General features: G+C 71.3%; 45 protein-coding genes (2 of these 45 only partly in view). 22 read left to right on the forward strand and 23 right to left on the reverse strand.

Annotated elements, in window-relative coordinates:
• The 6 genes from WMF45_RS51280 to WMF45_RS51305 form a co-directional block, all read left to right on the forward strand.
• Positions 1 to 151, forward strand: the 3' end of a protein-coding gene (locus WMF45_RS51280) for an ABC transporter ATP-binding protein (protein WP_437714836.1). Its footprint begins 941 nt before the window's first position; 151 of the gene's 1,092 nt are visible here — the last part of the coding sequence; its start codon lies off the left edge, out of view; the stop codon is at positions 149 to 151.
• A 137-nt stretch (positions 152 to 288) separates the two neighbouring features.
• Complete coding sequence (locus tag WMF45_RS51285; RefSeq protein WP_437714838.1) at positions 289 to 2,160, forward strand: DUF2330 domain-containing protein; 1,872 nt, start codon at positions 289 to 291, stop codon at positions 2,158 to 2,160.
• 78 nt (positions 2,161 to 2,238) lie between these two features.
• The gene (locus WMF45_RS51290) at positions 2,239 to 2,823 is read left to right on the forward strand and encodes a Uma2 family endonuclease (protein WP_437714840.1); all 585 of its coding nucleotides are present in this window, start codon (positions 2,239 to 2,241) and stop codon (positions 2,821 to 2,823) included.
• Between the two features lie 25 nt (positions 2,824 to 2,848).
• The gene (locus WMF45_RS51295) at positions 2,849 to 4,093 is read left to right on the forward strand and encodes a molybdopterin molybdotransferase MoeA (RefSeq protein WP_437714842.1); all 1,245 of its coding nucleotides are present in this window, start codon (positions 2,849 to 2,851) and stop codon (positions 4,091 to 4,093) included.
• 80 nt (positions 4,094 to 4,173) lie between these two features.
• Positions 4,174 to 4,551 (forward strand): DUF1304 domain-containing protein, encoded by a 378-nt coding sequence (locus tag WMF45_RS51300; RefSeq protein ID WP_437714844.1) that lies wholly within the window; start codon positions 4,174 to 4,176, stop codon positions 4,549 to 4,551.
• Positions 4,552 to 4,932: 381 nt separating this feature from the next.
• The gene (locus WMF45_RS51305; RefSeq protein ID WP_437714846.1) at positions 4,933 to 5,964 is read left to right on the forward strand and encodes a sialate O-acetylesterase; all 1,032 of its coding nucleotides are present in this window, start codon (positions 4,933 to 4,935) and stop codon (positions 5,962 to 5,964) included.
• Between the two features lie 73 nt (positions 5,965 to 6,037).
• Here WMF45_RS51305 and WMF45_RS51310 read toward each other — a convergent pair whose 3' ends face one another.
• The gene (locus WMF45_RS51310; protein WP_437714847.1) at positions 6,038 to 8,527 is read right to left on the reverse strand and encodes a TonB-dependent receptor domain-containing protein; all 2,490 of its coding nucleotides are present in this window, start codon (positions 8,525 to 8,527) and stop codon (positions 6,038 to 6,040) included.
• A gap of 423 nt (positions 8,528 to 8,950) precedes the next feature.
• On the opposite strand from WMF45_RS51310, the gene WMF45_RS51315 reads away from it, so the two are divergent.
• The 5 genes from WMF45_RS51315 (at position 8,951) to WMF45_RS51335 (ending at position 15,126) form a co-directional block, all read left to right on the forward strand.
• Entirely contained in the window at positions 8,951 to 10,513 is a 1,563-nt protein-coding gene (locus tag WMF45_RS51315; RefSeq protein ID WP_437714849.1) for a BNR repeat-containing protein, read from the forward strand.
• Between the two features lie 405 nt (positions 10,514 to 10,918).
• Complete coding sequence (gene gspC / locus WMF45_RS51320; RefSeq protein WP_437714851.1) at positions 10,919 to 11,887, forward strand: type II secretion system protein GspC; 969 nt, start codon at positions 10,919 to 10,921, stop codon at positions 11,885 to 11,887.
• Between the two features lie 180 nt (positions 11,888 to 12,067).
• Positions 12,068 to 13,906 carry a vWA domain-containing protein gene (locus tag WMF45_RS51325; protein ID WP_437714853.1) on the forward strand — a complete coding sequence of 613 codons (1,839 nt, stop codon included), beginning with the start codon at positions 12,068 to 12,070 and terminating at the stop codon, positions 13,904 to 13,906.
• A gap of 60 nt (positions 13,907 to 13,966) precedes the next feature.
• Entirely contained in the window at positions 13,967 to 14,809 is an 843-nt protein-coding gene (locus WMF45_RS51330) for a hypothetical protein (RefSeq protein WP_437714855.1), read from the forward strand.
• A 134-nt stretch (positions 14,810 to 14,943) separates the two neighbouring features.
• Positions 14,944 to 15,126 (forward strand): hypothetical protein, encoded by a 183-nt coding sequence (locus WMF45_RS51335; protein ID WP_437714856.1) that lies wholly within the window; start codon positions 14,944 to 14,946, stop codon positions 15,124 to 15,126.
• 287 nt (positions 15,127 to 15,413) lie between these two features.
• On the opposite strand, the gene WMF45_RS51340 is transcribed toward WMF45_RS51335, so the two are convergent.
• On the reverse strand, positions 15,414 to 15,674 hold the full coding sequence (locus tag WMF45_RS51340) for a hypothetical protein (RefSeq protein WP_437714858.1): 261 nt from the start codon (positions 15,672 to 15,674) through the stop codon (positions 15,414 to 15,416).
• On the opposite strand from WMF45_RS51340, the gene WMF45_RS51345 reads away from it, so the two are divergent.
• Positions 15,664 to 16,824, forward strand: a complete 1,161-nt coding sequence (locus WMF45_RS51345; protein WP_437714860.1) for a glycoside hydrolase family 11 protein — start codon at positions 15,664 to 15,666, stop codon at positions 16,822 to 16,824. The two genes, WMF45_RS51340 and WMF45_RS51345, sit on opposite strands and share 11 nt — an antisense overlap.
• Positions 16,825 to 17,047: 223 nt before the next feature.
• Here the strand turns inward: WMF45_RS51345 and WMF45_RS51350 are convergent, their stop codons facing one another.
• Entirely contained in the window at positions 17,048 to 18,295 is a 1,248-nt protein-coding gene (locus WMF45_RS51350; protein ID WP_437714861.1) for a CapA family protein, read from the reverse strand.
• A gap of 232 nt (positions 18,296 to 18,527) precedes the next feature.
• Here WMF45_RS51350 and WMF45_RS51355 point away from each other — a divergent pair, with 232 nt between their 5' ends.
• The 4 genes from WMF45_RS51355 to mobA all read left to right on the forward strand — a co-directional run bounded on the left by WMF45_RS51355 (position 18,528) and on the right by mobA (position 22,980).
• On the forward strand, positions 18,528 to 20,414 hold the full coding sequence (locus WMF45_RS51355) for an FAD-binding oxidoreductase (RefSeq protein WP_437714863.1): 1,887 nt from the start codon (positions 18,528 to 18,530) through the stop codon (positions 20,412 to 20,414).
• A gap of 575 nt (positions 20,415 to 20,989) precedes the next feature.
• Positions 20,990 to 21,478 (forward strand): MarR family winged helix-turn-helix transcriptional regulator, encoded by a 489-nt coding sequence (locus WMF45_RS51360; RefSeq protein ID WP_437714865.1) that lies wholly within the window; start codon positions 20,990 to 20,992, stop codon positions 21,476 to 21,478.
• Positions 21,479 to 21,509: 31 nt separating this feature from the next.
• Complete coding sequence (locus tag WMF45_RS51365) at positions 21,510 to 22,229, forward strand: acetolactate decarboxylase (RefSeq protein WP_437714867.1); 720 nt, start codon at positions 21,510 to 21,512, stop codon at positions 22,227 to 22,229.
• A gap of 91 nt (positions 22,230 to 22,320) precedes the next feature.
• Entirely contained in the window at positions 22,321 to 22,980 is a 660-nt protein-coding gene (mobA, locus tag WMF45_RS51370; RefSeq protein WP_437719675.1) for a molybdenum cofactor guanylyltransferase, read from the forward strand.
• A 54-nt stretch (positions 22,981 to 23,034) separates the two neighbouring features.
• On the opposite strand, the gene WMF45_RS51375 is transcribed toward mobA, so the two are convergent.
• From WMF45_RS51375 to WMF45_RS51385, 3 genes are all read right to left on the reverse strand, one after another.
• Positions 23,035 to 24,138 (reverse strand): serine/threonine-protein kinase, encoded by a 1,104-nt coding sequence (locus WMF45_RS51375; RefSeq protein WP_437714869.1) that lies wholly within the window; start codon positions 24,136 to 24,138, stop codon positions 23,035 to 23,037.
• A 94-nt stretch (positions 24,139 to 24,232) separates the two neighbouring features.
• The gene (locus WMF45_RS51380; RefSeq protein ID WP_437714871.1) at positions 24,233 to 26,317 is read right to left on the reverse strand and encodes a serine/threonine-protein kinase; all 2,085 of its coding nucleotides are present in this window, start codon (positions 26,315 to 26,317) and stop codon (positions 24,233 to 24,235) included.
• Positions 26,318 to 26,507: 190 nt separating this feature from the next.
• Complete coding sequence (locus WMF45_RS51385; protein ID WP_437714873.1) at positions 26,508 to 27,311, reverse strand: hypothetical protein; 804 nt, start codon at positions 27,309 to 27,311, stop codon at positions 26,508 to 26,510.
• Between the two features lie 276 nt (positions 27,312 to 27,587).
• On the opposite strand from WMF45_RS51385, the gene WMF45_RS51390 reads away from it, so the two are divergent.
• The 4 genes from WMF45_RS51390 to WMF45_RS51405 all read left to right on the forward strand — a co-directional run bounded on the left by WMF45_RS51390 (position 27,588) and on the right by WMF45_RS51405 (position 34,271).
• Positions 27,588 to 29,546 (forward strand): type VI secretion system Vgr family protein, encoded by a 1,959-nt coding sequence (locus WMF45_RS51390; RefSeq protein WP_437714875.1) that lies wholly within the window; start codon positions 27,588 to 27,590, stop codon positions 29,544 to 29,546.
• Positions 29,547 to 29,589: 43 nt separating this feature from the next.
• A complete protein-coding gene (locus tag WMF45_RS51395; RefSeq protein ID WP_437714876.1) occupies positions 29,590 to 30,831 on the forward strand; it encodes a TIGR02270 family protein in 1,242 nt (413 codons plus the stop codon).
• A gap of 146 nt (positions 30,832 to 30,977) precedes the next feature.
• Positions 30,978 to 32,561: an AAA family ATPase gene (locus tag WMF45_RS51400; protein WP_437714878.1), complete on the forward strand. Its 1,584-nt coding sequence runs from the start codon at positions 30,978 to 30,980 to the stop codon at positions 32,559 to 32,561.
• A gap of 129 nt (positions 32,562 to 32,690) precedes the next feature.
• Positions 32,691 to 34,271, forward strand: coding sequence for an AAA family ATPase (locus WMF45_RS51405; protein ID WP_437714880.1), 1,581 nt, complete (start codon positions 32,691 to 32,693; stop codon positions 34,269 to 34,271).
• A 42-nt stretch (positions 34,272 to 34,313) separates the two neighbouring features.
• Here WMF45_RS51405 and WMF45_RS51410 read toward each other — a convergent pair whose 3' ends face one another.
• The 17 genes from WMF45_RS51410 to WMF45_RS51490 all read right to left on the reverse strand — a co-directional run bounded on the left by WMF45_RS51410 (position 34,314) and on the right by WMF45_RS51490 (position 52,942).
• The gene (locus WMF45_RS51410; protein WP_437714882.1) at positions 34,314 to 34,913 is read right to left on the reverse strand and encodes an imm11 family protein; all 600 of its coding nucleotides are present in this window, start codon (positions 34,911 to 34,913) and stop codon (positions 34,314 to 34,316) included.
• 18 nt (positions 34,914 to 34,931) lie between these two features.
• On the reverse strand, positions 34,932 to 35,678 hold the full coding sequence (locus WMF45_RS51415) for a hypothetical protein (RefSeq protein ID WP_437714884.1): 747 nt from the start codon (positions 35,676 to 35,678) through the stop codon (positions 34,932 to 34,934).
• A gap of 43 nt (positions 35,679 to 35,721) precedes the next feature.
• Positions 35,722 to 36,102, reverse strand: a complete 381-nt coding sequence (locus tag WMF45_RS51420) for a DUF4150 domain-containing protein (RefSeq protein ID WP_012241942.1) — start codon at positions 36,100 to 36,102, stop codon at positions 35,722 to 35,724.
• Between the two features lie 32 nt (positions 36,103 to 36,134).
• Positions 36,135 to 37,187: a hypothetical protein gene (locus WMF45_RS51425; protein WP_437714886.1), complete on the reverse strand. Its 1,053-nt coding sequence runs from the start codon at positions 37,185 to 37,187 to the stop codon at positions 36,135 to 36,137.
• Positions 37,187 to 38,218 (reverse strand): DUF2169 family type VI secretion system accessory protein, encoded by a 1,032-nt coding sequence (locus WMF45_RS51430; RefSeq protein WP_437714888.1) that lies wholly within the window; start codon positions 38,216 to 38,218, stop codon positions 37,187 to 37,189. The genes WMF45_RS51425 and WMF45_RS51430 overlap by 1 nt, the downstream gene beginning before the upstream one ends.
• 30 nt (positions 38,219 to 38,248) lie before the next feature.
• Positions 38,249 to 39,007 carry a hypothetical protein gene (locus tag WMF45_RS51435; RefSeq protein WP_437714890.1) on the reverse strand — a complete coding sequence of 253 codons (759 nt, stop codon included), beginning with the start codon at positions 39,005 to 39,007 and terminating at the stop codon, positions 38,249 to 38,251.
• Complete coding sequence (tssG, locus tag WMF45_RS51440; protein ID WP_437714892.1) at positions 38,997 to 40,097, reverse strand: type VI secretion system baseplate subunit TssG; 1,101 nt, start codon at positions 40,095 to 40,097, stop codon at positions 38,997 to 38,999. The genes WMF45_RS51435 and tssG overlap by 11 nt, the downstream gene beginning before the upstream one ends.
• Positions 40,061 to 41,869 carry a type VI secretion system baseplate subunit TssF gene (gene tssF, locus WMF45_RS51445; RefSeq protein WP_437714894.1) on the reverse strand — a complete coding sequence of 603 codons (1,809 nt, stop codon included), beginning with the start codon at positions 41,867 to 41,869 and terminating at the stop codon, positions 40,061 to 40,063. Before tssF ends, tssG begins: the two co-directional genes overlap by 37 nt.
• On the reverse strand, positions 41,866 to 42,327 hold the full coding sequence (tssE, locus tag WMF45_RS51450) for a type VI secretion system baseplate subunit TssE (RefSeq protein WP_437714896.1): 462 nt from the start codon (positions 42,325 to 42,327) through the stop codon (positions 41,866 to 41,868). Before tssE ends, tssF begins: the two co-directional genes overlap by 4 nt.
• A 53-nt stretch (positions 42,328 to 42,380) precedes the next feature.
• Positions 42,381 to 42,869 (reverse strand): Hcp family type VI secretion system effector, encoded by a 489-nt coding sequence (locus WMF45_RS51455; RefSeq protein ID WP_437714897.1) that lies wholly within the window; start codon positions 42,867 to 42,869, stop codon positions 42,381 to 42,383.
• Between the two features lie 109 nt (positions 42,870 to 42,978).
• Positions 42,979 to 44,466, reverse strand: coding sequence for a type VI secretion system contractile sheath large subunit (gene tssC / locus WMF45_RS51460; RefSeq protein WP_437714898.1), 1,488 nt, complete (start codon positions 44,464 to 44,466; stop codon positions 42,979 to 42,981).
• A gap of 32 nt (positions 44,467 to 44,498) precedes the next feature.
• Positions 44,499 to 45,005 carry a type VI secretion system contractile sheath small subunit gene (gene tssB / locus WMF45_RS51465; protein WP_437714899.1) on the reverse strand — a complete coding sequence of 169 codons (507 nt, stop codon included), beginning with the start codon at positions 45,003 to 45,005 and terminating at the stop codon, positions 44,499 to 44,501.
• Positions 45,006 to 45,139: 134 nt separating this feature from the next.
• Entirely contained in the window at positions 45,140 to 46,192 is a 1,053-nt protein-coding gene (gene tssA / locus WMF45_RS51470; protein ID WP_437714900.1) for a type VI secretion system protein TssA, read from the reverse strand.
• 28 nt (positions 46,193 to 46,220) lie between these two features.
• Positions 46,221 to 50,228 carry a type VI secretion system protein gene (locus tag WMF45_RS51475; RefSeq protein ID WP_437714901.1) on the reverse strand — a complete coding sequence of 1,336 codons (4,008 nt, stop codon included), beginning with the start codon at positions 50,226 to 50,228 and terminating at the stop codon, positions 46,221 to 46,223.
• The gene (locus WMF45_RS51480) at positions 50,225 to 51,025 is read right to left on the reverse strand and encodes a DotU family type IV/VI secretion system protein (protein WP_437714902.1); all 801 of its coding nucleotides are present in this window, start codon (positions 51,023 to 51,025) and stop codon (positions 50,225 to 50,227) included. The genes WMF45_RS51475 and WMF45_RS51480 overlap by 4 nt, the downstream gene beginning before the upstream one ends.
• Complete coding sequence (gene tssK / locus WMF45_RS51485; protein ID WP_437714903.1) at positions 51,022 to 52,365, reverse strand: type VI secretion system baseplate subunit TssK; 1,344 nt, start codon at positions 52,363 to 52,365, stop codon at positions 51,022 to 51,024. The genes WMF45_RS51480 and tssK overlap by 4 nt, the downstream gene beginning before the upstream one ends.
• A 79-nt stretch (positions 52,366 to 52,444) precedes the next feature.
• The gene (locus WMF45_RS51490) at positions 52,445 to 52,942 is read right to left on the reverse strand and encodes a type VI secretion protein (RefSeq protein ID WP_437714904.1); all 498 of its coding nucleotides are present in this window, start codon (positions 52,940 to 52,942) and stop codon (positions 52,445 to 52,447) included.
• A gap of 656 nt (positions 52,943 to 53,598) precedes the next feature.
• Between WMF45_RS51490 and WMF45_RS51495 the strand changes: the two genes are divergently transcribed.
• The gene (locus tag WMF45_RS51495) at positions 53,599 to 54,540 is read left to right on the forward strand and encodes a hypothetical protein (RefSeq protein ID WP_437714905.1); all 942 of its coding nucleotides are present in this window, start codon (positions 53,599 to 53,601) and stop codon (positions 54,538 to 54,540) included.
• Positions 54,534 to 57,336, forward strand: the 5' portion of a protein-coding gene (locus WMF45_RS51500) for a MopE-related protein (RefSeq protein WP_437719676.1). 2,126 nt of this gene lie beyond the right edge of the window; 2,803 of the gene's 4,929 nt are visible here — the first part of the coding sequence; its start codon is at positions 54,534 to 54,536; its stop codon lies beyond the right edge, outside the window. Before WMF45_RS51495 ends, WMF45_RS51500 begins: the two co-directional genes overlap by 7 nt.

Here is a 57,336-nt window from a genome sequence, read left to right on the forward strand (position 1 = left end):
CACCGACCAGCTGCGACTCCGGACCGACGCGGGCCTCGTGCTCACGGCGGTGGTCGCCAACGAGAGCTCCGGCCAGGCGGCGCTTCACGTCGGAGACCGGGTGTTCTGCCACCTCCACCCCGACGACATCGTCATCGTCCACGAGGGCTGATCCTCGCTGGTCGGCCGTCGCGCCCGTGTGGCGCCGGGGCGTCGTGAACCGCCGTTCTCAGCCGGACGCGGCCGCGTGGAAGTTGGCCTCGAACCAGGCGTACTCTGCAGGGCATGCTGCTTGCCAATCGGCCTCGCATGCCCCGACGGTCGCTTGCGGTCGCTCTTTCTTCATCGCTCCTTCTCTCGCTCTCCGGCGACGCCCTCGCCGCGGGGGCGTGGCTGCCCGGCGCCGGACAGGCGTCGGTCGAGCAGCGCGTCGCCGTCGCGGCCGGGCCGGAGCGCACGACGCTCTGGACGAGCCTGCGGTTCCAGGGCGCGAGCGGGCCCGTGGCCCTCGTCGTTCCGGTGCCGCCGCTCGCCGCGCTCGACACGAGCTCCGACGCGTGGTTCGAGGCGCTCGAGGCGGCGACGGCGCCCCGGGTGCTCCCGCCCCAGGGCGTCGACCCGTACTGCCCGGGGGAGGCGGGCGCGCCGAACCCCTTCGAGACGATCGGGCGGCTCGCCCACGAGGCCACGCTCGAGCCGGTCGAGGTGACGGTGCTCGAGGACGCCGACGCGGTCGCGCGCTGGGCGGCGTCGGCCGGGCTCGCGCTGTCCTCCGAGGCGGCCGCGCAGCTCGGCGGTCTGCAAGGGATGCGGTTCGCGGCGGCCCGCTTCGACGCGCCCGGCGGCGCGGCGGTCACGAGGACGCTGCGCATCGCCATGGGCGGCGGCGAGCCGATCCTGCCGCTGTCGCTGGCCGCGGCGGGCGCAGGCGACGTGCAGGTGACGGCGTGGCTGCTCGGCGACGGCCGGGGCGCGCTCTCGGGCGCGGCGCCGGTGACGCTCCCGCCGGCCTCGCTGAGCTGGGACGCGAGCGCGCAGCGCAGCGATTACGCGGAGCTCCGGGCCGGGGCCCTCGGCCAGGCGGGGCTCCACGGGGCGCTCGTCGAGGGCGCGGGCCACGAGGCGCTGAGCCGCCGCATCTCCCTGGGCAGCGACAGCGTGGACAGCGTGATCGAGGCGTATTTCTCGCGCGCGAGCGCATACGGCGACATCGGTGATGCGCCGGGGACGTGCGCCGCGGTCGCGGCGGCCGCGCTGGAGTCGAGCCTCAAGGTCGCCGCGAGCTGCCCGCGCGCCGCGCACGGCGTGGTCGACGGCGCGCTGGACTGCGCGGAGGCGCCCCGGAGGGACGAGACAGATCCCGACCTCCTGCGCTGCGGTCCGGCCGCCGACGATCTCGCGGTCGGGCTCTCCGGGCTCGCGCCGTCGTCCGTGTGGCTGACCCGCGTCTCGCTCCGGCTCGCGGCCGGGCAGCCCGGCGCGGACTGGCCGCTGACCTTCGGGGAGGGCTCCGCGATCTCGCCCGTCGTGAGGTCCGGGCGCGTCCGTGTGGACGAGTGCTCCGGCGAGGCCGGCGCAGGCGGGGCGGGCGGCTCGTCGGGCGTGGGCGGGCCCGACGGCCTGGGCGGCGGGCCGGGCAGCGGTGGATTTGGCCCGACAAGCGGCTCGTCCGGCGCCGGGAAGCCGCCGCCGGACGATGACGACTACGACGACGAGCCGGCCGCCGACGTGGGCTGCGGCTGCGCCGGCACCGCCGATACGGTGGTCGTGGATGACACCGATCCGCAGGACGTCGACGACGACGAGTACTACGCGGAGGACGACGGCTGCAGCGGGGACACGAGCGAGCCGGCGCCCGAGGACGAGTACTACGCGGAGGACGACGGCTGCAGCGGAGACACGAGCGAGTCCGACGACGAGTACTACGCGGAGGACGACGGCTGCAGCGGGGACACGAGCGAGTCCGACGACGAGTACTACGCGGAGGACGACGGCTGCAGCGGGGACACCGACGACTCCGCCGAGTCGGAGGACTGCTCGATCGCGGGCGAGCGGCGGTCGAGCGCCCGGAAGAAGCGGGGGCCGAAGCTGTCGGTGATGGCGCTCGGGATGTTTGCGCTGATCGCGCCCCTCCGGCGCGCGAGCCGGCCCCGGAAGGGCGGCTCGCGCGGCGGGCGGTAGGCCGCGCGGCGGCGTTCCGGGAGGGGGGCGCACCCGGGGGGGCGGTTCCCGTGGCATACTCCCGGGCGAGGTCATGACGTGAACGCGCCCGCCCGCCGGCTCTCCTTCACCTACGCCGAGTACCTCGAGCAGGAGCGGGCGAGCCCGACCAAGCACGAGTTCCTCGGGGGCGAGATCTTCGATATGGCCGGCGGCACGCCGGAGCACGCGCGGCTCGCGGCGCGGGTGACCGTGGCGCTCGGCGCGCAGCTCGGCCGGCGCCCCTGCGAGGTGTTCTCGTCCGACCTCCGCGTGCGCGTGCGCGCGACGGGCCTCGCAACCTACCCCGACGTGAGCGTCGTCTGCGGCCCGATCGCGCGCGATCCCGAGGACAGGGACGCGGTGGTCAACCCGCTGGTGCTTGTCGAGGTGCTGTCGGACTCCTCGGAGGCGTACGATCGGGGAGAGAAGTTCGCGCACTACCGCCGGATCCCCTCGTTGAGGGAGTACGTCCTGATCTCCCAGGCTCACCGGAGGATCGAGGTCTTCCGGCGCAACGAGGACGGCACGTGGACGCTCCACGAGGCCGGGCCCGGCGAGCGCGCGCGGCTCGCGTCGATCGACGCCCTGCTCGATGTGGACGAGGTGTACCGGGGCGCGCTCGAGGCCTCCGCGGCGGTCTGAGCGGCCGTCGTTCCACGGAGGGCCGATGCGCGACGTCCGGATGCGGGGTTTTCGCGAGCACACGGCGGTCGATCGCGCGCTCGAGGTCCTGGAGCGGCGGATCCAGCGGCTCGGCGACGAGCTGGCCCCGATCGGCGAGGCGGCCGGGCGGGTGGCGGCGGAGCCCGTGCGCGCGCGGATCAGCGTGCCCCACTTCGTCCGCGCGGCGATGGACGGGTATGCGCTGCTCGGCGAGGCGACCGCCGGCGCGGCTGCTTCCGCGCCGGTGGAGCTCGCGCTGGTGGGCGCGTCGTTCCCCGGGCGCCCGCACGCGGGCGCGATCCGCCGGGGCGAGGCCGTGCGGATCACGACCGGCGCGCCGGTGCCGGAGGGGGCGGACGCGGTGCTGATGGCGGAGCGCGCGGAAGAGTGCGCGGGCCGCGACGGGGCGGCGGTCGTGCGGGCGCGCGAGCCGGTGCCGTCCGGCAAGCACGTCGCGGCGATCGGCGAGGACGTGCTGGAGGGCGCGGAGGTCGTGCCGGCGGGGCGCCGGCTGCGCCCGCAGGACGTCGGCGTGCTCGCCTCGACCGGGGTCGCCGAGGTGCGCGTGGTGCGCAGGCCGTCGGTGCGGATCCTGATCACGGGCGACGAGCTCCTGCCGCCGGGGAGCGCGCCGAGCGGGGCGTGCATCGTCGACACGAACAGCCTGGTGCTCTCGGCGCTCGCGCGCCGCGACGGCGCGGAGGACATCGCCGTCGCGTACGTCCCCGACCGGCGCGAGGCGGTGCGGGGCGCCCTCGATGCAGCGGGCGGGGACGTGGTGCTGCTCTCCGGCGGGTCGTCGGTCGGCTCGGAGGACCATGCGCCGCTCGTGCTCGCGGAGCTGGGTGAGGTGGTGGTCCACGGCGTCGCGATGCGCCCCGCGAAGCCCGCCGGGTTCGGCTTCTTGCCCGGGGGGCGGGCGGTGTTCCTGCTGCCGGGCAACCCGGTCTCGTGCCTCTGCGCCTACGAGTTCTTCGCCGGCCCGTCGATCCGCGCCCTCGGCGGCCTGCCGCGCGCGTGGCCGCACCGGCGGCGGCGGTGCGTTGTGGCGAGCGAGATCGTCTCCCAGCCCGGGCGCGTCGACTATGTGAGGGTGCGTGTCGAGGGAGATCGGGTGTTTCCGATCGCGACGAGCGGCGCGTCCATCCTGTCGTCGACGACGCGCGCGGACGGCGTGGTCATCGTGCAGGCCGAGGAGGCGGTGATCGGCGAGGGCGCCGAGGTCGATGTGCTGCTCTACGACGCGTGAGGCGGGGGAGGGGCGCCGCGCTTTCCGCACGTTTCGGGGACATCCGGTGGCGCCACGGCACGCGTGGTAAGGTGCGCTGCATGCTGATCGCTTCTCGGATCGTCGTCACGTTGATCGGAGTCCTTCACATCTACATCCTCATTCTGGAGATGTTCTTGTGGCGCTCGGAGCGAGCGTACAAAGCGTTCGGTACAACCCCCGAGGTCGCCGCGATCACCGCGCCGCTGGCGGCCAACCAGGGGCTCTACAACGGATTCCTCGCCGCGGGCCTGCTGTGGGGCGTCATCCATCCGAACAGGGCCTTTGCATGGCAAATCCAGGCCTTCTTCCTCCTCTGCGTGGCCGTCGCCGGTGTCTACGGCGCCGTGACGGCAAAGCGCTCCATCCTGTTCGTGCAGACCGTCCCGTCGGCCATCGGCCTCGCCTTGGTCCTGCTCGCAAATCAGGCGGGTGGCTGAAGCGAAGCGGCTCGGCCGGCGGCGTCCGCGCGGCGGCGCGCCGCGGCACCCAACCTGGGACGCGGCGCGTCGGTTTCAAATTTCCGCGGTCCCGGACCGTGAAACCGCTTCGCTTCGAGAGGACCGGTCGGCGCTTGAGGCGCACGTAAAGACGAACTCCGCTGATGATGGAAGAATCCATCGATGATGGCCTTCTCCTCGCGTCGTCCCAAGCCGAATCCTGGATGCCAGGCTCCCGAGTTGCGATAGATTGGGCGCGATAGATTGGGCCTCGGCGCTGAGCTCTTTGCGGGCGAGGTTCGTCCTGCCGACATCGCACCGGCGGCCCACCGATTTCGCCCTTCCGTTCTGATCGCGCCTCGGCGCGACGAGGTAACGACCATGACCCAGATGAACCGCACAATCCGAGGCTCTGCCGGATTCCTGCTCCTCCCATTTCTCGCCATCCTCGCCGCGTCCGGATGTGGAGAGTCCTCCCCGCCCGGCTCGAGCGGTGATGTCGACAACACCGGGGGGGCCGGTCCGGGGACCGGAGGCGCCGCGGCGGGCAGCACGAGCGCGGGAACCGGAGGAGGCGCCGCGGCGAGCAGCTCGAGCGCGGGGACCGGAGGCGCCGCGGCGAGCAGCTCGAGCGCGGGGACCGGAGGCGCCGCGGCGGGCGTGACCGGATCGGGCAGCGGCGGGGCGGGCGCCGGCGGCGCGCCGAGCTCGAGCCCGACGTTCCACATCTTCATGCTCATGGGCCAGTCGAACATGGCTGGCGTCGCGGCCAAGCAGGCCAGCGACCAGAACTCCGACCAGCGGCTCAAGGTCCTCGGCGGGTGCAACCAGCCGGCCGGACAGTGGAACTTGGCCAATCCGCCGCTCAGCGATTGCCCTGGTGAATCGCGGATCAACCTGTCGACGTCGGTCGACCCAGGCATCTGGTTCGGCAAGACCCTGCTCGGAAAGCTGCGGGAGGGGGATACGATCGGGTTGATCGGTACTGCTGAGAGCGGTGAGTCGATCAACACGTTCATCTCGGGTGGCTCACATCACCAGACGATCTTGAACAAGATCGCCAAGGCGAAGACGGCCGAGAATGCGCGCTTCGCGGGCATCATCTTCCACCAGGGTGAGACCGACACCGGCCAGGGCTCATGGCCCGGCAAGGTCGTTCAGCTCTACAACGAGGTGAAAGCGGCCTGGGGCGTCGACTACGACGTTCCCTTCATCCTCGGGGAGCTGCCTGCGGGCGGATGTTGCAGCTCGCATAACAACCTCGTGCACCAGGCGGCCGACATGCTGCCTGATGGATACTGGGTCTCCCAGGATGGGACCAAGGTCATGGATCAGTACCACTTCGATCATGCGTCCGTCGTCCTCATGGGCACGCGTTATGGTGAGAAGATGATCGAAGCCTTGAAGTGGTAACCTGAGGCATCCTCTTCTCCCGCCGGAGCGGGCGCGGGCCGCCGCCAGCCTGGGGCGCCGCGCCTCCGGGGCGTCAGAACCCGCCCTCCAGGCCGAAGTTCGGGACGGTGACAGGCCCGAACGTCGTCGGCTTGCACGACGAGAACGCATCACACATCCCCGGCAGGGTCTCCTTCGATAACGTGGTGTTGAGCACGTCGAGGACGACCGCCAGCCAGCCCGACTTCCCGATCGACCAGCGCTTCTCCAGGCGGACATCGAGGCGGAAGAACGGCGGCAGCCGCTCCCACCGCGGCGCTCCGCCGGCGAGGGATCCGGAGCCTCCGGGGACGCCGCTGATCGGCGGGAGCGTCGCGCCGCCGACCCTCTGGGGGAGCCCCGAGTAGAACACGAAGCGCCCGCCAGCCCTGTACCCGCGACCGAGGTCGTAGGTCAGCGCGACGTTCGCCACGTGGGTCCGGTCGAACGAGCTCACTTGCCGGCTTCGCCCGATGCTCCGCGTGGAGCGCGACAGCGTGTACGACGCGAACCCGCCGACGCGCCGCGTGAGCCGCCGGTGGGCCGACAGCTCCACGCCGGTCGCGGCGCCGAGCGCGCGGAGCGTGAAGGCGTCCTCGACCGACTCGAGGCCCAGCGAGCCGAGCGCGTCGGTCATGTCGAAGAACGCGTTGTGGAACACCGAGACCGTGGCCGTGATGTCCTCCGGCAGCGCGAGCTCGAGGCCTGCGCTCGACTGGAAGCTCCGCTGGAGGCCGTCCTTGAGGGCCGGGCGGAAGCCGGGGATCGGGAGGACGAAGCTCGGCAGCTGGGAGGCGATGCCGTGCGCCTGCACGAACGTCACGCCGCGCCCGAGCGAGAGCCGCGCCGAGAGCCGCGGATCGACGGCGAGCGCGACCGTGCCGTCCGAGTGGTAGAGATCGAGCCGGAGCCCGGGGGTGATGCGCAGGCGCGGGGTGATCGCGATGTCGGACTCGATGTAGCCGCCCACCGTGAGGTCGACGCGGCTCAAGAGGAGATCGTCGACGGGGACGTCGTCCTCATCGCCCGGAGGGCCGCCGGCGCCGGTCCCGAGATCGAGCTCGTTGTCGTCGAGCACGGCGTCGATGCCGGCGCGGATCATCGTCTCGTCGCGCAGCCGGTGAGCGAGCGAGAGGCGCGCGCCGAGGCTCCGCGTCAGCGCTTTCTGGCCGTCCCCGATCCCCGTCTCGTCGTGGCCGAGCGTCAGCGCGCCGCGCAGCGCGCTGCCCTGGCCATAGGCATGGTCGTACCGGAGATCGAGCCGGTGAAATGTCGTGTCGAAGAGGGTCGTCTCCTCGCCGTCTTCGTCGCTCGCGAGGAAGTCGTGGGCGCCGAACGCGAAGAGGCTCACCCGGCCTTCCGGGACGACCTCGTAGGACAGCCGGGCCTGGTAATCCCAGTAATCGAGCGCGACCTCGGGGGCGGCGAGCGAGAGGAGCAACGCCGTGTACGAGTAGCGGCCGCCCACGAGCGCGACCCCTCGGTTTCCGGCGAAGGGGCCCTCGACGAGCCCGCCCACGTCGACGAGCCGCAGCATGCCCTCACCGTGCCAGTACGGGAGCGGCGGCGTCGTCTCGCCCGAGACGACGCCGCCGGCGTACCGACCGTGACGCGCGGGGTAGCCGCCAGGGTAGAGGTCGACGCGATCGACGATGCCGGGATGGACCACGGAGGGCCCGAGCCCGAGGTGATAGAGGTAGGGGACGCGGATGCCATCGAGGAAATAGCCGACGTTGCCCGGCGGTGAGCCGCGAACGTAGAAGAACGGCAGCCCCGAGACGATGGGGGTCACCCCGGGGAGCACCTCGAGGGCGCGGAAGGGGTCGCCGAACGCGCCGGGCACGATCCTGACCTCGCCGCGGCTCAAGCTGGAGACGCCGGGCGCCGGCTGCTCGCCGCGCACGGTGACCTCGATCGGGCGCGGCGCGCTCGGCGCCGGCCCGGCAGCCGTGGCCGGGCGCGGAGGCGCGGGCGCGGAGGCGCCGGGCGGCGCGGCTGCGGAGGCGTCGGACGGCGCGGGCGATGCGGCTTCGGTGAAGCGGACCTCGACACGGATCCTGGCGGCGACCGGCGCGCCGTTCCTGGTGGCCGGCGCAAAGCGGAACGACGTTGCGGCGGCCACGGCGGCCGATGCGAACGGCTCCACGCCATCCTCGGCGACCGCGGAGCGGACGGCCCCGTCCGCGTTGACCGTGAGGACGAGGCGGACCGTCGCGTCACCATGCGCTCCAGCAGGGTAGTCGGCGCCGAGCGGCGTGAGCGGCGTGGGCGGGACGAGCGCTGCCGGCGGCGCATCGGGGGGCGGCGCTGCCGGCGGCGCATCGCCGGACGGCTTCGCAGGCGGCGCATCGGGGGGCGGCGCATCGCCGGACGGCTTCGCAGGCGGCGCATCGCCGGACGGCTTCGCAGGCGGCGCATCGCCGGACGGCTCGGCAGGCGGCTTTGCATGGGGCAGCGGCGTGTCGGGCGCGGCGGCGGCGAGGCACGGCGCGAGCGCGCTCGCGAGCAGCGCTGCGGCTGCCGTGGATCGCCGGAGGAAGCGCATCGCCGCGCCGCGGAGGGGCCGCTCAGCGAGGAGCAGCGCGGGGCGATGCGCCGCAGATCGTGACCGCCAAATAATTGAAATCATGTGATTTTTACGTAAATGGCGCTCGCGCCTGCGTCTGGATGGGCTTCCCGGGGAACCGGTCGCATCGGAGCGCTCTCGTCTGACGGGCGTGTCCCGGAGGACGACCGCCAGCGTCTGCCATGATCTACGCCGGACGACCGCTCACTTCCCCCTCACCGGCTCGAACAGCACGTTGCGCTGCCAGGTCTTCCTGTGGAGCGCCCACTTCGGACCGCTCTGGTCGGTGGGCGATGACAGCGCAATGCGATTGCCGGAGCGCTGTTTGCCGCGAATCCCTCGACGACCGCCGCTTGCCTCGCTTGGTACCGCCGTCGTACGGCAGTATCCTCGGGCAAACGCATGACCCTCCGACTTATCTTCTCCCTCCTGCCCGTCGTTGCGCCGCTCGCCTGGCTGACGAGCTGCAGCGACGGCGAGCGCCCCTCGACGCCCGAGTCGTCCACGTCCTCAGGCTCAGGCGGCGCGAACCCGGGCGGCGGCGGCGCGGCGGCGACGACCTCCGAGGCCACCGGCGCGGGGGGCGGCACGACGACCGGCGGCGCGACGATCGGCAGCACGACCGTCAGCAGCACGACGGTCGGCGGCGGCGGAGGGGCGGAGCCCGTCGCGCCGGGGATCGTCAAGCTCGGCGAGGGAAAGCTCGCGGAGTCGGGGCTCACCGTGGTGTCCTACGGCGGCTACCTGAACGGCGAGTCGTTCCAGCAGGACGCGATCGTGTCGTTCGGCGGCTTCCAGTACACCGCCTTCTGGAACACCAACCGCAACGTCGTCCTCGCGCGACGGCGGCTGCCGGCGAGCGCCGGCGGAGCGGCAGGCGCCTGGGAGAAGTTCGACTTCAAGGAGTATCGGCTGAGCGCCGACGACGCCCACAACACGATCTCTCTCGGGATCACGCCGGGCGACGGCACGCTCCACCTCGCGTTCGATCACCACGGCAGCAACCTGCACTACCGCCGCTCGGTCCCGGGTCTCCTGACGGACCCGGAAGGCGCGGCCTGGGCCGCCTCGAGCTTCGGCGCCGTCTCGGGCGCGCTCGTCGGATCGACCCGCGTGTCCCTCGTGACGTACCCGCGGTTCGTCACCGAGCCCGGCGGGGACAGGATGCTCCTGAGCGCCCGGATCGGCGAGAGCGGCAGCGGCGACGAGCACCTGTGGGAGTACGACGCCACGACGCACGCCTGGACAGCGCTCGGCGAGTACATCGAGGGCACCGACGCCAGCATGAACGCCTACCTGCACGGCCTGTCGTACACGCGCGGCGGCTCGCGCCTGCACGCGGCGTGGTGCTGGCGGGACACGCCCGACGCGACGACCAACCACGATCTCCTGTACGTCTACAGCGACGATCACGGGCGCACATGGAAGAACAACGCAGGCGCCACGGTCGCGACGACCGGCGCCTCCTTCGTCACACGGAGCACGGAGGGCCTGTCCGTGTGGCCCATCGGCCAGAACCGAGGGCTCATCAACCAGGAACACATGACGGTCGACGTGAGCGGCCGTGTCCATGTGCTGCTCTCGCACCTCCCCGACGCCGAGACCGACAATTCGAACTTCACAAGCGCCCGGACGCGCAGCGAGTTCTTCCATTATCTCCGCGACACCGACGGGACCTGGGCGCGCCACGGCATCGGCCTGAAGGTGGTCCAGAACTTCCGCGGCAAGCTCGCGATCTCCTCCACCGAGAACGTCTATGCGATCCTCCCCGATCTCCGCATCGCCGGCGCCTCCCCGAGCGACGGTTACGCGACCTGGACGCTCCTCGACGCCGCCGACTCGGGCCGGTTCTTCTCCGATCCTCTGATCGACGCCGCCCGACTCGAGGCCTCGGACGAGCTCACCGTGTACTACCCAGCGCGGAGCTCCGTGGACATCTGGGGCCTGGAGTACACGCTCCGCTGAGCCGCGCGAAGGGCGCTCCTCGGTCCCCGAGCGCGCCCTTCACGGCCCCGTTCCCCGGGGCGAGCGCGCGGGCTCGTTCGTGGCGCCGTCCCCGTTGCCCGGCAGCTTTCCCCTGATCGACGGATCTTCCGGTTGTTCCACAGGGCGGCGCGCTTGATGCTCGCGGGGCGCGCTCCGCGTCCGTATCGGACGAGCCGCGACCGGCGCTGAGCGGTCCAGTCAGAGCGGCAGTCCCTGCTCCCATGGGGACGCGCGTCGAGCTCGCTCCCGCGCAGGCACGCTCGGTGCTCGCCCTGAGACGCGGTCTCGCCGGTGGCGAGGGCGTGCACTGCCGCGAACGCCGCGGCGGCAAGGGACACTCGCGCAGCGAGCCCCGGCGCGCTCCGGCCAGGAGGAGCGTTACTCATGAACCCGGACGCGTTCGTCAAGCGCCGATTCGCATTCATCCTGGGAGGAATGGTCGCGGTCTCCGCGTATTTTCAGGCCTCCGGGGTATCTCAGCTCGTCGCTCACCAGATCACGCGGGACGGCGAGGCCTCCGCCCCCCTCGTCATGGATCCGGTCGAAGCGCCGCCCTCCGACGATCCGCCGCCGAGCGCGGCGCCGATCCTGGAGCGCAATCCGTTCGACTCGACGACAGGGCCGCTCGTACCCCCGCCGAGCGCCGCGCCCGCCGGCCCGGCGGACCTCTCGGCGCTCGACCCCTACCTCGCTCCACCCTGCGATACGGGCCGCGTCGTGCTGATCGCCATGTCCGAGGACCCCGAATGGTCGTTCGCCGCCTTCGAGAGCGACGGCGGACACACGGCGCTCGGGCGGCGAGGCGGAGAGATCGCCGGCCGCAAGGTCGAGGGCATCGCCTGGGATCGGGTGTGGATGACCTCGACCTCGGGGGGCGCGCGCTGCCAGATGCAGCTCGGCAAGAAGGGCGGAGAGGGCGGCAAGAAGGAGCCCGAGCCGCAGGCGGCAGCGCCGGCTCCGTCCCGCGCGACGTACCGCCCGAGCAGCAGGAGCGATGTCCCGCCCGAGATCGCCTCGCGGATGCAGCGGGTGAGCGACACGGAGATCGACATCGATCGCTCGGCGGCCGAGAAGATCTTCGCGCAGCCCGAGCTCGTGACGCAGACCTCGGCGGCGATACCGGAGATGCGGGACAACAAGGTGGTCGGGCTGAAGATGATGGTCAAGCCCGGCTCGGTGCTCGAGTCGTTCGGGGTGCAGAGCGGCGATATCGTGAAGTCGATCAACGGCATCGACCTGACCGACCCACAGAAGGCCATGCTGGCCTACTCGCGCATGCGCTCCGACAAGAGCCTTTCCGTCGTCGTCGAGCGCGACGGCCGCCCGACGCGGCTCAGGGTCAACATCCGCTGAGGCGAGGAGGCAGGCCCGGCCGGTCGCCGCGCTCCGCGCAGGAGCGGCGCCGGGCGCCTCCGGGCCTTGTCGCACCCGGCGGCGCCGTCGCTCCGGAGCGCTCCGGAGCGGAGCGACAGAACAGATGCGGCGCTCACCCGTCAGACCGAGCACCCGCTCTGTCCGCGGGAGGGGAAGACCATGAACGAACTCGGGATCGTGTGGGTGAAGCGAGCGCTCCTCGGCGGCACGCTCGTGCTGGGGCTCTCGGGGGTGGGGATCGGGTGCAGCACGAAGGATGCCCCCACGATGTCGGAGGCGTCCCCGGCGTCGATGCCGGTGGGGAACGCCGAGGCGAAGCGCGAGGCCCTGGGGTCGGCCGCCGAACGCCTTTCGGCGCGTGGGGCCGCCGCCCCCAGGCACGACGTGGCGGGCGGGAAGGGCGCCGGCGGCCTGGTGGCCCCCGCCCCGGCGGCCACCGCGGCGCCGGGTGAGGGCGCGGCCCGCGCCGCGGCGCCCGAGGCCGCGGGCCTCGACCCGAACGGCCGCTTCGCCACCACGTACCGCCCCGGCGGCGGCCACCTCGCCGCGTTCGAGTCCGCGGTCGCGCGCGGCATCGTCTCGCCCGACGGGCGCGAGCTCGTCAGCGACGTCGGCGCCCGCTACGCCCCGTCGATCGACGCCCCGCACGTCCCGAAGGGCTCGGCGCTCGCCCTGCGCACGGACCTCGAGCGCACGCGGGTCCCGCCCGGCGGCGGCCCGGTGCACGTGCGCGTCGCGCTCCGCTCGACGGCGCAGGCGCCCGCGGCGCGGCCGCACCTGTCGGTGCACCTCGTGCTCGACGTGAGCGGCTCCATGCAGGGCGAGCCCATGGCGCGGGCGCGCGACGCGGCCCGGGCGCTCGTCGACAAGCTCGACGCGAACGACGACTTCTCCCTCGTCACCTTCTCGAGCGGCGCCGACGTCAGGATCGACGACGGCCCCGTCGGGCCGCGGCGAGCCGAGATCAAGGCCACGATCGACGGCATCCGCGAGGGCGGCGGCACCAACATCGGCCAGGGCCTCGCGCTCGGCTACGCGCAGGCCGCCCGGCCGGGCATCCCGGAGGGCGCTGTGAAGGTCGTGCTGCTGCTCTCCGACGGGCGCGCGAACTCCGGGATCACGAGCTCGGAGCGGCTCTCGCGCCTCGCGCTCGACGCCTTCCAGGGCGGCGTCCAGACGAGCACGTTCGGGCTCGGCGCCGACTACGACGGCGCGCTGATGAGCTCCATCGCGAGCGACGGCGCGGGCGGGTACTACTACCTGCGCGATCCGGATCAGATCGCCCCGGCCCTCGCGACAGAGCTCGACAGGCGGCTCGATCCCGTCGCGACCGCGGTCGAGCTGCGGGTGCGGCTGAAGCCGGACGTGAAGCTGCTCCAGGTCTACGGGTCGCGCCGGCTGAACGACGTGGAGGCGGCGCGCGTGCGGACGATCGAGGTCGCGGCGGACGCGCAGTCCGCGCGGCGCGACGGCATCGAGCGGGACCGGCAGGACGACGCCGAGGGCGGGATGCGGTTCTTCATCCCGGCGTTCTCGCGCGACGACAGCCACGCGATGCTCTTCAAGCTGAGCCTCCCGGCGGGCGTCGACACGCGGGCCATCGCGGCGATCGAGCTCAAGTACAAGGACCGCGTCGCCAAGAAGAACGTCGTGGACGAGGCGCCGCTCCGGGTCGCGTACGCGACCGGCGACGCGGACAGCGCGGCGAGCGTCGACCCGTCGGTCGCCCGCACGATCCAGGGCTTCGCCGCCGGCGAGACGCTGGCCGAGGCCGCCCGCCAGATCGCGCTCGGCGATCGCGCCCGCGCCGCCGCGCTGCTCTCCGAGCGGGAGGGGATCCTGCATGCCGCGGCCGAGGCGCTCGGGGAGCCGCTCTTCCTGAAGGACGCGGCCCGCCTCGCGCGCCTCCGCGGCCACGCCGGGGCCGCGGGCGGCCTGGGCGATCCGCTCGTGCTGGCGATGCTTCTCGAGACGGCCTCGCGGACGCACCTTCACTGAGGGCGCGGCTCGGGGCACGATGGCGCAGGGGCGATCCACCGGCGGAGCCGAGGGGCGTACATGACCCAGACATTCACACTCCGGCGCGATGTGGCGGCGCAGCACGTCGACGTCGCGCCGGGCGGCGAGATCGTCCTCCGCGGCAAGCTGGTCTGCTCCACCGACGCCTCGGTCATCGACGCGGCGACGACGACCTGGCCCGCGGGCGCGCCGGGCGGCGCGTCGGTCGACAGCGGCGGGCTCGTCGACCTCGAGCAGGGCGGCTTTCACATGACGAGCCGCGACCCCGCGACCCACGAGGTCCACGCCATCGCGACAGGGGATCCGGCCCCCGCGTGCGCGCTCGCGGGCGTGGAAGCCCCGTGCCTCCCGCTCCGGCTCCTGCCGCTCGCGCGCTCGCGGCTCCAGACGGCGCAGGAGCTGGGCAGCTGCCTTCACGGCGGCATCACGGTCGAGGTGCCGGACGCCGTGCTCCCGCCCGTCGCGCCCGCGGCCGTTCCTTACGTGCAGGGCGCGGCCGTGCTGCTCGGCGCCTCCGTGCTCGCGTCGATCGTGTGGGTCGTGCAGCGCCGGCGCGCCCGATCGCCGCGCGGCCGCCTGCTCGATCTCGCGAAGCGCGCCCGGGCCAAGCTGAGGGCCGCCGACCCGGTCGTCGCCGCGCCGCTCGTGCCGGCCGTGGAGGCCGCGCTGGGCGCGCTGAAGCGGCGGCGTGTGGACGCCGCCTCGACGGAGGGCAAGCGGGTCGCGGAGGTGCTGCGGCGGGTGGAGCTGCGCCTCGACGCGTCGGCCGTGGAGGCGCGCGCCGACAGGGAGCAGCAGGCGGCGGACGAGCTCGTCCGCGAGATCGAGAGCGCGCTCGAGGCGGTCGACGAGGTGGACGGCGCGCGGCGCGGGCGGGCCTGAGGTCGACCAGGCCCCGCCGGAGGTCTGCGCGACGCTGCTGTCGCGCGGCATCCCATCTCGCCTCCATCCGTGCGACGGTCCGGCTGCTCGCCGCCTCCGGCGGGCGCGGCGAGCGGCGCGCCCAGCGTGCGCCGATGAAGCACGCCAAGCCGGCGCTCGCCGCCACGGCCCCCAACCCGATCTGGGCGTGGGACATCACCAGGCTGCGCGGGCCGCTGCCTGGGGTCTTCTACTGCCTGTACGTCGTCCTCGACCTGTTGAGTCGCATGACCGTCGGCTGGAGCCGGAACGCGCCTCTCTGCGCGATCCACTCATAGGATTCTCGTCCGGCCCGTCTCAATCCTGTTGGCATTTTCCGCCCCCTCTGTGCCAATGTTGGGTGAGAAACACGAGCAATGAAACCGCGCAAAATGGCGTTGTGTCGCGGTCGCTCCATGGTGTATAAATCTAGTCGAAGGACAACATGATCTTCCAGAGAGAGCATGGGTGTCCGGATAAGGTTTCGGACTCTGCGAATGCGCGACAGAGAGTCCCTGACAGGCGAGTCGCTTCGTGTGCATCTTCGGGAAACATTGGAAATACCTATGAAAAATTCAAAGCAGAATCAGTCCTCTCGTTGGTTCATACTGGCGTTCGCGTCAGTCGCGCTGGCAGCCTGTGGCGGTGATGACGATACCACAGGGCCCTCGAGCAGCTCATCGTCTTCCAGCAGCTCTTCATCCTCCAGCTCCAGCTCCAGCGCCAGCTCGTCTTCGAGCAGCGCCAGCTCATCTTCGAGCAGCGCCAGCTCGTCGTCGAGCAGCGCCAGCTCGTCTTCGAGCAGCTCCAGCTCGTCTGGTGGCGATCTCGCATTGGTGGTCGCCATCAACTCCGGTAGCAATTCGAGCGCGACGGTCGATGGTGTAGAGTACCAGGCGGACAAATACTCTAACGGTGGTACGCCCAACAGCACGCAAGACTCTGTTGTCGGTGGGCAGCTTTATCAAACAGAGCGGTATGGCGCATTCAAATATGAAATTCCGGTCACCGCCAATGGCAAATATACCGTGAAGTTGCATTTTGCGGAGATCAATAAAACCAGCGCTGGATCGCGCAAATTTGGCGTTGCGATCGAAGGTAACACCGTTGTCAGTGATCTGGATATCTATGCCGAGGTTGGTCATGACGTGGGCCACACGGAGACCTTCGCGGATGTCGCGGTGAATGACGGCAGCGTCACCATTGAGCTGATCAAGGGTGTAGATAACCCCACCATCGCAGGGTTTGCTATTTTCTCCAACGATGGAGAGCTGGATACGACGGCGGCGCCCCTCCCCGATTTCTCCAAGTACTCAGCGTACACTAAGCAATACACTGAGAAGACTGTGATCAATTCGAATCACGCGACGGGCCACGTCGGTGAATTCTTCTTCACCCACTGGAAAGATGGCGGCTCGACATCGATGACCGTGGACCCGAACGGCGAGTTCAGCGTGACCTGGCAGGGCGGTGGCTATAACTATGTCGGTGGTCCAGGGTGGCATTACGGAGATGAGAAGCGGGTGATCGGCTACCGCCTCAATAGCGACAGCGGCGCGAGCTATATCGCTTTGTACGGCTGGGGGTACGACAAGACCATGCCCACGTCGAACGCGGCACACCTGGTGGAGTATTACATCCTGCAGCGATGGAGTTATGACCCCAGCCAGGGTGCCACCGCTGGCAAGACCTTCACGAGCGATGGGGTTCAGTATTCCACTTACCGCTCGACGCGGAATCAGCAGCCCTCTATCAATGGTCGCTCCACGTTCTACCAGTACTGGAGCAAGCCTGCTCGGGCGCAGGCCCTCGGAGAGGACCACAAGATCATCTTCGCCGATCACGTGAAGGCATGGGCCGACAACGGCTGGATTGTCCCGAACATGAACAACCTGGATGCGAGCGACGATCCCACCTATCAGGTCCTGGCCGTCGAGGTGTTCAACCCCGGTAGCAATGGAACTGCAGCGGGTCGCGTCTGGAACGCGACGCCCTGATCCAAAGAAGATGAGGCGCTCCTGAACGTTTCGTGGGCGTACGGCGCGAACGCCCGTCGAACGCCTCGATGGCGCCGTGCTCGACGCCATCGAGGCTCTCCGCTTCGCTCCGACCCGCTTCGCTCCGACCCGCTTCGCGGGCGGCCTCCGCCCAGCAGCCGGCGCCGATCGACGGTGCCGAGCGATTCGCGCGCGAGTCCGCCGCGAGGACGCGATGCGTCGCTCAGCGGATCGGGCCGGCGACCCTCGGCGACGAGGCGGGGGCCGCCTCCGCGGCGGGCTCGAGCGGCGCGCAGCCGTCGGCGGCGAAGGGGCCGATCGCCGGCTTGCCCTTGACGAACACCGAGACGCGGCGCATCCGCTCGGCGAACGCCGCCTCGGTCTCGGCCCGCCGCGGGTCGGCCGCGAGCGGGACGGTCCCGAGGCCGTCGCTGCGCACGGGGCAGATCTCCGCGAGGGGCGGCGCGCCCCGCCGCAGGCGCAGGCGCGCGAGCATCGCGAGCTCGACCGCGGGGCCGGTCCTCTTCACCTTCATAAGGAAGTTGCCCAGGCTGTAGAAGATGGGCCGGCCGCGGCGGAGCTCGATGCCCTGGAGCACGTGCGGGTGGTGGCCGAGGAAGGCGTCGGCGCCCGCGTCGATGGCGGCGCCGGCGAGCGCGCGCGCCTGGGGGAGCGGGGTGTCCAGGTACTCGGTGCCGCCGTGGTAGCTCACCACGACGGCGTCGACGCCGGGCCGCTTGCGCGCGGCGCGCACCGCGGCGGCGAGCCCGTCCCGCTCCGCGCCCGCGACGAACTCGCGCGCCGGGTGCTGCCAGAGCGAGCCCTGGTTCCAGATGCCGGTCACGGCCAGCAGCGCCACGCGGAAGCCGCGGTGCTCGATGACGGCCGGCGCGTACGCCTCGAGCCGCGTCCGGCCGGCGCCCACGTAGGCGACGCCCGCGCGCTCCAGGTGGCCGAGCGTCTCGAGGAACGCGCCCTTGCCGTAGTCCCACATGTGGTTGTTCGCGAGCGACACCACGCCGATGCCTGCGCGCGCGAGCGCGTCCGCGCCGGCCGGGGGGCCCGTGAACACGAGCGGCTGGCGCGCGTGCTGGGTCTCTCCGCCCTGGTCGCTGAGCTGGTTCTCGAGGTTGACGAAGCGCACGTCGGCGGACGCGAACAGCGCCGCGACGGAGGAGAACGGATCGTACGCCGGATCGCGGAGCAGCTCCTGGCCGAGCGCCTTGCCGAGGCAGACGTCGCCGCCGGCGAGGAACGTGATCGCGTCCGCCGGCGCGGCGGTGGCGGCCGGCGCGGCGGTGGCGGCAGCTGGCGCGGCGCGGGCCTCCCGGGTCGCTTCCGCGACGTCACGGGCCGCGGCCGGCGCGACGACGGGCGGAGGCGCGAGCCCGGCGCCCACGTTGGCGGGGCGCTCGCAGCCGAGCTGCGTGGCCGCTGCGCACATCGCGAGGAAGAAAGGGGCAGGGCGCATCGCGAGCGGCGTCTCGGCGCGCATTATCCACGGGCCCGCGGCCGCGCCCAAGTATCCGGTGGTACGCCCGCAGACGTTCGTGCCACCATCGCCGCGCGTTGAGCAGGCCCAGAGGAGCCGCGGCGTCGATCGCCGGCCGCGCGCTCTCGATGGACTTCCGGCCCGCTCCAGCGCGATCTACTGCGGATTGGACGCGCGCTCGTGCGCGGGTTGCTTGGAAGGCCTTATCTCCATGGTGAATCGAAGACGTGAGACTCCCTCGGGCTCGGCGCTGCTCTCTTCGCGCGGCGCGACGCCGTCGAGCACGCGCATCGTGCCGGGCCCCGCGGCGCGCGACGAGGCGCGCGACGAGGAGCGCAAGGACGGCTGGGGCTTTGCCGACACCCGGTTCGTCGTCAAGCCGAGCGGCAGCGTCGTGCTGACCGGCACGCGGTACAGCATCAGCAACGTCGAGCTGCCGTCGCTGCTCCCGTGGATGTCGGCCACGCTCGCCGCGCCGCTCTCCTACGAGAACCGCAACGAGCCGCACTACCCGCCCAAGATCCCCGACGCCAAGGTCGCGAGCGAGCTCGTCGCCGCGCTCCGCGGCTTCCTTTCGGACGATCAGATCTCGCAGGATCCGCTCGTGCGCCTCCGGCGCGGCCACGGCCACACCGGCGCCGAGATCTGGGCGATCCGCTACGAGCGCCTCGAGCGCGTCCCGGATCTCGTCGTGTTCCCCGCGTCGCACGACGACGTCGTGCGCCTCACCGAGGTCGCCAAGCAACACGGCGCGTGCCTCGTCCCGTTCGGCGGCGGCACCAACGTCACGGACGCCCTGCGCCTGTCGATCCACGAGGAGCGGACCGTGATCGCTGTCGACATGCGGCGCATGAACAGGATCCTCTGGCTCGATCCCGTGAACCGCATGGCCTGCATCGAGGCGGGCGCGACCGGGCGGCACATCGTCGCGGAGCTCGAGAAGCACGGGCTCACCATGGGGCACGAGCCCGACAGCCTCGAGTTCTCGACGCTCGGGGGGTGGATCGCGACGAACGCGAGCGGGATGAAGAAGAACCGTTATGGCAACATCGAGGATCTCGTCCTCGACATGCAGGTCGTGACCGCGCGCGGCGTGGTCGAGCGGCCGCACGTGGCCCCGCGCGAGAGCGTCGGCGCCAACCCGAAGAACTGCATGTTCGGCAGCGAGGGCAACTATGGAATCGTCACCAGCGCTGTCGTCAAGCTGTTCCCCGTGCCCGAGGTCCAGCGCTACGGCAGCGTCATCTTCCCCGATCTCGCGCGCGGGCTCGCGTTCCTCTATGACCTGCAGGCCGCCGGCGCGCTGCCCGCGAGCGTGCGCGTCATGGACAACACGCAGTTCCATTTCGGTCAGGCGCTCAAGCCGAAGAAGTCGGGGCTGCTCGCCCGGGTGAAGAGCCAGGCGGAGAAGCTCGTGGTGACCCGGATCAAGGGCTTCGATCCGCACCAGCTCGCCGTCGCCACCCTCGTGTTCGAGGGGACGAAGGAGGAGGTCGACTTCCAGGAGAAGACGCTCTACCGCATCGCGGCGCAGCACGGCGGGATGAAGGCGGGCGCGGCGAACGGCGAGCGCGGCTATCAGCTCACCTTCGGCATCGCGTACATCCGCGATCTCACGTTCGAGCACTGGGCGATCGCGGAGAGCTTCGAGACGAGCGTCCCGTGGAGCCGGGCGCTCGAGCTCTACGACCGGGTGCGCCAGCGCATCCTGCGCGAGCACGAGCAGCGGCGCCTGCCGGGCAAGCCGTTCTTCACCGGCCGCATCACCCAGGTCTACCCCACGGGGGTCTGTATCTATTTCTATCTCGGCTTCTACGCGAAGGGCGTCGACGACCCCGTGCGCCATTACGCCGAGATGGAGCACGCCGCGCGAGAGGAGATCCTCGCCGCCGGAGGGTCGCTGTCCCACCACCACGGGATCGGCAAGATCCGGCAGGATTTCGTGAAGGAGATCTACTCGGACGGCGCGCGCGCCTTCATGCAGCAGGTGAAGCAGGCCGTCGATCCGGACAACCTGTTCGGCGCGGCGAACCACGGCGTGCTCGGCGAGGTCGCGCTCTCGAGCGCCGAGGAGCAGGGGCGAACGCCCTCGCCTTGACCCGGGCGGCGCGGCCGCCGGCGGGGCGCGGCGCTGCTGGAAGCGCCGCGCCAGCGGCTAGCACTACTGCGGGAAGTTGCCCCGGATCGGCAGAAAAACCGCCAAGGCGCCGAGGCCGCCAAGGAGAGAGAGGACGTGCCGTCCCGGCATTTTCCCCTTCCATTTCCCAGGTTTCTTGGCGCCCTCGGCGCCTTGGCGGTTCACTTCCCCGTCCAACTTCCCGCAGTAGTGCTAGAGCGACAAGCGGGTTGAAGCCGCACGCAAACAGCGAGAAGTCGAGACACCAGAGGACGCCAAGAGACGCCAGAAGACGCCAAGATTTATTGTTTTCTTGGCGTCTTCTGGCGTCTCTTGGCGTCTTCTGGCGTCCTGACGTCTCATTTCTCGGGTTTCCACGCTGATCGGTATTCCAGCTCAGAGATCGGGGCGGCGCCGCCCGGACGAGCTCGCGCGGACCCCCAGCCGGCCCCACGGCTCACCGGGCAGTCGCCGGCCGTGTGCCGGAGGTAGCCGCGGCGCGGAACACCCGTCCCAAATTGGTTGCGCATCGCAACCATCTGTGTTCTCCTCGGAGGGTGACCACGAGAGAGCTCCGCTCGGAGGTCCGCGCGTTCGTGCGCGGCTTCGGTCTCCTGGACGAGGAGCGCACGCCGTGCGGCGTCCAGGTGGCGCCGCGCGAGGCCCACGCCCTGACGGTCCTGGCGGACGCCGAGCGGGCGGGCGAGCAGCTCTCCCAGAGCGACCTGCGGCGGGCGCTCGGCATCGACAAGAGCAATGTTACCCGGCTGATACAGCGCCTTCGCGAGGATGGCCGGGTGGAGCAGGACGTCAGCGAGGAAGACGGGCGGGTCCGCCGCCTGCGGCTCACCTCGGCCGGGCGCCGCATGGCGGGGCGACTCGAGGGGCAAAGCCTGCTGCGGTTCCAGTCGATCGTGGACGCCATCCCCTGCGAGGAGCGCGCCGCCGTGGTGCGCGCGCTGCACGTCCTGAATCGCGCGCTCTCGCGCGTGACCCGCGCGACAGAGGAGCAACCCGATGCGAGCGATGCGAGCGACTCTCCCTAGCGTTCTTCCCGGGCTCCTCGGAGCTCTCCTGATGTCCCCGATCGCCTCCTGCACACCTTCCGGCGAGGGCGCTGCGGGACCCGCGCCGGGCGCGCCGGCGGCGGTGCAGGTCCGCTCGTTCGGCGCGCTGCGCGCGATCATGCACGAGGGGCAGACGGGGCCCGCCGTGCGCATCGGCGATGTGGTGCCGGGCCCGCGCGCGTTCGGGCTCGGGGCGCTCAGCGCGCTGCGCGGGGAGGTGACGGTCGTCGACGACGCGATCTGGACCTCCTATGCGCGCGACGACGGGACCCTCGACGTGCGCCCCGTCGGGGCGGAGGAGGAGGCGACGCTCTTCGTGGTGGCGAACGTCGCGCGCTGGCAGGAGGCGACGCTCGACGCCGACGTGGCCGACGGGCAGATCGACGCGCGCATCGAGGCCTTGCTGCGGGAGCGCGGGCTCGACACGGAGGGCGCCGTCCCGGTCCAGGTGCGCGGCGGCTTCCGCGATCTCCGCTGGCACGTCGTCGACGGGAGAAAGCTCGCCCCCGGCGCCGGTCACGCGGACCATGTCCGGGCGTCGGTGAACGGAGCGCTCCCCGCCGCCGAGGGGGTGCTGGTGGGCTTCTTCTCGAAGCGTCACCACGGCGTCTTCACGCACATGGGGTCGAACACGCACTTTCACGTCGTCCTGCCGGAGCGACCGCTGATGGGCCACGTGGACGGCGTGACGCTCGCCCGGGGCGCGCGGGTCCTCTTGCCGGCGCCTTAGGCTTGGCACGAGCGCACCGGCGGCGGCGCTCGGCGCGCGCCGCGGGCGCAGGTTCCAGGCGGCGGTGGTATGCAGGACAGCGGTGCAGCTCATGACGGCGACCTCGGAGGACGGCGGCGGGGCGGGCCGCGTGGCCGGCCTCGCGGGCGTCGTGCTGTGCGGCGGGCAGAGCCGCCGGATGGGGCGCCCCAAGGCATGGCTGCCGTTCGGGGGCGAGCCGCTGCTCCAGCGGGTGGTGCGGCGCCTCGGCGAGGCGGCCTGGCCGATCGTGGTGGTCGCGGCGCCGGGGCAGGAGCTGCCGCCGCTGCCGGAGGGGGTGCTGCTCGTGCGCGATCCGGTGGAGGGCCGCGGGCCGCTGCAGGGCATCGCGGCCGGGCTCGATGCGATCGCGCCGCTCGCCGAGCGGGCCTACGTCACCTCGACCGACGCGCCCTTCCTGCACCCCGCCTTCGTGCGGCGCGTCGCGGATCTCCAGGCGGGCGGCCACGCCATCGCGGTGCCGCGGGCGGAGGGGCACCATCACCCGCTCGCCGCGGTGTACGCGTGCTCCGTGCGCGGCGAGGTGGCGGCCTTGCTCGCCGAGGGCAGGCTGCGGCTCTCCACCCTGTTCGAGCGGGCGCGCACCCTTGTCGCGGAGCCGGAGCTCCTGCTCGCGGATCCGCGGCTCCGCGCGGCGGATCCGGCGCTGCGATCGCTGCGCAACCTGAACACGCCCGAGGACTACGCGGCGGCGCTCCGCGAGCTCGACTGACCGGGCCGTTCGCCGCCCGCCGCCGCCGCGCCTCCGGGCTCGGTCACGGCGCGGCTACGGCGCTGCGCCGTACACCCTGCCGAGCTGCTTGTAGAGGAACCGCGCCGCGTGCTCGCCATAGGGCGTCTGCGCCGCGTACACGTCGGGCGAGGCGATCGGCGCGTGCGCCGCCAGCGCGCCTGGCCGCCCGAGCCGGGCGAGATCCTCGCTGAGCGCCTCCATCGAGGCATACCGGTTCTCCGGCCGCTTGCGCAGGCACTTCGCGATCACCGCCTCGAGCGCGCGCGACGCCGGGCTCTCACCCAGGTTGGGCGGCGGGGGCGGGGTGACGAGCTGGTTGGCCAGGACCACGGCCTCATCCATGGCGGGCGCCAGGGCGGGGGAGGAGCTCCGCGCGACGCTGAAGGGGAGACGCCCGGTGAACATCCGGTACATGAGCATGCCGAAGCCGTAGACGTCCGTGCGCCCGTCGGGAGGGTCGCTGACGGTCTGCTCCGGCGCCATGTACTCCAGGGTGCCGACGGTCACCCCGGCCTGCGTGAGCCCCGAGTGCTCGTACAGCTTGGCGAACCCGAAATCGACGACCTTGGCCGCCCAGGCGTCGCCCTTCTCCCCCACGAGGAACACGTTGGCGGGCTTCACGTCGCGGTGGACGATCCCCGCGCGGTGGGCCGCGCCGAGCCCGGCGGCGGCCTGCAGGAGGAAGGGCACGCCGGCCTCCGGGGACAGCCGCTTCTCGCGCAGGAGCAGCGAGCTCAGCGACTCGCCGAAGAGGAACTCCAGCACGAGGTAAGGCGACCCATCGTGGAGGCCGATGTCGAGGACCTCGACGATGTTCGGGTGAACGACCGTGGCCGCGGCCTTGGCCTCCAGGAGGAACCGCGCCTTCACCTTGGGCTCGCGGCGGAACCTCGCCTCCAGGAGCTTCAGCGCGACGGGCGCGCCGCCCTTCGTGTCCTCCGCCAGGAACACCTGCGCCATGGCGCCGCTGCCGATCAGGCCCCGCACCCGGTACCGCTCGGCGATGATCGCGCCCACGTGCTCGGTGGGCTGGGACCGTATCCGCCGGATGTCGTGGCTCGCGACCAGCTTCTCTCCGTCGTGCGGGCAGAAGCGGTGGTCATCCGCGTACCGCCGGTGGCAACGAGGGCACAGCATGAGGTCCCGTCCTCGGGGATAGCCCTTCCGCCGCCCTTTTTGCAAGACCCGACGTGCGTGTCGTGATCGCGCCTCGCGAAGGGGCGCGGCACGATCACGACGCGCGGGACATGTCCGACGGCATCCGCGCCCTGGGCTCGTGGATCAGGACCGTCTCGGCGCTGGAGAGCTCCTCCATGTCGGGCGCGTCGCCTGACATGCGCCAGCCCGGGCTCCGCTTGGGCAGGCTGTCGAGCAGGCCGACGAACGAGCTCACCCACTCCTTGATGTCCTGAGGCCGCTCGTCGGGCGACAGCGCGAGCGCCCGCGCGAAGGCGCGGTCGACGTCCGGCGGCGTTCCCGGGAGCAGCGACGAGACGGGCGCCGGAGGGGCGCGCGAGAGGCTCGACAGGATGGTGGCGAGGTCCTCTCCGGCGGCGATGCGCCGTCCGGTGAGCGCCTGGTAAGCGACGGCCGCGAAGGAGTAGAGATCGCTGCGCGTGTCCACCGACCTGCCGCGCGCCTGTTCCGGGGCCATGTAGAGCGGAGTCCCCAGGAAGATGCCCGTCGAGGTCGCGCTCACGTCGGCGGAGAGCTCCTTGGCGATACCGAAGTCGAGGATCTTGACGTGAAAGTCGCCCGGCCCCGTCGACGGGATCAGGAAGATGTTCTCCGGCTTGACGTCGCGGTGCACGAGCCCCGCCGCGTGCGCAGCGCCGAGCGCCGAGGCGCCCTCGCGCAGCAGCACCGCCACCTGGGCTGGCGTCCCGGGCCCGTGCGACTTCATGGCGTGAGCGAGGGTGAAGCCGTCCAGCCATTCCATCACGATGAAGAGCGTCCCGTCCTCGATCTCGCCCGAGTCGTACACCTCGACGACCGACGCATGATGGATTCGCGCGACGAGGCGCGCCTCTCTCGCGAACCGCGCGCGCACATCCTCGTTGTTGAAGTGCTCTGCCCTGATGGTCTTGATCGCGACCTCGCGCCCGAGCCGCTCGTCGTGGGCCTTGAACACCCTGCCCATGCCGCCCTCCGCGACAGCCCGGGTCAGGCGATACCGCCCCGCCACGCGATAGGGGGACGGCCGCGGCCTCTTCAGCGCGGCGCCGTCATCGAGGCATCGCTCCGCGTGCTGGTCGTAACAGCGCTGGCAGCTGGGGCATATCTGCAGGATATCGATACCGCGGCGCACCATGTCTTCGAGCGTCGCTTCCCGCCGCTCCGCCGCGCTCGCGAGATCCTTGCGCAGCCGCGAGAGCTCGAGCGCGCTGCCGAGGTGATGCGCGAACGTGCGGACGAGCCGTCTGGCCGTATCGTTCCATACGACGCCGCCGCCGACGATGACCAGCGCGCCGTGGACGTCGCCCGACATGCCGAGGACGGGGACGACGACATCCGCGGATCTCGGAAAGGGGTGTTGGGTGAGCGCAGCGTGGCGCAGCGCGTCGACGTGCGGCGCCTCCGTGGCGGTCGCGGTGAGGCTGATCATCGCCTGCTCCTCGGCCTTCCACACCGCGACCTCGCGGGCGCCGATCGCCTCCGCGATCTGCGCCGCCGCGGCGGACGACCACCTCGCGATGTCGTCGAGCGCCTGTGCCGAGGAGACGACGAGCTCCGCGAGCTTCTCCTGCTCCTCCGCGAGCTGGCGCGCGAAATACTGCACCGTTGCGTACGCGATGGCCGACACCGTGAGGAGGTTCATCGCGAAGAAGCCGGCGAGGAGGCTCGGAGGCGCCTCCGGCGCGACGCCGGAGAGGAGCGGGTCGGCAACGCCGGCGGCCATCACGAGCAGCGTGTACGCGATGAACCAGGGGACGGACGCCCGCGATCCGTGGAACAGCAGCAACGTCAGCGGCGCGAGGAGCGCCCAGAGGATGACGCCGCTCGAGCCGACGAACCCTCCCCGGCTCGCGTGCATGAGAAACGGCAGGGCGAAGATGAGCAGCGCCTGACGGAAGCGGAACCCGGCAAACTCCTTCGTCCTGGCGAAGTGGGCGAGGCTCAGGCCGGTGCACACCATGTAGCCGAGCGGGATCGCCGCCGAGCGGTGGTCCCCGGCTGCCCCATAGGCGATCACCCAGACGGGGCACGCGCACGCCTTGAGCGCCGCGGTGAGCGTGAGGATCTTCTTGTGCTGGCGCACCTTCGGATCGTCGCCCGACTTCAGCCCCATCCGAGCGATGGCCTGGAAAAACTTCATTCTGGTCGATTGTACGACGCTGAGCAGGGCGGCCTCAAGCCGCGGTCAAGCGTCCGGGGGGCGCGATGTAGTCGAGGTGTAGGTGTTGCGCTCCCTGAAACGGGGGCGGTCGCTTCGGCGTGCGCTGCGTGGAGACGAGCGACGGCCGTGCCCACATGCTCGGTGGGCTGGGACCGGATCCGCCGGATGCCTATCGGCAGCACCGCTCAGGCCGCGTTCCTCCTCGCCCGCATTGCTGACACCACCAGCTCGTTTTGCCCGGCTGCTCGGATGTCTTCGGCGTCCTCGGCTTCACGGAGGCCCCCGCGAGCTTTTCCGCCGCTTGCGGCGCCTTCTCGACAGGCTTGCGCGCCGTCGAGAGCTCCGCGCGCAGCACCCGCGCCTCCAGCGCGAACGAGTCCCGCTCGGCGCGCGCCTGCCGGGCCTCCTCCAGCGCTGCCTGGCGCTCCGTTTCTGCGACAGCCTTCGCGGACTCCAGGGCGGCGTGCGTCGCGTGCTGCGCCAGCAGGATCGCTTCGGCCTCACGCTGCGCTGCCTCGGCGTCGCGCAGGGCCGCGTGTTGCGCCTGCCGAGCCGCTTCGGCGTCGCGCAGGGCCGCGCTTTGCGCCTGCCGAGCCGCTTCGACTTCGCGCAGGGCCGCGCTTTGTGCCTGTCGGGCCGCTTCGGCGTCGCGCAGGGCCGCGCTTTGCGCCTGCCGAGCCGCTTCGACTTCGCGCAGGGCCGCGCTTTGTGCCTGTCGGGCCGCTTCGGCCTCATGCTGGGCTGCCTCGGTGTCGCGCTGCGCTGTATCCTGCGCCTTGCGAGCGGCCTCCGCCCCGCGGCGCACGGCCTCGGCCTCGCGCTCCCGCGCCGACTCGGCATGAGCCGCCTCTCCTGCAGCGAGCGCGCGCCGCGCTTCCTCGAGAGCCCTCCGTAGCTGCCGTCGCCCCCGCTCAGCGACGAGCGCCGCCACGAGCAGCGCCGCCAGCGCCAAGAGGTTCAGCCCGGTCGCCATCCGTCCGCCAGCAAGCGCCCGCGCTTCGCGAGCAAGAACGCGCGATTCTCCGCGGTCAGGTGCCCACGGAACAGGGAGGGGAGCTCGTCGTAAGGGGTCACAACGCACCCGCGCCAGCGAAGCGAATCAGCGCCGCCTCTCGAGGGCAGCGATGTCCTTGTCGCACACCGCTCGCTGGACGCCAATGGCCTCTGGGCCTGTCGCCGCGCTGCGGCTCCGCGGGCCCCCTGTGGTAGCCTCGGCCCGACCGCCGGCCCTGAACCAAGAGGATGCGCGATGCCCTACTCCCAGGCGAAGACGATCCTCGCCCTCCATAGCCCTCTCGGCCCCGACGCCCTCGCCCTCGTCAGGATCCATGGCGAGGAGCGGCTGTCGGGCCTATTTCGGTTCGAGCTCGACCTCCTGTCCGAGGAGCGGGCCATCGATTTTTCTGCCATCGTCGGCCAGGGCATCACCGCGGTCATCCGCCTCTCCAGCGGTGCCGAGCGCATGATCCACGGTGTCGTCACGCGCTTCCGTCAGGCCGGCCGTGTCTATGTCGACGGCGGCCAGCCGAGGACCGCCTATCGCGCCGAGATCCACCCCTGGCTCTGGTTTCTGACGAGGACCACCGACTCCCGCATCTTCCAGGACAGATCGGTGCCCGACATCGTGAAGCAGATCTTCGATGACCTCGGCTTCTCCGATCACAAGGACGAGCTGACCGGCTCGTACGCTCCTCGCGAGGTGTGTGTCCAATACCAGGAGACCGCGTTTCAGTTCGTCTCGCGGCTGCTGGAGGAGGAGGGCATCTATTACTATTTCCAGCACGAGGACGGAAAACACACCCTCGTCCTCGGCGACGACAGCGCGGGCAACCCGCGCTGCCCCGATCTCGGCGACGTGCGCCACGTGGGCGCCGCCGAGACCTCGACGCGCGATGAGGACGCGATGACCGCCTGCGAGCTCATCGAAGAGGTCGTCGCGGGGTCGTATGCGGCGACCGACTACAACTTCAAGGCGCCCAGCACCTCGCTGCTCAGCCAGGCGAGCGGCGGCGGGGCGAAGCTCGCGCTCTTCGAGTATCCCGGCGGCTACGCCGACAAGGGCGCCGGCGACGCGATCGCCACGCGTCGCATCGAGGCGGAGGAGGGCGTGGCCCGGCGCCTCGTCGGCAGCTCGTTCTGCCGCGCGTTCACGGCCGGCCACGCGTTCCAGCTCGTCCAGCACGAGCGCTCCGACGTGAACGGCGAGTACCTGCTGCTCGCCGTCACGCACTCGGCCGACAACGACGAGTACCAGAACTCCTTCGAGGCGATGCCCATGCAGAGCCCCTTTCGCCCCGCGCGCGTGACGCCGAGGCCCCTCATCGCGGGGGCTCAGACGGCCGTCGTCGTCGGCAAGAGCGGCGAGGAGATATGGACCGACGAGTTCGGCCGCATCAAGGTGCAGTTTCACTGGGACCGGTACGGCAAGCGCGACGAGAACAGCTCCTGCTGGATCCGCGTCGCCCAGTCCTGGGCCGGCAAGGGGTGGGGCAACTGGTTCTTGCCGCGCGTCGGCCAGGAGGTCGTGGTCAGCTTCCTCGGCGGCGATCCCGACAGGCCGCTCTGCACCGGGTCGGTGTACAACGCGGACCAGACGGTCCCCTACGCGCTTCCCGGCGAGCAGACGAAGAGCACCCTCCTGTCCCGCTCGTCGAAGGGGGGCAGCGCGGGCAACGAGCTCCGCTTCGAGGACAGGAAGGACAGCGAGGAGCTCTTCATGCATGCCCAGAAGGACATGGTCGTCGACGTGGAGAACGACTGGACGATCGGCGTCAAGCACGACCAGGCGATCTCCATCGACCACGATCAGACGCTGGCGGTGGGTGGAGACCAGACCATCAGCGTGGAGAAGAGCCGCACGGTGACGATCGACAAGGGGGACGACCTGCTGACGGTGGGGAAGGGCAACCGCACGATCGACGTGTCGAAGGGCAACGAGTCGCACGCGGTCAAGGGGACACGGGATGTGACGGTCGAGGGGCACGAGACCCACACCAACAAGGCCAACTTCACCCAGGAGGTGAAGGGCAATCACGTCCTCAAGGTGAAGGGGAACCTGGTCATCGAGGCCAAGACGGTGACCATCAAGAGCGAGCAGGCGATGACCCTCAAGGCTGGGAAGGCGCTGAAGGGCGAGGCCGGCGCGGATCTCACGTTGAAGGGCGACGGGAAGGTCGCGATCAAGGGCAGCGAGGTGAAGAACAACTGACGTCCGCCCGGGCGTGGGCGAGCGCGTCGCGAAAGGAGCGCCCTTGTCGATCACCGAGGAGGAGGTCTTCGCTCAGGCGGTGGACAACGCAGGATTTCTGTGGAGCCAGCGCGACAGTGCGGCGCGCGATCCGCGGTACGACCTGAAGGGCCTGGCGGAGGTCGACGCGCGGCTCGCGGCGCAGCTCGATCTGCTCGAGCGAGGCGGGCGCGCGGCGTGGGACGGCTGCGCGGCCGCGGCCGAGGAAGGGGGGGCGGGCGAGGTGTTCGCGGCGCTCTCGCTCGCGCTCACGCGGCGGGATCAGGGGGCGATCGCGGCGTTGATCGCGCGGGGGATCGATGCGCCGGATGTGGCGCGCGGGGTGGTGTCGGCGCTCGGGTGGGCGGCGCCGGAGCTCGTGAAGGACGTGCTGCCAGCGCTGCTCGGCGCGAAGGCAGGGCCGGCGCTCCGGACCATTGGCATCGCCGCGAGCGCGGTGCGGCGGCGGGATCCGGGGCCGGCGCTCAAGGAGGCGCTCTCCGCCGAGGACGCGCGGCTGCGGGCGCGGGCGCTCAAGGCGCTCGGGGAGCTCGGGTACGTGGAGGGGATCGACGATGCGCGGCGGGCGTTCGGCGCCGAGGACGAGGCGGTGCGGTTCTGGGCGGCGTGGTCCGCGGCGCTGCTCGGGGACGAGCGCGGCGTGGATGTGCTGCTGGAGATCGCGGCCGGCGGGCGAGCGCTCGCGCAGCGGGCTGCGGGCGTGGCGTTGCGGCGGCTCGGTCCGCACGCGGGGGCGAGATGGCTGAGGGGGCTCGGGGAATCGCCGGGGGCGGCGCGGGCGGCGATCGCGGGGGTGGGGGCGCTCGGGGATCCGGCGCACGTGCCGTGGCTCATCGAACGGATGAGCGCGCCCAGGCTGGCTCGCCTGGCGGGCGGGGCGCTGTCGTTGATCACGGGCGTGGAGTTGGTGAGAGAGGAGCTCGAGGGGCCCGCGCTGGAGGAGGCTGGGCCGAGCGACGACCCGGAGGACGAGGACGTGGGGCCCGATCCGGACGACGGGCTCCCGTGGCCTGATGCGGCGGCGGTGGCGCGGTGGTGGGCGCGGCGGCGAGGGGACTTCGCGGCGGGGAAGAGGCATCTCTGGGGGAGGGGGGTCGATCTGGAGGGGCTGAACGAGGTGCTGCGGCGCGGGAGCCAGCCGGCGAGGGCGGCGGCGGCGATCGAGCGATGCTTCCTGAGGCCGCGGCTGGGGGTGTTCGAGGTGCGTGCGCGGGGGGACGCGCAGCGGGCGGAGCTCGGCGGGTAGAGCGCGGCGCGCGGGGGTAGAGCGCGGCGCGCGGGGGATGAGGGCGCCAGGCCGGCCGCGCGCGGCGCGCTTGTGGCTCGCGTGCACCACCACCCGCGTGCGGCCGGACCTTGCGGCCGGGCGGTGGCGGGACGCAAGCTCGGGGCATGGCGCGCCGCTTCAACACGGCCGGGCCCTGCCGCCCGGACTGGCACTACATGATCCCGGCGGAGCGGCGGTTGCCCGAGGCGCCCGGGCTCGTGGAGCAGATGGGGTACTTCGTGGTGCACGCGCCGCGGCAGACGGGCAAGACGACGGCGCTGCGGGCGCTGGCGCGGCGGCTGACGGCGGCGGGGCGCTTCGCGGCGCTGCTGTTCTCGTGCGAGGAGGGCGAGGCGTGGGGCGACGACATCGGCGCGGCGCAGCGGGCGATCCTGCGGGAGATCGACCGGCGGGCAGCGATCGAGCTGCCGCCGGAGCTGAGACCGCCCTCGGTCCCCGAGCAGGGGAACGAAGGGCTCCTGGGTCTCAAGCTGTCTGCGTGGGCGCGCGCGTGCCCGCGGCCGCTGGCGCTGTTCTTCGACGAGATCGACGCGCTCCGGGGTCAGAGCCTGATCGGCGTGCTGCGCCAGCTCCGGGCCGGTTTCGCCGATCGGCCAGCCGACTTCCCCGCCTCGGTGGCGCTGTGCGGCCTGCGCGATGTGCGCGAGTACAAGGCCGCGAGCGGGGGGGATCCGGGCCGGCTCGGCACGGCGAGCCCGTTCAACATCAAGATCGAATCGCTCAGGATCGGCGGTTTCGATCGCGACGAGGTGCGCGACCTGTACGGCCAGCACACCGCCGAGACCGGCCAGGTGTTCACCGAGGAAGCCATCGAGCGCGCCTTCGCGCTGACGGCCGGCCAGCCGTGGCTGGTCAACGCGCTCGCCCGGGAGATCGTGGAGAAGCTCGTCATCCCGCCGGACGAGCCCATCACCGCAGCGCACGTCGAGGAGGCGAAGGAGCGGCTCATCCTCGCGCGCGCGACGCACCTCGACTCGCTGGTGCACCGGCTCACGGAGCCGCGCGTGCGGCGGGTGCTGGAGCCCGTCCTGGCCGGCACCTACGAGGGCGGGGGAGACACCTACGACGACGATCTGTCGTACGTGCGCGATCTCGGGTTGGTTGCGCCGGACAACCCACTCCGGATCGCGAACCCGATCTACCGCGAGGTGATCGTGCGCGTGCTGGCCTCTCCGGCCGAGGCGAGGGTGCCCGCCCCGCCGGCGCGGGCGTTCATGCTGCCCGACGGGCGGCTGGATCTGCCGCGGATCCTGCGCGAGTTTGCCGAGTTCTGGCGAGAGCACGGCGAGGTGCTCGCGGCGGGCATGCCGTACCACGAGGTGGCGCCGCAGCTCGTGCTGATGGCGTACCTGCAGCGCGTGGTGAACGGCGGGGGCCACGTGGACCGGGAGTACGGGGTGGGGCGCGGGCGGATCGATCTGCTGGTGCGCTGGCCCCATGCGGCTGCGGACGGGACGCGCGCGGTGCAGCGCGAGGCGCTGGAGCTCAAGGTGTGGAAGGACGGCGGCAAGGATCCGCTGCCGAAGGGCCTGGCGCAGCTCGAGCGGTATCTGGAGCGGCTGGGGCTGCCGACGGGGGTGCTGGTGATCTTCGACCGGCGCAAGGAGGCGGGGGAGCCGGAGGAGCGCACGCGCTTCGAGGAGGCGGTGACGCCCGCGGGGCGCAGGGTGACGGTGCTGAGGGCATAGCTCACAGCGGGCGCGGCGAGCGCGGGGCGAGGCGGGGGAGGAGGCGAGCGCGAGGCCGAGGCCGGTCGCGCGCGAGGCAGCGGCGGCCGGGCCTTGCGGCCGGGCGGTGGCGGGACGCAAGCTCGGGGCATGGCGCGCCGCTTCAACACGGCCGGGCCCTGCCGCCCGGACTGGCACTACATGATCCCGGCGGAGCGGCGGTTGCCCGAGGCGCCCGGGCTCGTGGAGCAGATGGGGTACTTCGTGGTGCACGCGCCGCGGCAGACGGGCAAGACGACGGCGCTGCGGGCGCTGGCGCGGCGGCTGACGGCGGCGGGGCGCTTCGCGGCGCTGCTGTTCTCGTGCGAGGAGGGCGAGGCGTGGGGCGACGACATCGGCTCGGCGCAGCGGGCGATCCTGCGGGAGATCGATCTCCAAGCGGAGGTGGAGCTGCCGGCGGAGCTCAGGCCGCCGCCGATGTCGCTCGAGGGAGACGAGGGACTGCTCCGGGCGAAGCTGTCTGCATGGGCGCGCGCGTGTCCGCGGCCGCTGGTGCTGTTCTTCGATGAGATCGATGCGCTGCGAGGCCAGAGCCTGATCAGCGTGCTGCGCCAGCTCCGGGCCGGTTTCGCGAACCGTCCAGTGGACTTTCCTGCCTCGGTGGTGCTGTGCGGCCTGCGCGACGTGCGCGAGTACAAGGCCGCGAGCGGAGGGGATCCAGGCCGACTCGGTACGGCGAGCCCGTTCAACATCAAGATCGAATCGCTCAGGGTCGGCGACTTCGATTGCGACGAGGTGCACGACCTGTACGGTCAGCACACCGCCGAGACCGGCCAGCTGTTCACGGAGGAGGCCATCGAGCGCGCATTCGCGCTGACGGCCGGCCAGCCATGGCTGGTGAACGCGCTCGCCCGGGAGATCGTGGAGAAGCTCGCCGTCCCGCCGGACGAGCCGATCACCGTGGCGCATGTCGAGGAGGCGAAGGAGCGGCTCATCCTCGCGCGCGCGACGCACCTCGACTCGCTCGTCGCGCGGCTGCACGAGCCGCGCATCCGGCGCGTGATCGAGCCGCTCGTCGCGGGCGCGCTGTCGGCCGGCGGCGACACGTACCAGGACGATCTCCAGTACGCTCGCGACCTCGGGCTGCTCGCCTCGGACAACCCCGCGCGCGTCGCGAACCCCATCTACCGCGAGGTGATCGCCCGGGTGCTCGCCGGCGACGTCGAGCCGGTGATCCTGGCCGAGCCGAGGCGCTTCGTGCTTCCGGACGGCCGGCTCGATGTGGAGCGCCTGCTCCAAGAGTTCGCGGCGTTCTGGCAAGAGCATGGCGAGGCGCTCGCAGGGAGCCTGGGCTACCACGAGGTGGCGCCGCAGATCGTGCTGATGGCCTTCCTGCAGCGGGTGGTGAACGGCGGCGGGACGATCGACCGCGAGTACGGCCTCGGCCGAGGGAGGATCGACTTGCTCGTGCGCTGGCCCTACCGCGACGCCGAGGGGCGGCGCGCCGTGCAGCGCGCGGCGCTGGAGCTCAAGGTATGGCGCGAGGGGGAGAAGAGCCCGCTGCCGAAGGGGCTGGCGCAGCTCGACGGGTACCTCGCGCAGATCGGGCTCGACGAGGGGGTGCTCGTGATCTTCGACCGGCGCAAGGAGGCGGGCGAGATCGACGCGCGCACGCGGTTCGAGGAGGCGAGGGCGCCGTCGGGGAGGCGGGTTACGTTGCTCTGGGCGTGAGCGGGCGCTCTTGGAAGCCACCTACCAGGCACGCTCATCACATCAAAATCGGTGGTCATCGCTCCAGCCTCGCGCAGGAGACAGCCGTACGCCGACGAGGGAGCGCACGGCGTCGGCCACTGCAGCCTGGACGACGAGGATGTCCGGATAGTCCTTGAGCCGGCAGATCTTCAAGTCGCCGATGGCGCTCTCGTCCAGCGCGAGGGCGTCGATGCGCACGATCTGATCGTCGTCCATGACGAGATCGGACGCTGCACGGTCGATAGCATCGACGAGCCCCACGACGTTGAGGGCATGGAAGCCCTCCACTGTCCGGCCGGAGGGCTCGACGAGGAGCGCGGGGTAATACTCGACGTTGTCAGCGCCTGCGCCGACCAACGCGTTGCGCAGGCGGCCGGAGCCGATGGGGACCCTCATGAGCTCGAAAAAATCCGGGAACGTCTCTGTCGGCGCGCGCGCGGTCTCCTCCTCATCGATCGTGTGCTCGTCGAAGGGCTCTTCGAGGACGACCTTGAGCCCGGCCGGGGCCACGTCAGGGGCGAAACGCTGGCCGTGCAGCCACTTGAGATCGTGCCCAGGGCGTGCTTCCTCGAGCGAGGCCATCACGGCAAATTCGAGATCCATCTCCAGGACGTAGTACATATCCCTTTCTCCTCGAGCTCAGCGGAAAGGAGAGATGTCCAGCCGGATGTCGGGCCACGCTGATGGCGAGAGCCGGCCGCCGCGGTCACGGTAGGCCGTTTGGGCTTCGCGCAGCTTTTCAGGGTGGCATTCCCACTTTGCCCTCGCGACGGACATGAACGCATGGTTGACAGCCCCGTCCGCATACTGCTTCAGCTTTTTCTTGAGGCTGTCTAGATCCGACTGCTCGCACCGCGCCGGGGCCGATATCAGCACGGCAATCCTGCGCACCATGTTGTCCGACCTCACGAAGTAGCTGCTTTTATGACGTCCTATGTGTAGCTGAAGCGGCTTCCCCGATTCTACGGAGGCCCAGAACGCCTGGAAGCTCTTTTCAAGGGATGCAGGCGCTCCTGCGTCGCCGCTCCGGCCGGGGAGCTGGATGATGTTCGGGCTATCGTTGGGTCGGAACTCTGCGGCGTTGAGGAAGTGATTCAGACGAAGAAACTCGTCCTTGCCGTTCTTCACGAAGCTGGAGTAAGCGAGGCTGTGGTGGCCCTCCGATGCGTAGCTGGGTGGATACGTGTTGTCCTTGTAGATCTTGCAGCGCTCGGCATCGCCGCCGTCGAAGACGCCGGACATGCTCTTGTCGCGCTCCCATCCGCTCTTCCCTACCGTCGGCTCGACAGGCTCGTCCTTGGGTTTTTCGTGCGATTTGTCGCAAACGATGCACTGTCCCTGATCGACCATGGCCTGAACGCTCGCGACGGTCTCGCCGATCTCCATGTCTCACCTCGATGATCGTGGCGCTCGGAGGCGCGGGTTCAGGTCATCCCATCATGTTCTTCTTGTTATGGAACAGCGGATCCCCCAGCCGGCACACGTTCTTCCCCTCGAACTTCACGTCGAACGAGTACAGCATGAACTCGCACTCCCCCCGGTTGCACGAGCTCATCACGCCGCCGGCCGTCCCCGCCTCGTCGCCGCTCGATTTCGAGTACTTCGCCCCCTTCACCATCGGCATCTTCCCGTCGCACGTGACCTTCTTCGGCCCGTCCGACGTGTCCGACGCCTGCCCGATGTTCGGGTAGGGGATCGGCACCGGCCCGCCGGGGGTCGGCGTCTTGCAGACGTCGGGGAACACCATGCTCATGCCGCCGCTCTGCTTGTGGACCACCCCGCGCATGTTGGCGAACACCTTCGTTCCCATCGCTCGCTCCTCCAGTCCCTTTCGTTCCCCGATCAGTCCCTGTCCAGGATCGCCGCGCCGCGCGCCGCCAGATCCGACGGCGCCCACACCAGACAGCGTGACGGACGGTGGCCCTCTGCCAGCGACATCGCCGCCAGCCCCACAAGCATCGCCCCGAGCGCCGCCCCCGCGTCACCCACGCAGTCTGCCGGGTGCTCGATCACGAAGTCTTCGGCGATCCTCTTCTTGTGCCGCGCCACCGCCACTCCCCACTCCTTGGCAAAGAAGCTCTCGCCGTTGAAGCCGGCGTACACCGTCCGTACAGGCCCCCCCGGCGCCGCGGCGAACGCTGTCTTGAGCGCCGCGTCCAGCCCCTCGCCGCGGTACGGCGCTGCCGTCGTGTAGCGGTGCCCTTCCTCCTCCGCCGTGCCCACCGAGACGAGCCGCGACAGCGGCGCGCGCCCCGAGCCCGGCCGCGCGAGCAGCAGGAACGCCGCGCCCTCCCCCGGGATGAAGCCGTCGAAGATCCCCGCCGCGCGCAGCCGCTCCTCGAGGTCCAGCGTCCCGAGCAGGTACAGGTCGAGGAGCGTATCCACTCCACCCACCACGACGCGATCATACCGGCGCGCGGAGAGCCCCTCCAGCGCCGCGGCGAGCGCCAGGAAGGCCCCCGCCCGCCCCGCCGGGAACACCCGGCTGCGCGCCAGGTCGAGCTTCACCTCCGCCTGCGCCGCGAGGTGCTCCAGGAAAACCGGCCCGATCGGCGCGGGACGGCCTACCGGGAACGCCTCGGGCCCCGCGAGCAGCACCGCCGCCGGTCCGGGAGGAGCGTCCTCGAGGCATGCGCGCAGCGCTGGTCCCGCGAGCCGCAGCATCCGGAGCTGCCGCGCGGTCAGCCCGGCGATCCCCTCGAGCGCAGGCGCGAGCGGCGGCAGATCCGGAGTCGCCACGAGCGCCATGACCAGCGGATTGAAGCGGCGATCCAGGACCGAGCTCTGCTGGAACCGATCGATCCCCGCCCGGACCGCCGCGCTCGTCACCTCGGCGCTCAGCCCGACAGAGCTCACCATGCCGACCCGCAGGATGTCCGCGCCCGGGGCCGCCATCACGACCTCCGTCCGCTCAGCTCGATCCGCCTCGCGTCGATCTCCACCAGCTTCACCTTGAGGGCTCGCTTGTCGCAACCCACCTCGCCCAGCCACACGATCCCGAGCCGCCCCTCGCCAGGCTCGAGCATCACGGTCTGAAGCCGCATGGGCGGCCGCTCCACGTCGGTATCGATCGTGACCTTCACGTCGAGATCGCACAGCGGCAGCCGCACATCCCAGGGATCTGGCGAGGCGTTCTGCACCTTGACCGGCTCGCCGCCGCGCAGGTGGCCCGGACAGACGAGGCCAGGCGAGGCCGCGTTGAAGAAGCGCGCGTCGAAGTCCTTCGGCAGGTACGGCGCCCGCGTCTCCTGCCAGGCCTCGTCGTAGGTCCCCGCATACCGCTTGCGCGGCTCCCACGAGGGCGCGATGAAGCCGAAACCCGCGGGCGGCGGGCGGTCGCGCGTGCCCGAGAGGAGGTGCGCCGGGTCCTCCAGGTTGGGCAGCCGCCGCACCGCCTTCTCGGGCGGCGCGCTCCGCAGGCCGAAGCCGATGCCTACCGGATTGCGCTGATCGATCTCCTGGGGACCCTTCTCGGGATCGTACTTCAGCACGCCGCCGAAGGCGCGCTCGTAGACGAGCGGTAACCGCTCGAACGGGACCGGCGGAGAGATGCGAAGATCCAGCGGGCCGCGCCATTCCCGATCGCCGAAGACGCGGACCACCCTGGCGACCGGGCCGACCGCGAGCGACACATCGACCGAAGGCGCCGGGCGCCCGCGCGGCGCCCACGCCTCGCCGAGCAGCACCACGTCGGTCGCCGGCTTGCCGAGGTGGAGATCCGCGGCGTGCTTCAGGCTGGTCTGTCCGGGCTCGCCCCAGTACTCGTCCGCGAGCTTCAGCGGCTCCTGCGCCTCGGCGATGCGCAGCGCCCCGCCGCGGAGCGCGAAGGTCGCGCGGACCGCGACGTAGAGCGTGTCCACCCCGCGAGCGTCCGGGAAGAGCGCGATGTTCGCCTTGAACGAGGTGCTATTTCGGAGCTGGAGCATGGGATGGCCGGCGAGAACGGACGCAGGCGCTCAGAACCCACGGTTCGGGAGCTTGCGCACCCGGTTGAACTCCGCCTCGCTGATCGCCTTCGTCGCCCGCCATTGCTGTATCACGTAGTCGGGAGGCTTCACGTCATCAGAGAACCCGTGCCAGCCGCCCGCGTTGTCGTAATGAAACTGATAGACTTTCCCGTTGCGGTAACCCCACAGGCGGGGAGCCTTGTCGCGGAGCGGCGCGGCGGCGTCATGGAGGGCGCTCTGGAGCACCTGCCTCGCCTGTGCGTCGTCCAGATCCATGATCGTGCCCTTCACCCCAGGACCGCCTCTCCCTGCGTGCTTCGGTGTGGGGGCATATTTCCGCAACGCCGGGCTTGTGAGCTGCTGCTTCCAGAGGACGTTCGTCGCCGAAAGGAACGCCTCGATCTCTCGCTTCATCTGCAGGATCGGAGCCATGGCGTCACGAGGCAGCTTGTCAGCAGGAAGTCTGTTCAGCGCCTCGAGCAGCTTCGCGAGCGCTGGGCGGAGCTGATCGGCGAGCTTCGCATCCTCGCGCGCGAGCGCGATCGCGTCCGCGATCGAGCGAGCGTACCGTGGGAGCTTGCCGAGCTTCATCATGTCGCCGACATACGGGATCATGCTGGCGCCGCTGATAACGGCGTCCAGCCATTGCCCGCGCGCGAGGGAGATGAGCCCGCTGGCCCCATCCGAGATGAACGTCGGATCCACCAGGCCGACGAGGTCGAGGGCGAACTGCACCAGGTCGAGGATGAGCTCCGCTTTACTGGCCATGGGTGTCCTTCCGTGCCGCGCCGCCGTCGTCGGCCGGTGAGCGAGACATCGTGGCAGCGGAGAGCGCCGCCCCTCGCAGCCTCTTCTCGATCGGCTCTCGCCTCCGCGCGCCCCCGCCGAGGCACGCCGTCGTCCCGAGGCGCGCCCCGTGCCGCCTCCCGAGCCGCGCCGCCGGCGCCTCCTCGGCGCGCATCCGCAGGAGCACCGTGAAGCTCAGCACGTCGCCCGCATAGAACCGCGTCAGCGCGCACAGCGGCTCGAGCAGGTCCCCTCCAGGCAAGCAGCGCACGTAATCCCGGAGCGACAGCGGCCCCACGACGAGCTCGAACCCCGCCTCCTGGTCCCACGCTCGCCGCCCCAGGATCGCCCCCTGCCCGAGCCCCCGGTTGCGCCCCGAGGGGCCGATCGCCGTCCAATCGCTCTCCTCGATCGGGTGGTACGCCCCCGTCAGCGGCGCCGCCTCGATCGGCACCCGCAGGTGATGCCGCAGCAGCGCCGTGAGGCCCGCCATCGGCCGCACCTCCCGCGCCACCAGCGCCGCCGGCTCCAGCAGCGCGCGGTCGCTCACCGGCAACCTCCCGCGAAGCGACGGCAACCCGAGGCCGATCAACGCATAAAGGTACCGCGCGGCGTCGTCCTGCTCCGGAGACGCCACGCCGAGCCCGATCCGGTGCCGCTTGCGGATGCGGTAGACCAGCGAGAGCAGGCGATGATTGAAGATGTCCAGAAAATCGCGCAGCGCGAAGTCGCGCCGCGCCGCGCGCTGGTACACGAGCTCCGCGAACGGCGGCGGCAGCGGCCCGAGCGCGCCCGCGAGGCTCATGAAGCTCGCCGTCAACACCGCCGGCTCCCCCTCGCGCGCGGCGCGCTCGATTCCGGCCACGTCCGTCTCGGGGAACGCGAGGTCGATCGCGCCGCGCAGCCGCACCGCCTCGGCCGCGGGCTCGGCGCTCTCGCCCACGCTCCGGCAGCCCTCCGCCCGCGCCTCGAGCAGCGCCACGGCCTGGAAGAAGTCGAAGCGGCGGCCCTCGGTGAAGAGCCGGTCCTCCTCGTCTAGAGGAGCGCCTTCGCGCCTGCCATCGGTTGCCATCGCTTCCATACCTCCGCGCGCCCCGTGCTCCTCAGCACGAGCTCCGTGAATGAATTGATGTGTGCGTGCAGCGAGAGATACCGGCTCAGCACCTCCGCGAAGAGCAGCGGGCTCGATCCGACGAACTGCTCCTCGTCGAGCGTCAGCGTCACCTCGGTCCCGCGGCAGAACCCGCGCCACGCGTCCGCGCCGATCCGCCGCGTCACGGTGCGCGCCGACACGCCCGCGATGCCCTGGATCTGGCGCTCCGCCTCGGGGATCGACGCGAAGAGATAGACGCGCAGGATCTCCTTCAGCGCGTCCATGCCGCCCGGCCCCGAGATCGAGAGGTGGTTCTGCGACAGGTTCGATACGAGCCGCCAGAGCGCCTGTCCGCCGAGCGGAGGATCGCGCTGCGGGGTCGGCTTGGTGAGGCAGGTGATCCGGCCCATGGCGGCCCCACGCTCGAGCGACAGCGACACGCCGGCGGACAGCTCCTCGGGGAGGTCGCGGTTGGTGCACAGCACCGAGGCGTACACGACCCGAGATGGGGGCCTCCGAGGCGAGAGGTCGAGATCGACGAACGACAGGGTCACGTCCGTGCCGGGCACGTCTTCACGCGACGTCGCGACGCGGCGGGCCTGCCAGAACGCGCGTGGGCCCGCGCCCGCGCCCTCGGCGTGGTGCGTGAAGGAGAAGAACGGCGCGTACTCCACCTGCTCCGCCTCGCCCGGCGCCGTCGCCGTGACCTTGTGGATCGAGTGGATCTCGGTCGTGCGCTCGCGGCGCGCGTCCGCGACCAGGCGGTACTCCGGGAAGCGGTGATCGACCCGGATCGGCTCGGTCGTGCGGGAGAACAGGTTGATGATCGGCGCGCAGCCGAGCCGGAACGTGTCGGCCCGCACCACGAGGCTCGCGGGCGGGCGCTGGTCGAGCAGGAACAGCAGGCTGCACGCCGTGCCCTCGGGGAGGTGCGTGAGCTCGACGTCGAAGAAGAGAAACTTCTCGGGAAAGGCGAAGTACTCCTGGACCAGCCGGTGACCGGGAGACGCGTGCACGGGGTAGGGGAGCGCCTCCTCGTCGGGCCCGAAGCCGACCGGGTGGAGCCGCGCCTCCGCGAGATCCCGGCCGCCGCCTTCGCCGGCGCAGAGGACGCGCAGCGTGTGGCCGAAGAGCAGCTCGTACAGGCGATAGCCGCTCAGGCCGCCGCCGCTCAGGAAGAAGCGCAGCCGCCGCACCCCGAGCGCGCGCAGCGGAGGGCCGCCGCTCCGCAGGCGGATGCGGAGCGCCGCCATCACCCCGCCGGAGCCCGGCGGCAAATCCAGCGCCTCGGGGGCGCCGAAGCCGGCGGCCTCGATCTCGATCGGCCAGAGCGTGACCGGAGCGCACGTCCGGAAACGGCAGGTCGGGCCCCCGTGCGCCTCGGCGAAGAGCGGCGTGCCCCGCTCGATCACGTGGCCCGAGGTGAGCTTGCTGTCCCTGGGGCTCACCTCGAAGGCCGCGATCGCCATCGACGGGATGGGCGAGAGCAGCGGCGGATAGAGGACGCCGAGCAGCGACGTGGTGAGCTCGGGGAGATCGCTGTCGAGGCGGCGCTGGAGGCGCGCCGTCAGGAACGCGAACGACTCGAGGAGGCGCTCGACGTGCGGATCCGCGGAGTGGCGCCCCTCCAGGCCCAGGCGCGCGGCGATCTTGGGGTACGCCGCGGCGAACTCGGCGCCGCGCTCCCGCAGGTAGGCGAGCTCGCGGGCGTAGAGATCGAGCAGCTCGGCGTCGTGGTCGGTCGTCGTCACCCGACCTCCGGCAGCGGCAAGGTGAAGCTGAGCGGCTCGCGCACCCGCTCGGTGACGAGCTGCGCGCGGACGGCGACGCGGTACCGCGCGTCGCCGTCCGCGGGAGGGAGCAGCTCGACCTCGACCCGCGCGAGGCGGGGCTCGTATGCCTCGACCGTCTGCTGGACGAGCCGCGCGACGCGGAACCGGTCTTCCTTGACGACGTCGCGGCCGCCGAGCTCGAGGTCGGGAAGGCCGTAGTCGATCACGGTGCGCTGGCGCGAGAGGGCCACGTCTCCGGGCACGGGGCAGCGCGTGCCGAGCAGCCGCTCGAGCTCGCGGAGAACCGAGGCGCGCAGCGCGTCGAGGTCGTGGCTGCGCTTCGGCCGCGCCTCGCTGCGCTGCGATGGGTTGTCGTCGACCAGGCGGTCGAAGAGCGGTACACGCCCCGCGTCCGCCGCGCCCCAGCTCTCGTCCATCTCGCGTCCTCGTCACGAGGCCGGGGCGGCGGCGCGCCCTCGGCCCCGCGAGATCACTTGCCCTTGTTCTCTTCGAGGCTGAAGCTCGCCGAGCTCTTGCCCTTGGCCCCGCCCGGCGCCTCTTGCTTCTGCTGCGCGTAGTCCCAGGTGATCTTCTTGTAGCCGAAGGTGATGGTCTCGATCGGCTGATCCCCGCCGGCCGTCACCGAGACGGAGGTGATGATGCAGCTATCGAAGGTGTACGTCATGTACTTGTGCGGCGCCCCGGCGACGTCGGCCTTCCAGATGTGCACCTTCATCGACTTGATGTCCTCGCCGCCGCAGCACTTGAGGTTGAGCGTCGGCGACGCGATGTCGAAGTACTTGGTGATCGTGAAATCGTTGTGCACGCAGCGGCCGCTCGCGCGGCTCGTGTTCGAGGGCCCGGCCGTGAGCGGCATGGCCACGCCGTGGCTGAAGGACAGCAGCTCGATCATGTCCTTGCCCTGAGCCGACGTGCTCTCTCCCTTGATGCCATCGATTTCCCAGAAGATATTCTGCATGGTTCATCCCTCCTCTATCCACGATTGCACAGCCCGCGCGCGGCCGGGCCCCATCGCGAGGCGCCTCCGCGAGCGCGGCCACCTTCTCCGCGGCGCGCGCCGCTCCTCGTCACCCCACCGGCGGCGGCAGCTCCGCGACGAGCCGCATCGAGACCGAGAGCTCGTTCAGCTGGAAATGCGGCTTGAGGAACACAACCGCGCGGTACGCGCCGGGCTTGCCGGGGACCTCGGAGACGTCGACCCGCGCCTCGCGCAGCGGCAGCCGCGCCTTGGTCTCCTGGCCGGCGCTGTCGTTGAGGAGCACGTAGTCGGCGATCCAGTTGTTGAGGTAGTTGGAGACGCCTTCCTGCGAGCTGAAGCTCCCGATCTTGTCTCGCATGAGCACCTTGACGTAGTGCGCGAACCGGGACGCCGCGAGGATGTAGGGGAGCTGCGCGCTCAGCCGGGCGTTCGCGTTCGCCTGCGGCAGGTTGTACGCCTTCGGCTTGTTCGTGGTGCTGCCGCCGAAGAAGGCCGCCTGCGCGCTCCCCTTCTTGTAGCAGAGCCCGATGAAGCCGAGCTCCGACAGCTCGTTCTCGCGCCGGTCGGTGATGGCGACCTCGGTCGGGATCTTGGCGACGATATCCCCCTCGCTCGTCTTGAAGGTGTGCAGCGGGAGGTTCTCGACGAGACCGCCGCCCTCGACGCCGCGGATCGCGGCGCACCAGCCATAGAGCGCGAAGGCGTTCGTGATCCGCTGCGTGAGCGCGTACGCCGCGTTCCCCCAGAGGAAGTTCCCGTCGCCCTCGCCGACCTGCTCCTCGTAATTGAACCCCTCGACCGGGACGCCCTTCGGCCCGTACGGCAGGCGCATGAGCACGTGCGGAAGGACCAGCCCGACATAGCGCGAGTCCTCCGACTCGCGGAACTCGCGCCACTTGATGAGCTGCGTGCTCTCGAATATCTTCGCGAGGTCGCCGGGCACGCCGATCTGGGTGAAGCTCGGCATGTCGAAGAGCTCGGGCGACGCCGCCGCGATGAACGGCGCGTGCGCCGCGGCCGCCACCTTGGAGAGCTCCGTGAGGAGCGAGACGTCGGGGTTCGTGCCATCGAACTCGTAGTCGCCGACGAGCATGCCATACGGCGCGCCCCCGAAGGTGCCGTACTCCTCCTCGTAGACCTTCTTGAAGACCGCGCTCCGGTCGAAGTCCGCCGCGGCCTCGAAGTCCTTGCGCAGCTCGTCCTTCTTCACGTTGAGCACGCGCAGCTTCAGCCGCGTCGAGGTCTCGGTGTTCATGACGAGGTAGTTCAGCCCGCGCCAGCGCGCCTCCACCCGCTGGAACTCCTTGTGGTGCAGGATGGCGTCGAGCTGCGCGCTGATGCGCGCGTCGATCTCGGCGATGCGCGCCTCGATGGCCGCCACCGTGTCGCTCCCGACCTTCACCTTCTCGTCGAGGACCTGGTTCACGAACTCATCGATGAGATCGCGCGCGTGCTTTCGTTGCGGCTCCGCCGCGCCGCGGACCATCCCCTGCGCGAGGATCTGGTCGATGAGGCTCATCTCCTCGGCCGGCGCTGCCGCCGCCGAGCCGACCGCTTGGGTGCTCTCTTCCGCCATGGCTCTCTCCCTTCCCGTCCTAAGATCGCGGCTCAGCCGTCCCGGCCCTTCTCGAGCTCCTGCTTGAGCGTCTCGAGCTTCTTCGTGTCCTCGACGACCCGCTTGAGCATCCCGCTCAGATCGTCGTTGCCCTCGAGCTTCGCGAGCAGATCGTTCAGCCGCTCCCGCGCGCGGAGCAACGCGCGCAGCGGCTCGACCTGCTCCACGAGCTGCTCGGGCCGGAAGTCATCCATGCTCTTGAAGGAGAGGCTGACCTTCAGCTTGCCGCCCTCGTCCGTGAGCTTGTTGTCGACGAGGCACGTGGCCTCGGGCGCCACCGCGGCGAGGACCTCATTGAAATTGTCGCGATCGATCTCCACGAACTTGCGGTCCTTGAGCTTCGGCCGCGGCGCCTCGGAGGTGCCGGACAGGTCGCTCATGATCCCGACGACGAACGGGATCTCCTTCTTCTCGATCGCGCCGCCGGTCTCGACGTCGTAGGTGATCTGCACCCGAGGCGGGCGGTTCCTGCTCAGCCATTGTTGCTTGCTCTCTGCCATGGTCGTTCCTTTCTCCCGCGGCCTCGGTCGAGCGTGCATCTCGCGCGGACGCTCTCCCCGGGGCCAATCCACCCTCGCGCGGCCGGGCCGGGGACCGATCGGCGGATCGGGCCGGCGCCGGCGGTCTCATGGGATCATCCGGCGTCGCCCTCCTCCCGGCCGCGCATGCCGAGCAGCCGGTAAATCGCGACGAGGTCGTCGGCGCTCGAGACGAACTCGCCGAGCAGCTCCGCGAGCGACATGTTCCCCCAGGAGATCGCGCGCTTCACGAGGTACGGGACGGGGCTGTGCGGCTCCGTGCGAAGGAGGTAGTCGGCCGCCTCGTTGAGCCGGCGATACGCTTCCACCCGGCTCTGGATCGCCGCGGCCGGGCCCCGCGCGGGCGCCGGGTCCTCCGCGCTCTGCGCCGGGGGCTCTCCCGCGGCGGGCGCCGGCGCGTCGTCAGCGGGCTCGCCGAGGGCGGACGCCGTCGCGGCGCCGAGCAGGCGCAGCGCGCCGCGGGTCCGGTGGAGGACCGGGGGGCGGTCCATCCTCGCCGCGAGGCTCCGCTCCAGCGCCTCGGCCGCGGACAGGGCGGCGCGCGCGTCGCGCTGGAGCGCTGTCCATCGCGAGCGATCGACGAGGGAGAGCCGCGCCGCGAGGGGCTCGGCCGACCGCGCGCCCTCGGCCGGGCCGCCGCCGTCCATCCGGCCGCTCTCCCAGTCGGCGAGCGTGCAGGGGGGGCGGTCGTCGCTGCCTTCGAGGAGCGGGACCATCCGGAGCCGCCGCGCGAGCGCCTCGTCCAGCCAGCCGACGAGGTCGCCGCGCGCCTCGAGGCCGTCGTCGTCGAGCGCCGGGAACATCGCGTCCCAGTAGCGATCGCAGAGCCCCGCGATCAGCCGGAGCCCCGGCGCCGCCGCGCCGATCCCGCCGATCTGCGCCCACGCGTCCGTGAGCCAGGCGGCGATCTGCAGGTCCTTGGAGCGCCGCGCGAGCGCCTCGGCGCAGAGCTCGGCCACGAGCTTCCAGTCCGCCGTCTTGAGGCGCGTCGCCCACACGCCCTGCGGCAGCGTCGGATCGTCCTCGCGCCGGGCCTCGCGGACGCGATCGTACGTGCCCTCGTAGCGCAGCGGCGCCCCGGCGGGCGCTGACTGCGAGATGGGCGCGAGGAGGCGCTCGATGTCGATTGCGATGGTGCGTTCTGCCATGCGTGCCTCGTTCGTCGCTGCTGCCGCGCTACTCGCTGTCGAGCACCGGAGCGGTCGTCGGGAAATCGGGGTACTTGAGCTGCTTGTCCTTCTCCTTGCCAACAAGGCCGAGCCGCACGAACACCCGGGCCGAGCCGCCGGTCGTACCGGCCCGCTCCAGCCAGCCGCCGGCGGGATCGGGGATCGTGAACACGACGAGCTGGAGGATGTTGGCGACGGCGTCCTCCTTCTTCAGCTCCGCCTCCTCCGCGGCGTGCGTGTGCATCGCGATGAGCCGGAGGAGCGCCCAGGGGCCGCTCGCCTCGAAGGTCGCCGTCCGCTCCTTCGCGACCGCACCGGCGTTCTGCTCGACCGACGGGATGTCGGGGCTGTTCTTCGCCCACCGGAGCGTGAGCTGGACCGGGTCGCCGAGCCGCCAGGTGGCGGTCGGCTTCGGCCCGCCCAGGAACAGCCGCTCGTCGGCGATCCGCAGGCTCCACTCGGCGATCTGGTTGCCCGCCACCTCGCGCGCCTGGTTGACGCGGAAGGCGGTTGTGACGTCGAAGGAGCCGTCCATCGTCGCGTCCCCCTGCGCCCACATCGGCGCGAGGAACTCGCGCACCTTCTCCATGCGGTCGAGGAAGCGCACGACGTCGCGGGCGGCGGCGCCGCCGCGCAGCGACAGCACGGGCCGGAAGCGCTTGCGGAAGTCGCTCGCGTTCTGAAGGAAGAGCCGGACGTCGTCGGGGTTCGCGTCCTCCCGTTCGACGCCCGGCTCGAGCCGCGCGAAGGGGAAGCGGTCCGCGAGCGAGCGGTGGAACGAGCGGCGGAGGCTCGGGTATTTCGTGCGGATCTCCTCCGTGGCGAGCGTGGCGCACCGATCGCGGAGCAGGACGAGGATGCGCCGGCGCCGCCTGGCGAAGTAGTCGTCCGAGCGCACGTCGACCGGCACGCGCTCGATCTGCGCGATGCAGTTCTCGAACGTGACCGTGGGCAGGTCGTTGAGCAGGAAGCGCTCCAGGGCGGCGACGCTGTTGCCGGCCTTCTTCCCCTCGTAATCGCGGAGCGCCCCGACGATGTGTTGCCACGGCGCCATGTCGTTGACGGACCGGGCATCGGCCGCGACCTCGGCGCTCTCCAGCAAGCCGAGGACGGGCTCGGCGAGCGCGCGGGTCAAGGCGTCGGCCCGGCCCCGCTGCGCCACGGCGTACTCCGCGAGCTGCGCCCCGTCGCCGTCGGCGAGGCCGAACGCCTCGAACGCCGGGCTGCGCTCGCCGTTCCACCAGAGGAACGTCCCGTTCTTGACCTCGTAGAGCCCGTCGGCCTCGAGCGTCCGGCTGGCGAGGGTGAGCAGGTACGCGCCCTGGCCGCGCACGAGCGCGCGGACGCGATCGCGCACCTCCTCCAGCCCGAGGCGCCCCGCGGCCGCCAGGATCTCCCGCAGCGGCTCGCTCGCGAGCGCGAGGGTGCCGACGTCGGCGCGCACCGTCTCGACGCGGCGCGACTCGCTCGGAGGCGGGGCCATCTCCCGGCGCGCGGCCTTGCCCACCGCGGCGAGGACGTTGTCCCGCAGGTTGCGCAGGGCGAGCTCCCCGAGCGTGCCCCGCACCTTCTCCGGGAACCGCTTGAGCCCCTCCTCCTGCGCGAACGCCTCGTACTCCTTGAGGCGCTTCGCGCCCTCCTTGAGCTCCTCGACGTTCCAGCTCAGGCGCGCGTCGTCGAGGGTCGCCGGCAGCGGATCCACGTTGTCGACGGGCTCCATGAAGCGCTGGCGCAGGAGCGCGGTCGAGGGCTCCTTCAGGGCGGCGACGAAGGGCGAGAGCTGGAGCTGCACCTCGCCCTCCTTGCGCACGAGCAGCGGCCCCGAGAGCGCTGTCTCTGCGCCCCCGAGGTAGCTCTTCAGGAGCAGGAGCCGCCCCTCGCCGTCGTCTTTCACCAGGCCGTAGGCCGGATCGCCGAGCAGCTTCAAGGTGCGGACCGCCGCGAGCAGGCGATCGAGCGCGGCGTTCGGCGGGAGCTTGTCGGTCGCGACCCAGGAGAGGGTGGGCGCGGCGAGCCGCGCCTCGGTGCGCGCGATCGCGTCGTGCAGCGCGGCGAGGCTCGCGGACCGGTACTCGGGGCCGCCGCGCTCGAGCTCCTTCAGCCCCCGGACGAGCGCGTCGACGTCCGCGCGCAGCGCGGCCTCGTCGAGCGTCCGCGAGATGCGCTGGTAGAGCTGGCTGAAGAGGCGATCGGACCGGGCGCGCGCCGGATCGCGGTACGCGTCGAGGCCGAAGGGCGCGAGGGGCGGGATGGCGAGGAGCGCGCGCCGCTGGTAGGCCGTCGTGCGCGCGGGCGGGAGCCTGTGCTGGAGGACGGATTCGGCCAGATCGGCCACGCTCTGGACGCGCGCGTCGCCGGCCTCGGCCGTGGGATCCTTCGGCGGTCCGGCCACGAGCGTCTCGAAGCGCGCCACCTGCCCCTCGAACGCGGCCGCCTCGCGCAGCCAGGCCTCGAGCGCGACGTACTCCGGCGTGCGCTCCAACGTGGCCGCGGCGATCTCCGCGCCCGCGGGGGGCAGCGCGGGGGGCTCCCCGAACAGCGGGCCCGTCCTCGCGTGGAGGCCGACGCGGAAGGCGTCGAGGATCACCCGCTCGTAGGCGCTCGCGATCGCCTGCTCGATCCGCGCGTCGATGCCGCTCAGCCACGATCCGGGCACGAGCGCGGAGCGGAGCCGCGTGCCCTCGATCGCGCTCAGCCCCTGGAGCAGGCGGACGGATCGCTCCGCGCGCACCGCGCCCGAGGGGTCGGCGCTGGGGTCCTCGAGCTTCATGTGGCGCAGGCTCGCCGCCAGGTCGCTCAGGAAGGGGAGCAGCGACGCGGCGTGGCGCTCCAGGCGGTTGCTCTCGAGGCCGAGGAAGACGCTGTAGAGGAGCGCGAGCGCGACGGTGGCGATCCTCAGCGCCCGCACGACGCGCTGCCGGCGCTGCAGCGTGAGGCGGGTCGGGCGCGCCAGGCAGGCCTCGGCGATCACCTTCCTCTCGAGGAGATCCCGCGCGAAGAGCGCCCGCCGCCCGGCCGGCCTCTCCGATGGCGCCACGGGCTGCGCGGGCTCGGGCTGCGCCGGCGGCTCCAGGCCGACCCAGGACAGGCTCCGGACCGCGACGGGCTCGCCGCCATCGTTCGGGCGGAGGAGGTCCTCCAGCGCCCGCCTCAGGGGCTCGCGCAGCGCGAGGAGGGCGTCCGGAAAGAGGAAGTACGCCTCGACGCCCGCCACGAACGGCCGGTCCGCCGCGAGGCGGCGCGCTTGCATCGCGGAGAGCGCTGCGCCGACGCTGCCGAGCGCCTCGTCGACGAGGCCCGCGGTGCTCTCGACCCAGGCGGCGCCCGGCTGCGCCCAGCCGAGCGTCGCCTGGCGGAGATCGGCGTCGAGCTCGTGCGCGAAGCGGTCGAACCCGTCGAGCCGGTCGCTCTGCGTGATCGCGAGGTGGACGGGGACCTGCATCCCGAGGTGCTGCTGCGCCTCGTCGAGCCGCTGGCGCAGGTGGGCGATCTCCCGTTGCTGGGCCGGCGCCGCGCCGTCGCTGTCGAGCAGGTCGCGGGCGGAGAGCGCGACGAGGATCCCGTCGACGGGCCGCTCGGAGCGCGCGCGTCGCATCGCCTCGAGGACGGCGCGGAAGCCGGACGCGCGCGGCGTCCCGCCGCCTTGCGGCTCGTTCGCGAGCAACCGCCCCGCCGGCTCGACGAAGATCGCCCGCTCGAAGAGCCACACCTGGCAGGTCGACGGATCGCCCAGCGAGCGCGCGGTCGTCCCGGAGCGCGGCGTGAGCCCGGCGCCGGCGAGCAGCGTGGATTTGCCGGCGCCGGCGGCGCCGAGCACGAGGAAGCACGGGATCTCGTCGGGCGACGCCCTGAGCGCCGCGCGCGCTGCGGTGAAGAGCCGCGCCATCTCGGGCTCGAGATCGTCGGTCGGCGCTGCGCCTGCCGCGCGGCGCCGGCGGCGCGCGCGGAGGAACAGCGCCAGACCGACGAGCGCGGCGACGAGCAGCGCGAGGGCGATCGCGAGGGGCAACGTCACGGCGCGCCCTCGATCCGGTCGAGCTCCTCGACCACGCGATCGACGCGGTACAGCCAGACCCCCTGCGCGGCGAGCGCCAGCAAGCCCGCGACGACGGCGAGCGGAACGACGCCGGCGCGCAGCGACGGCAGCCGGCTCCGCGATGAGCCCCCGAGGGTGTGCGCGTGGGCCTGGGGGCAGAGCTCGGTGAGCCCGGTGGCCAGGGTGGGATCGACGCGCTGGAGGTGGAGCGCCAGGTCCTGCCGGTACCGCTCGGGCTTGTCGCGCAGGCCGAGCGCGCGGTATTTGCCCTGGAAGCCGAGCGCGAGGGCGGCGAGGTAGACGAGCAGCAGCGCGGAGGGGGCCGCGTCGTGTCCGGAGAGCACGTCGTCGAGCTTGCGGAAGATGCGCTCGCCGGAGACGTAGGTGTGGAAGACGTGCGCCTCCAGCGGGCGCTCCGCCCATGCGTACCGCCCGTCCCATTCGGCCTGGAGGAGGAGCTCATCGGCCATGGCGGCCATCACGTACTGGGCGTCGTCGTAAGCCCGGAGCTCGTGCTTGGTGAGCTTGCGGCCGAGCGAGACGGCCTGGGTCTCCAGGAAGTCGACGAGGCGCTGCCGCACCGTCTCGATGCCTGGCGCGAGCCCTCCGTGCGCGAGGGTGACGAGCTGTCGCTGCCGCACGACCTCGGCGTAGAACGCATGGAAGGCGTCGAGCAGGAGCGTGCTCCCCGCGAGCGCCTGCACGGGGCTCCCCTGGAGAGGGGCCGGGGCCTCCCGTCGTGGCGTCTCCACGGTGGCTGTGGCTCCTGCCGTCATGCTCGCTCGTCGGTCGCTTTCACGTACAGGACGAGCTCTGCAGGCCCGGCGGCCGCGGAGGGATCTCCCGTGTTGAAGATGAGGAGCGGCTCGCCGAGATCGAGGTAGGGGCTCGACGGCTCGAGCTCGAAGAGCACGGTCCCTGCGGGCGCGATCAGATCCCCGTGGCGATCGACGCGCCGCCGTCCGGCGCCGAGCACGCGGCTCTGCTGCATCTCGCGCGCGCGGCGCGCCGAGCCGATGAGCGCGCCCTCGACCCAGCTCACGACGTCCTTTTCCTGCGCCCCGCGGCGGCCGCGCACGGCGACGAGCACGGGCCGCCCGGCGAAGCGCCGCTGGAACTCCACCTGGTAGCGCCCATCGCCGAAGTCGAAGGGGTGAGCCGTGAACGACTCCAGGATGCCCTCGTCGACGAGGCGGAAGACGTGGTCGCGCGCGGTGCTGAAGGTGACCCGCAGATCGTCGTGCTGGTAAGCGGGCAGGACGGGCGGGACCGGCATGCGGGCGAGGGCAGCGAGGTGGCCGACGAGGGAGGAGAGCGCGAGGTAGAGGGCGTAGGGGTGAGATCTGCCCGTGCCGAGCACGACCTCGAAGGGGGGCAAGGCGGTGACGAGGGCGTGGATTTGCCGGCGCAGCTCCTCGAGCACGTCTCGCTCCTTGCTGCGAGAATGCGCGCTGAGCCTGTCGGCGAGCCGCAGCGCCTTTTCACGCAGCCGCGCGGTGATCTGGCCGCACATCGCGCCGAGCGGCGAGGTGAGGGGGACGGTCATGCTCGGCGGCAGGTACTCGGTGCGCACGAACGCCTCCCCTTCGCGCCGCAGCTCCGCGACGGGCAGGCACACGAAGCGGGCCGGCGGCGCGGCCGCGACGAGCAGGCGCGCCACCGGGACGAGGCGCGGAATCGGGAGCGGCTCTTCTCCCGTGTTGTCGTCCGGGACCGGCGCTCCTTCGATCGAGCGATAGCGGGCGAGATCGCCGCCGGTCGCGGCGCCGCCGAGGTGCTCCTTGGGAACGGCGAGGTACGCGGTGAGGGGGCCTGCCGCGAGCTCGGCGGCGTGGGGCTTGAGGTCGACCTGGAGCTCGGGATCGCGCGCGGTGTGATGGACGACGAGGTGATCGGGGAGCACGGCCTCGACCTCGAGGACGCGCAGCGTGCCGCTCGCGAGCAGCCCGGCGTCGATCTCGAGGTGGTGGACCCCGTAATGGAACGGGTGGAGCTGCCCGAGGTGGTAATCGAGGAGGCGCTCGGAGCGCCGCGCGGCCTCCTGGAAGTGCTGCGGCGAGAGCAGCATGCCGTCGTGCCACTGGACGGCGGCGGGGACTTCCGCGGGGCGTCTCATGCGTGAGCTCTCCTGGCGAGGCGTGGCTGCCTGGCAGCGTGGCTGTCCGTGGCGCGGCGCGTCGGGAGCTTGCCCGCGGTCATCGGTTCTGCTCCAGGGCTTCGAGGGTGGTCACGGCGAAGTCGCCGTCCTGCAGCTCGATCCGGATCCGCTGCTGGGAGCCGAGGCGGATGCGGTGGGATCCGGGCGCGCGGTAATTGGCGAACACGAGCGGCTTCGCGTTTCGGGGGATCTCCACCACGACGGGAGGCGGCGTGTACCCCGGCACGAACTCCCATTCCCACTCCGTGAACGCGTCTCCGCCAGGGAAATCACGCCGGAGCTGATCCCTTTGCTCGTACCACTGCTTCGCCGACATCTCGGCGAGGCGCTCGAACAGTTTCGTGTCATAGACGGCGAGGAGCGTGACAGGGATCGGGGAGTTCTGGTTCGCCAGCGCGGCGATGCGGATCTCGAGAAGAAGGCGAGTAGCGACCACCCCGCCCCCGCAACCCATAAGCGCGCAGGCCGCCAGCAGGGCCCCGAGGATGCGGCGGAGCGAACTCCGGCGCCCCCGGACGCCGGTCGGGTACGGCATGGAAGCGATGGTAACTGGGGGCGCGCGGCGCATGGAAAAAAACTGCAGAGGCCGGTGAAGCGGCCGATGCGGGCGAGGCGCTCGCCCGATTGCTGCAACGAGCCATGAGCGCCGCGTCGAACGACACGGCGCCGGCTGGTTCGGTGCTGCGCGCGCGGAATGCTTCAGGCGCACTGGCAACGAGTCCGACACACGAAATACCTCTTCTTGTCGAGATGTTCATGTGTGCAGGGCCGGCGCGGTGTGCCGGGGTCTGCGGAATCCGAGGAAGGAACGACCTCGGAGGGGCTCGCAGGAGAGGAGACGGGCTCGGTCTCGCGGCGCGCGAGCCGGCGGTTATGGGGCTCGTGACCGCGCGCTATTCCGTTGGCCCGCGCTGGGCACCCACGTAAGATGCAGCGGGGACTTGGTTGTGGAGGAGATGCCGGCTGCGCACGACGGGCGCGGAGGCGCCATGACCTTCATGCCACCTTGATGGAGCACCTGAGATGTCCGCTTCGACCTGCGCGGGGTCCGACCAACTCTCCTCTTCGCCGCGTCGCTCTCTCGGCCGTCGGTCTGGCAGCTGGGCGGCGGCGGTCCTGCTGGGGTGCGCGCTGCTGGGGTCGACGGCGCCGGCCAGCGCGAGCGATCCCGAGCAGCTCTTCGAGAGAGGGATGGCAGACCTTCAGGCCGGTCGTCACGACGCGGCGTGTCCTCTGCTTCGCAAGAGCTATCGGCTGGAGAAGCGGCCGCGGACGCTGTTTCATCTTGCCGAGTGCGAGGAGCGGGCGGGGCGCATCGCCACGGCGGCGCTGCACTACGATGAATACCTCGACGCGCTCGAGCGCCTGTCCCCTCCGGAGCAGCAGGACGAGGCGGCGCGGCAGAAGCTCGCGCTGGAGAGGCGGGAGCGGCTCGACGCCGACATCCCCCGGGTGACGTTCCGGCTGCCGGAGGCGGCGCCGAAGGGGACGAAGGTGACGCGGTCGTCGAAGGCGAGCCCGGACGCGGTGCCGGTGGTGCTCGGGGTGCCGATGCCGGTCGATCCGGGAGAGCAGTGGGTGAGGACCGAGCCGCCCGGGGGGCCGCCGCGGGACAGGCGGTTCTTCGTGAACCGGAAAGAGCGCCTGACGATCGATCTGACGGTGGCGCAGCCCGGCGATGAGGCGAAGACGGTGCGATATAGCCGGCCGCTCGAGCCTGTGCCGGTGTTGCTGCCGCCCGCCGTCGACGAGGGCATGTCGGGGTGGAGGCTCGGCGGGTACATCGCGGCGGGGGTGCTGGGGCTCGGCGGGATAGCAACCAGCGTGGTGACGGGCGTGGTGGCGGCGGGGCAGAAGGATACGATCACGACGAACTGCGCCGGCGGCTTCTGCAACGAGAAGGGCGAGGGCGCCGCGGATCGTGCCGCCACGATGGGCGTGGTGAGCACGGTGGCGCTACCTATCGGTCTCGTCGGCGTTGCGGGGGTGGTGTTGCTCCTCGCGACGGAGCCCGATCGTGTGCGGCTCGGCGGAGCGAACCGCCCGACGATCGTGAGGCGTTCTACGCCCGTGATCCTCGTGGGCGCGTCAGGACGGTCCGAAGGCTACGTGGGGGCGACGTGGACATGGTGATGCGCGCGTACTATCGATTCGTCGCGGGCCTGATGCTCGTCTTCGGTGTGCTGAGCTGCACGGCGGTCCTCGGCATCGACACCGACTACGGTGACAACCCGTGCAACGGCGAAGCGCGGCTTCCCCCGCTCCAGTGTGGGGTCGGCGCCTGCCACCTCCTCGTGCCCGCCTGTGACGGAAAGGGCTTGCCGGACGCCTGTGGTCCCCAGGTGGGGATGAATGACGAGACCCCGAACGGCATCGACGACAACTGCGACGGCGTCGTCGATGAGGGGTCGGCCTGCGAGGCGGGCCAAAGGCAGGAATGCTATGGCGGCTCGCCGCTCACTCGCGGCATAGGGCTCTGCCACACGGGTATCCAGGAGTGCGCGAACAACGTCTGGGGGGACTGCGTTGGCGATCTCCTGCCCTCCGAGGAGATCTGCGACGAGCGCGACAACGACTGTGATGGCGACGTCGATGAAGGGTGCGAGTGCGCGCCAGGGCAAGAGCAGTTATGCTATGGCGGCAAAGAATCGACGCTCGGGGTGGGGAGCTGCAAGCAGGGCAAGCAGACGTGCGACGGCGGTACCTGGGGCGACTGCAAGGGCGACGCGCTCCCTGGGATCGATGAGTGCAATGGGTTCGACGAGGACTGCGATGGGGTGCCGGACGACACGTGCGATTGCGTCGACGGAAGCACCCAGAGCTGCCATGAAGATCCGGCGGTGGCAGGCATCGGCGAGTGCGCGACGGGCACGCAGGAGTGCAACGCTGGGAAGTGGGGGCCGTGCAAGGGTTATGTCCTGCCCAAGCCCGAGATATGCAACCTGAGAGACGACAACTGCAACGACGAGATCGATGAAGGCGATCTCGGCGAGGGGCTGCCCTGCTCGGTGCCCGACGTGCTCGGTCCCTGTCGCAACGGCATCACGGTGTGTGGGCCGAAGGGCCTCGATTGCCAGCAAACCATCTTTGCGGCGGCGGAGCAGTGCAACGGGGCGGACGACGATTGCGACGGTATCCCGGACCAGGGCAACCCCGGCGGCGGAGCGCAGTGCTTGATCACCGAGAACCCGGAGCTCAGGGGCGCCTGCGCGGCTGGCGTCAAGACCTGCGAAGGGGGTGAGCTCAAATGCCGGCAGGTGAATCTCCCCGTGGTGGAGGCGTGCGACCGCATCGACAACGACTGTAACGGCATCATCGACAACGGCAATCTCTGCTGTCTCGACACGGTGCTCAACGGCGCCGAGTCGGACGCCGACTGCGGAGGGGTGTGCGGGTCGACGTGCGCGCCGGGGAGGCGGTGCAACCAGGACTCCGACTGCGAGAGCCTCGTCTGCGAGAGCGGCACCTGCCGCGCTCCGACGTGCAATGACAGGCGGAGGAACGGCAGCGAGGCGGACGTCGACTGTGGTGGCAGCTGCCCGATCGACTGCGCCATCGGCCAGTCGTGCGAGATCCCGAGCGACTGCGAGAGCCTCGTCTGCGCGAGCCGCGTGTGCATCTCGCCTGGCTGCGACGATGACGTGCGGAACGGCGGCGAGACCGACACCGACTGCGGCGGGGCAGACTGCGCGAGCTGCGATGACGGCCGGGCCTGCGTCCTCGACCGGGATTGCAGGAGTTCTCGATGCAGCCACTCCATCTGCCAGGTATCGAGCTGTACGGACAGGGTGCGGAACGGGAGCGAGACCGACACCGATTGCGGGGGAGAGAGCTCGTGTCCGCGGTGCACGAGCGGCGCTCGATGCCTCTCGGGGAGGGACTGCCTGAGCAGCGTGTGCATCGAGCAGACCTGCGCAGAGCCGACCTGCGCCGACCTCGTCCGCAATGGCAATGAGGCGGACATCGACTGTGGCGGCCCGTGCTCGGTGAAGTGCGCCGTCGGTCAGCGCTGCGTCGGCAACGGTGACTGCGCGAGCAATGTCTGCACGGACGGCTTCTGCGCGCAGAAGGGGCCCGGTGTCCGGTGCGAGAACGCCAGCGAGTGTGCCTCGGGGAACTGCGTTGACGGGTTCTGCTGCGATTCGGCCTGTGCCGGCCTGTGCATGGCGTGCAGCAACGCGAAGAAAGGTCGGGGAGAGAACGGCCGCTGCGAGCCCATCACGCCCATGGCGGACCCGGACAACGAGTGCTCCGACGAGGGGCGCAGCTCTTGCGGCACGAACGGGTTCTGCGATGGGGGAGGGCGCTGCCAGCTCTACCCGGTGGGCACGACGTGCGGCGAGCCCGCGTGCACGGCGAGCTTGTCGGGCGCCTCGCGCGCGCCGCTCTGCAACGGCGCAGGCGACTGTGTTGACGCGGGCACCACGGACTGCGGGAACGCCGTCTGCTTCGCGGGGGCCTGCCAGAACGATTGCTCGCGGGTGGGCGATGCGGGCTGCTCCGCGACGGCCTATTGCAACGGGCTGACGTGCGTCGCGAGGAAGGTCAACGGCACGACGTGCAGCGCAGCGAGGGAGTGCCTGAGTGGGATCTGCACGGATGGTATGTGCTGCGACCTTCCGTGCAACGGGGCGTGCGAAGCTTGCACCGCGGCGCGGAAGGGGCCGGGTGGTGGTCCTGACGGCGCCTGCGGGCTCATCGGGGCTGGGCGTGACCCGGACAACGAGTGTGCTTACCAGGCGCCGACGACCTGCGGCACGACCGGCTTCTGCAGCGGCTTCGGTCGATGTGAATTCCATGCCGGTGGAACGACGTGCGCATCGGCGAGATGCAGCGCAGACGGGCTGACGGCGTTCAGCCCTGGCCTCTGCGACGGCGACGGCGCGTGCGTGGACGGCGCCGGTGCGAGCTGCGGAAACTACCGCTGCT

It is taken from the genome of Sorangium sp. So ce448, assembly GCF_051520915.1.
GTDB lineage: Bacteria > Myxococcota_A > Polyangia > Polyangiales > Polyangiaceae > Sorangium > Sorangium cellulosum_B.

What these genes read in the sequence shown, in the direction of transcription:
- WMF45_RS51410 (WP_437714882.1), bottom strand. Translation starts at nt 34,913, where the DNA reads ATGTACTACGTCCTGGAGATGGATCTCGAATTTGCCGTGATGGCCTCG.
- WMF45_RS51335 (WP_437714856.1), top strand. Translation starts at nt 14,944, where the DNA reads ATGAAGCACGCCAAGCCGGCGCTCGCCGCCACGGCCCCCAACCCGATC.
- WMF45_RS51480 (WP_437714902.1), bottom strand. Translation starts at nt 51,025, where the DNA reads ATGACGGCAGGAGCCACAGCCACCGTGGAGACGCCACGACGGGAGGCC.
- WMF45_RS51310 (WP_437714847.1), bottom strand. Translation starts at nt 8,527, where the DNA reads ATGCGCTTCCTCCGGCGATCCACGGCAGCCGCAGCGCTGCTCGCGAGC.
- WMF45_RS51300 (WP_437714844.1), top strand. Translation starts at nt 4,174, where the DNA reads ATGCTGATCGCTTCTCGGATCGTCGTCACGTTGATCGGAGTCCTTCAC.
- WMF45_RS51340 (WP_437714858.1), bottom strand. Translation starts at nt 15,674, where the DNA reads ATGGCGACCACCAATGCGAGATCGCCACCAGACGAGCTGGAGCTGCTC.
- WMF45_RS51390 (WP_437714875.1), top strand. Translation starts at nt 27,588, where the DNA reads ATGCCCTACTCCCAGGCGAAGACGATCCTCGCCCTCCATAGCCCTCTC.
- tssB (WP_437714899.1), bottom strand. Translation starts at nt 45,005, where the DNA reads ATGGCAGAGAGCAAGCAACAATGGCTGAGCAGGAACCGCCCGCCTCGG.
- WMF45_RS51400 (WP_437714878.1), top strand. Translation starts at nt 30,978, where the DNA reads ATGGCGCGCCGCTTCAACACGGCCGGGCCCTGCCGCCCGGACTGGCAC.
- tssA (WP_437714900.1), bottom strand. Translation starts at nt 46,192, where the DNA reads ATGGCAGAACGCACCATCGCAATCGACATCGAGCGCCTCCTCGCGCCC.
- WMF45_RS51405 (WP_437714880.1), top strand. Translation starts at nt 32,691, where the DNA reads ATGGCGCGCCGCTTCAACACGGCCGGGCCCTGCCGCCCGGACTGGCAC.
- mobA (WP_437719675.1), top strand. Translation starts at nt 22,321, where the DNA reads ATGACGGCGACCTCGGAGGACGGCGGCGGGGCGGGCCGCGTGGCCGGC.
- WMF45_RS51425 (WP_437714886.1), bottom strand. Translation starts at nt 37,187, where the DNA reads ATGGCGGCCCCGGGCGCGGACATCCTGCGGGTCGGCATGGTGAGCTCT.
- gspC (WP_437714851.1), top strand. Translation starts at nt 10,919, where the DNA reads ATGAACCCGGACGCGTTCGTCAAGCGCCGATTCGCATTCATCCTGGGA.
- WMF45_RS51455 (WP_437714897.1), bottom strand. Translation starts at nt 42,869, where the DNA reads ATGCAGAATATCTTCTGGGAAATCGATGGCATCAAGGGAGAGAGCACG.
- WMF45_RS51315 (WP_437714849.1), top strand. Translation starts at nt 8,951, where the DNA reads ATGACCCTCCGACTTATCTTCTCCCTCCTGCCCGTCGTTGCGCCGCTC.
- WMF45_RS51305 (WP_437714846.1), top strand. Translation starts at nt 4,933, where the DNA reads ATGACCCAGATGAACCGCACAATCCGAGGCTCTGCCGGATTCCTGCTC.
- WMF45_RS51495 (WP_437714905.1), top strand. Translation starts at nt 53,599, where the DNA reads ATGGCAGACCTTCAGGCCGGTCGTCACGACGCGGCGTGTCCTCTGCTT.
- WMF45_RS51435 (WP_437714890.1), bottom strand. Translation starts at nt 39,007, where the DNA reads ATGGCCAGTAAAGCGGAGCTCATCCTCGACCTGGTGCAGTTCGCCCTC.
- WMF45_RS51430 (WP_437714888.1), bottom strand. Translation starts at nt 38,218, where the DNA reads ATGCTCCAGCTCCGAAATAGCACCTCGTTCAAGGCGAACATCGCGCTC.
- WMF45_RS51490 (WP_437714904.1), bottom strand. Translation starts at nt 52,942, where the DNA reads ATGCCGTACCCGACCGGCGTCCGGGGGCGCCGGAGTTCGCTCCGCCGC.
- tssK (WP_437714903.1), bottom strand. Translation starts at nt 52,365, where the DNA reads ATGAGACGCCCCGCGGAAGTCCCCGCCGCCGTCCAGTGGCACGACGGC.
- WMF45_RS51350 (WP_437714861.1), bottom strand. Translation starts at nt 18,295, where the DNA reads ATGCGCCCTGCCCCTTTCTTCCTCGCGATGTGCGCAGCGGCCACGCAG.
- WMF45_RS51415 (WP_437714884.1), bottom strand. Translation starts at nt 35,678, where the DNA reads ATGGAGATCGGCGAGACCGTCGCGAGCGTTCAGGCCATGGTCGATCAG.
- tssG (WP_437714892.1), bottom strand. Translation starts at nt 40,097, where the DNA reads ATGGCAACCGATGGCAGGCGCGAAGGCGCTCCTCTAGACGAGGAGGAC.
- WMF45_RS51380 (WP_437714871.1), bottom strand. Translation starts at nt 26,317, where the DNA reads ATGAAGTTTTTCCAGGCCATCGCTCGGATGGGGCTGAAGTCGGGCGAC.
- tssC (WP_437714898.1), bottom strand. Translation starts at nt 44,466, where the DNA reads ATGGCGGAAGAGAGCACCCAAGCGGTCGGCTCGGCGGCGGCAGCGCCG.
- WMF45_RS51325 (WP_437714853.1), top strand. Translation starts at nt 12,068, where the DNA reads ATGAACGAACTCGGGATCGTGTGGGTGAAGCGAGCGCTCCTCGGCGGC.
- WMF45_RS51375 (WP_437714869.1), bottom strand. Translation starts at nt 24,138, where the DNA reads ATGCTGTGCCCTCGTTGCCACCGGCGGTACGCGGATGACCACCGCTTC.
- WMF45_RS51385 (WP_437714873.1), bottom strand. Translation starts at nt 27,311, where the DNA reads ATGGCGACCGGGCTGAACCTCTTGGCGCTGGCGGCGCTGCTCGTGGCG.
- WMF45_RS51295 (WP_437714842.1), top strand. Translation starts at nt 2,849, where the DNA reads ATGCGCGACGTCCGGATGCGGGGTTTTCGCGAGCACACGGCGGTCGAT.
- WMF45_RS51330 (WP_437714855.1), top strand. Translation starts at nt 13,967, where the DNA reads ATGACCCAGACATTCACACTCCGGCGCGATGTGGCGGCGCAGCACGTC.
- WMF45_RS51365 (WP_437714867.1), top strand. Translation starts at nt 21,510, where the DNA reads ATGTCCCCGATCGCCTCCTGCACACCTTCCGGCGAGGGCGCTGCGGGA.
- WMF45_RS51355 (WP_437714863.1), top strand. Translation starts at nt 18,528, where the DNA reads ATGGTGAATCGAAGACGTGAGACTCCCTCGGGCTCGGCGCTGCTCTCT.
- WMF45_RS51420 (WP_012241942.1), bottom strand. Translation starts at nt 36,102, where the DNA reads ATGGGAACGAAGGTGTTCGCCAACATGCGCGGGGTGGTCCACAAGCAG.
- WMF45_RS51285 (WP_437714838.1), top strand. Translation starts at nt 289, where the DNA reads ATGCCCCGACGGTCGCTTGCGGTCGCTCTTTCTTCATCGCTCCTTCTC.
- tssE (WP_437714896.1), bottom strand. Translation starts at nt 42,327, where the DNA reads ATGGACGAGAGCTGGGGCGCGGCGGACGCGGGGCGTGTACCGCTCTTC.